Origin of the sequence: Actinomycetospora rhizophila (assembly GCF_042657905.1) — a bacterium.
GTDB lineage: Bacteria > Actinomycetota > Actinomycetes > Mycobacteriales > Pseudonocardiaceae > Actinomycetospora > Actinomycetospora rhizophila.
The window spans coordinates 728,228-778,236 of record NZ_JBHSKG010000001.1; the positions used below are offsets into that span (position 1 = coordinate 728,228).

General features: G+C 75.3%; 47 protein-coding genes (2 of these 47 running past the window's edge). 18 read left to right on the forward strand and 29 right to left on the reverse strand.

What is annotated here, in order from left to right; translation table 11 throughout:
• On the forward strand, window positions 1-6 hold the 3' portion of the coding sequence (locus tag ACFPK1_RS03530; protein WP_378019491.1) for a sigma-54-dependent Fis family transcriptional regulator. It extends 1,860 nt beyond the left edge of the window; the window shows 6 of its 1,866 coding nt (coding positions 1,861-1,866); the start codon falls outside the window, past its left edge; its stop codon occupies window positions 4-6.
• Here ACFPK1_RS03530 and ACFPK1_RS03535 read toward each other — a convergent pair.
• From ACFPK1_RS03535 to ACFPK1_RS03565, 7 genes are all read right to left on the reverse strand, one after another.
• Window positions 1-904, reverse strand: the 5' portion of a protein-coding gene (locus ACFPK1_RS03535; RefSeq protein WP_378019492.1) for an IclR family transcriptional regulator. Its footprint begins 14 nt before the window's first position; only the first 904 of its 918 coding nucleotides appear in the window; its start codon is at window positions 902-904; the stop codon falls past the left edge of the window. The two genes, ACFPK1_RS03530 and ACFPK1_RS03535, sit on opposite strands and share 20 nt — an antisense overlap.
• A gap of 112 nt (window positions 905-1,016) precedes the next feature.
• Window positions 1,017-2,501 (reverse strand): YcaO-like family protein, encoded by a 1,485-nt coding sequence (locus tag ACFPK1_RS03540; protein ID WP_378019493.1) that lies wholly within the window; start codon window positions 2,499-2,501, stop codon window positions 1,017-1,019.
• Window positions 2,498-3,328: an MBL fold metallo-hydrolase gene (locus tag ACFPK1_RS03545; protein ID WP_378019494.1), complete on the reverse strand. Its 831-nt coding sequence runs from the start codon at window positions 3,326-3,328 to the stop codon at window positions 2,498-2,500. Before ACFPK1_RS03545 ends, ACFPK1_RS03540 begins: the two co-directional genes overlap by 4 nt.
• On the reverse strand, window positions 3,319-4,308 hold the full coding sequence (locus ACFPK1_RS03550) for a Gfo/Idh/MocA family protein (protein WP_378019495.1): 990 nt from the start codon (window positions 4,306-4,308) through the stop codon (window positions 3,319-3,321). Before ACFPK1_RS03550 ends, ACFPK1_RS03545 begins: the two co-directional genes overlap by 10 nt.
• Window positions 4,305-5,408: a class I SAM-dependent methyltransferase gene (locus ACFPK1_RS03555; protein WP_378019496.1), complete on the reverse strand. Its 1,104-nt coding sequence runs from the start codon at window positions 5,406-5,408 to the stop codon at window positions 4,305-4,307. The genes ACFPK1_RS03550 and ACFPK1_RS03555 overlap by 4 nt, the downstream gene beginning before the upstream one ends.
• Window positions 5,405-6,352 carry an HD domain-containing protein gene (locus ACFPK1_RS03560; protein WP_378019497.1) on the reverse strand — a complete coding sequence of 316 codons (948 nt, stop codon included), beginning with the start codon at window positions 6,350-6,352 and terminating at the stop codon, window positions 5,405-5,407. The genes ACFPK1_RS03555 and ACFPK1_RS03560 overlap by 4 nt, the downstream gene beginning before the upstream one ends.
• The gene (locus ACFPK1_RS03565; RefSeq protein ID WP_378019498.1) at window positions 6,349-7,533 is read right to left on the reverse strand and encodes an inositol-3-phosphate synthase; all 1,185 of its coding nucleotides are present in this window, start codon (window positions 7,531-7,533) and stop codon (window positions 6,349-6,351) included. Before ACFPK1_RS03565 ends, ACFPK1_RS03560 begins: the two co-directional genes overlap by 4 nt.
• A 235-nt stretch (window positions 7,534-7,768) precedes the next feature.
• Here ACFPK1_RS03565 and ACFPK1_RS03570 point away from each other — a divergent pair, with 235 nt between their 5' ends.
• Together ACFPK1_RS03570 and ACFPK1_RS03575 are read left to right on the forward strand one after the other, a co-directional pair.
• A complete protein-coding gene (locus ACFPK1_RS03570; protein WP_378019499.1) occupies window positions 7,769-7,948 on the forward strand; it encodes a PspC domain-containing protein in 180 nt (59 codons plus the stop codon).
• Between the two features lie 85 nt (window positions 7,949-8,033).
• Window positions 8,034-8,930: a slipin family protein gene (locus ACFPK1_RS03575; RefSeq protein ID WP_378019500.1), complete on the forward strand. Its 897-nt coding sequence runs from the start codon at window positions 8,034-8,036 to the stop codon at window positions 8,928-8,930.
• Here ACFPK1_RS03575 and ACFPK1_RS03580 read toward each other — a convergent pair.
• Genes ACFPK1_RS03580 through glsA (ACFPK1_RS03590) form a run of 3 tightly spaced genes read right to left on the reverse strand, consistent with a single transcriptional unit; the run spans window position 8,899 to window position 11,098 of the window.
• Complete coding sequence (locus tag ACFPK1_RS03580) at window positions 8,899-9,081, reverse strand: DUF1707 SHOCT-like domain-containing protein (protein WP_378019501.1); 183 nt, start codon at window positions 9,079-9,081, stop codon at window positions 8,899-8,901. The two genes, ACFPK1_RS03575 and ACFPK1_RS03580, sit on opposite strands and share 32 nt — an antisense overlap.
• A 7-nt stretch (window positions 9,082-9,088) precedes the next feature.
• Complete coding sequence (gene glsA / locus ACFPK1_RS03585) at window positions 9,089-10,081, reverse strand: glutaminase A (protein ID WP_378019502.1); 993 nt, start codon at window positions 10,079-10,081, stop codon at window positions 9,089-9,091.
• Between the two features lie 18 nt (window positions 10,082-10,099).
• The gene (gene glsA / locus ACFPK1_RS03590) at window positions 10,100-11,098 is read right to left on the reverse strand and encodes a glutaminase A (protein WP_378019503.1); all 999 of its coding nucleotides are present in this window, start codon (window positions 11,096-11,098) and stop codon (window positions 10,100-10,102) included.
• A gap of 107 nt (window positions 11,099-11,205) precedes the next feature.
• On the opposite strand from glsA (ACFPK1_RS03590), the gene ACFPK1_RS03595 reads away from it, so the two are divergent.
• On the forward strand, window positions 11,206-11,502 hold the full coding sequence (locus ACFPK1_RS03595) for a DUF3040 domain-containing protein (RefSeq protein WP_378019504.1): 297 nt from the start codon (window positions 11,206-11,208) through the stop codon (window positions 11,500-11,502).
• 32 nt (window positions 11,503-11,534) lie between these two features.
• Here ACFPK1_RS03595 and hrpA read toward each other — a convergent pair whose 3' ends face one another.
• Entirely contained in the window at window positions 11,535-15,539 is a 4,005-nt protein-coding gene (gene hrpA, locus ACFPK1_RS03600) for an ATP-dependent RNA helicase HrpA (RefSeq protein WP_378019505.1), read from the reverse strand.
• 278 nt (window positions 15,540-15,817) lie between these two features.
• On the opposite strand from hrpA, the gene ACFPK1_RS03605 reads away from it, so the two are divergent.
• From ACFPK1_RS03605 to ACFPK1_RS03650, 10 genes are all read left to right on the forward strand, one after another.
• Window positions 15,818-16,360, forward strand: a complete 543-nt coding sequence (locus ACFPK1_RS03605; RefSeq protein WP_378019506.1) for an RNA polymerase sigma factor — start codon at window positions 15,818-15,820, stop codon at window positions 16,358-16,360.
• 53 nt (window positions 16,361-16,413) lie between these two features.
• Window positions 16,414-17,925: a dynamin family protein gene (locus ACFPK1_RS03610; RefSeq protein ID WP_378019507.1), complete on the forward strand. Its 1,512-nt coding sequence runs from the start codon at window positions 16,414-16,416 to the stop codon at window positions 17,923-17,925.
• 62 nt (window positions 17,926-17,987) lie between these two features.
• Entirely contained in the window at window positions 17,988-18,794 is an 807-nt protein-coding gene (locus ACFPK1_RS03615; protein ID WP_378019508.1) for a serine/threonine-protein kinase, read from the forward strand.
• Window positions 18,795-18,891: 97 nt separating this feature from the next.
• Window positions 18,892-19,230 carry a hypothetical protein gene (locus ACFPK1_RS03620; protein ID WP_378019509.1) on the forward strand — a complete coding sequence of 113 codons (339 nt, stop codon included), beginning with the start codon at window positions 18,892-18,894 and terminating at the stop codon, window positions 19,228-19,230.
• A gap of 5 nt (window positions 19,231-19,235) precedes the next feature.
• Entirely contained in the window at window positions 19,236-19,577 is a 342-nt protein-coding gene (grpE, locus tag ACFPK1_RS03625; protein ID WP_378019510.1) for a nucleotide exchange factor GrpE, read from the forward strand.
• Entirely contained in the window at window positions 19,574-21,391 is a 1,818-nt protein-coding gene (locus tag ACFPK1_RS03630) for a dynamin family protein (protein WP_378019511.1), read from the forward strand. The genes grpE and ACFPK1_RS03630 overlap by 4 nt, the downstream gene beginning before the upstream one ends.
• Complete coding sequence (locus tag ACFPK1_RS03635; protein WP_378019512.1) at window positions 21,388-21,765, forward strand: hypothetical protein; 378 nt, start codon at window positions 21,388-21,390, stop codon at window positions 21,763-21,765. The genes ACFPK1_RS03630 and ACFPK1_RS03635 overlap by 4 nt, the downstream gene beginning before the upstream one ends.
• Entirely contained in the window at window positions 21,762-23,357 is a 1,596-nt protein-coding gene (locus ACFPK1_RS03640) for an Hsp70 family protein (RefSeq protein WP_378019513.1), read from the forward strand. The genes ACFPK1_RS03635 and ACFPK1_RS03640 overlap by 4 nt, the downstream gene beginning before the upstream one ends.
• Before the next feature lie 66 nt (window positions 23,358-23,423).
• Window positions 23,424-23,825 (forward strand): hypothetical protein, encoded by a 402-nt coding sequence (locus ACFPK1_RS03645; protein WP_378019514.1) that lies wholly within the window; start codon window positions 23,424-23,426, stop codon window positions 23,823-23,825.
• 52 nt (window positions 23,826-23,877) lie between these two features.
• Window positions 23,878-25,590: a GAF domain-containing sensor histidine kinase gene (locus ACFPK1_RS03650; protein WP_378019515.1), complete on the forward strand. Its 1,713-nt coding sequence runs from the start codon at window positions 23,878-23,880 to the stop codon at window positions 25,588-25,590.
• Between the two features lie 32 nt (window positions 25,591-25,622).
• Here the strand turns inward: ACFPK1_RS03650 and ACFPK1_RS03655 are convergent, their stop codons facing one another.
• The 4 genes from ACFPK1_RS03655 to ACFPK1_RS03670 are packed head-to-tail and all read right to left on the reverse strand — an operon-like array spanning window position 25,623 to window position 32,374.
• Window positions 25,623-26,564, reverse strand: a complete 942-nt coding sequence (locus tag ACFPK1_RS03655; protein ID WP_378019516.1) for an Acg family FMN-binding oxidoreductase — start codon at window positions 26,562-26,564, stop codon at window positions 25,623-25,625.
• On the reverse strand, window positions 26,561-29,935 hold the full coding sequence (gene cydD / locus ACFPK1_RS03660) for a thiol reductant ABC exporter subunit CydD (RefSeq protein ID WP_378019517.1): 3,375 nt from the start codon (window positions 29,933-29,935) through the stop codon (window positions 26,561-26,563). Before cydD ends, ACFPK1_RS03655 begins: the two co-directional genes overlap by 4 nt.
• Window positions 29,932-30,963, reverse strand: a complete 1,032-nt coding sequence (gene cydB / locus ACFPK1_RS03665) for a cytochrome d ubiquinol oxidase subunit II (protein WP_378019518.1) — start codon at window positions 30,961-30,963, stop codon at window positions 29,932-29,934. The genes cydD and cydB overlap by 4 nt, the downstream gene beginning before the upstream one ends.
• A gap of 10 nt (window positions 30,964-30,973) precedes the next feature.
• Window positions 30,974-32,374: a cytochrome ubiquinol oxidase subunit I gene (locus tag ACFPK1_RS03670; RefSeq protein ID WP_378019519.1), complete on the reverse strand. Its 1,401-nt coding sequence runs from the start codon at window positions 32,372-32,374 to the stop codon at window positions 30,974-30,976.
• Window positions 32,375-32,511: 137 nt separating this feature from the next.
• Between ACFPK1_RS03670 and ACFPK1_RS03675 the strand changes: the two genes are divergently transcribed.
• Window positions 32,512-33,150, forward strand: a complete 639-nt coding sequence (locus ACFPK1_RS03675; RefSeq protein WP_378019520.1) for a response regulator — start codon at window positions 32,512-32,514, stop codon at window positions 33,148-33,150.
• Here the strand turns inward: ACFPK1_RS03675 and ACFPK1_RS03680 are convergent, their stop codons facing one another.
• Both ACFPK1_RS03680 and ACFPK1_RS03685 read right to left on the reverse strand, forming a co-directional pair.
• The gene (locus ACFPK1_RS03680; RefSeq protein WP_378019521.1) at window positions 33,151-33,618 is read right to left on the reverse strand and encodes a CoA-binding protein; all 468 of its coding nucleotides are present in this window, start codon (window positions 33,616-33,618) and stop codon (window positions 33,151-33,153) included.
• On the reverse strand, window positions 33,615-34,943 hold the full coding sequence (locus ACFPK1_RS03685; RefSeq protein WP_378019522.1) for an O-acetylhomoserine aminocarboxypropyltransferase/cysteine synthase family protein: 1,329 nt from the start codon (window positions 34,941-34,943) through the stop codon (window positions 33,615-33,617). The genes ACFPK1_RS03680 and ACFPK1_RS03685 overlap by 4 nt, the downstream gene beginning before the upstream one ends.
• Window positions 34,944-35,041: 98 nt before the next feature.
• Between ACFPK1_RS03685 and ACFPK1_RS03690 the strand changes: the two genes are divergently transcribed.
• Entirely contained in the window at window positions 35,042-35,263 is a 222-nt protein-coding gene (locus ACFPK1_RS03690; protein ID WP_378019523.1) for a hypothetical protein, read from the forward strand.
• Between the two features lie 20 nt (window positions 35,264-35,283).
• On the opposite strand, the gene ACFPK1_RS03695 is transcribed toward ACFPK1_RS03690, so the two are convergent.
• Genes ACFPK1_RS03695 through ACFPK1_RS03740 form a run of 10 tightly spaced genes read right to left on the reverse strand, consistent with a single transcriptional unit; the run spans window position 35,284 to window position 47,257 of the window.
• Entirely contained in the window at window positions 35,284-35,685 is a 402-nt protein-coding gene (locus ACFPK1_RS03695; protein WP_378019524.1) for a hypothetical protein, read from the reverse strand.
• A gap of 17 nt (window positions 35,686-35,702) precedes the next feature.
• On the reverse strand, window positions 35,703-36,185 hold the full coding sequence (locus tag ACFPK1_RS03700) for a GNAT family N-acetyltransferase (RefSeq protein ID WP_378019525.1): 483 nt from the start codon (window positions 36,183-36,185) through the stop codon (window positions 35,703-35,705).
• A gap of 55 nt (window positions 36,186-36,240) precedes the next feature.
• Entirely contained in the window at window positions 36,241-37,383 is a 1,143-nt protein-coding gene (locus tag ACFPK1_RS03705) for an acyl-CoA dehydrogenase family protein (protein WP_378019526.1), read from the reverse strand.
• Complete coding sequence (locus ACFPK1_RS03710; protein WP_378019527.1) at window positions 37,383-38,435, reverse strand: TIGR03617 family F420-dependent LLM class oxidoreductase; 1,053 nt, start codon at window positions 38,433-38,435, stop codon at window positions 37,383-37,385. The genes ACFPK1_RS03705 and ACFPK1_RS03710 overlap by 1 nt, the downstream gene beginning before the upstream one ends.
• Window positions 38,432-40,165, reverse strand: a complete 1,734-nt coding sequence (locus ACFPK1_RS03715) for an acyclic terpene utilization AtuA family protein (RefSeq protein ID WP_378019528.1) — start codon at window positions 40,163-40,165, stop codon at window positions 38,432-38,434. The genes ACFPK1_RS03710 and ACFPK1_RS03715 overlap by 4 nt, the downstream gene beginning before the upstream one ends.
• Entirely contained in the window at window positions 40,162-42,087 is a 1,926-nt protein-coding gene (locus ACFPK1_RS03720; protein WP_378019529.1) for an ATP-binding protein, read from the reverse strand. Before ACFPK1_RS03720 ends, ACFPK1_RS03715 begins: the two co-directional genes overlap by 4 nt.
• A 4-nt stretch (window positions 42,088-42,091) precedes the next feature.
• Window positions 42,092-43,714: an acyl-CoA carboxylase subunit beta gene (locus tag ACFPK1_RS03725; protein ID WP_378019530.1), complete on the reverse strand. Its 1,623-nt coding sequence runs from the start codon at window positions 43,712-43,714 to the stop codon at window positions 42,092-42,094.
• Entirely contained in the window at window positions 43,711-44,532 is an 822-nt protein-coding gene (locus ACFPK1_RS03730) for a TIGR03084 family metal-binding protein (RefSeq protein ID WP_378019531.1), read from the reverse strand. The genes ACFPK1_RS03725 and ACFPK1_RS03730 overlap by 4 nt, the downstream gene beginning before the upstream one ends.
• Window positions 44,529-45,758 (reverse strand): acyl-CoA dehydrogenase family protein, encoded by a 1,230-nt coding sequence (locus ACFPK1_RS03735; protein WP_378019532.1) that lies wholly within the window; start codon window positions 45,756-45,758, stop codon window positions 44,529-44,531. The genes ACFPK1_RS03730 and ACFPK1_RS03735 overlap by 4 nt, the downstream gene beginning before the upstream one ends.
• On the reverse strand, window positions 45,755-47,257 hold the full coding sequence (locus tag ACFPK1_RS03740) for an AMP-binding protein (protein WP_378019533.1): 1,503 nt from the start codon (window positions 47,255-47,257) through the stop codon (window positions 45,755-45,757). Before ACFPK1_RS03740 ends, ACFPK1_RS03735 begins: the two co-directional genes overlap by 4 nt.
• Window positions 47,258-47,337: 80 nt before the next feature.
• On the opposite strand from ACFPK1_RS03740, the gene ACFPK1_RS03745 reads away from it, so the two are divergent.
• Window positions 47,338-48,021 (forward strand): TetR family transcriptional regulator, encoded by a 684-nt coding sequence (locus tag ACFPK1_RS03745; protein ID WP_378019534.1) that lies wholly within the window; start codon window positions 47,338-47,340, stop codon window positions 48,019-48,021.
• Between the two features lie 43 nt (window positions 48,022-48,064).
• Here the strand turns inward: ACFPK1_RS03745 and ACFPK1_RS03750 are convergent, their stop codons facing one another.
• The gene (locus tag ACFPK1_RS03750; RefSeq protein WP_378019535.1) at window positions 48,065-48,478 is read right to left on the reverse strand and encodes a DUF6069 family protein; all 414 of its coding nucleotides are present in this window, start codon (window positions 48,476-48,478) and stop codon (window positions 48,065-48,067) included.
• Between the two features lie 88 nt (window positions 48,479-48,566).
• A complete protein-coding gene (locus ACFPK1_RS03755; RefSeq protein ID WP_378019561.1) occupies window positions 48,567-48,998 on the reverse strand; it encodes a nucleoside deaminase in 432 nt (143 codons plus the stop codon).
• A 52-nt stretch (window positions 48,999-49,050) separates the two neighbouring features.
• On the opposite strand from ACFPK1_RS03755, the gene ACFPK1_RS03760 reads away from it, so the two are divergent.
• Window positions 49,051-49,890, forward strand: coding sequence for a DNA-formamidopyrimidine glycosylase family protein (locus tag ACFPK1_RS03760; RefSeq protein WP_378019536.1), 840 nt, complete (start codon window positions 49,051-49,053; stop codon window positions 49,888-49,890).
• Window positions 49,891-50,009: the final 119 nt, after the last annotated feature.

The following is a 50,009-nucleotide window of genomic DNA, read 5'->3' on the forward strand; positions in this document are numbered from 1 at the left end:
CGCTGAACCGGCCGAACCCGGTGACCATCGGCTCGTCGCGCTCCACCGTCTCGTCCGGGCGCGCGGGCGGCATGCCGACCTGGCGCGCGCCGACCTCGCCGGCCCACTGCGCACTCGCCCGCGCCGCGACGGCGCGGACGGCCTCGACCAGCTCGTCCTCGTCGAGCGCGAGCCGGCGCGCCGAGCACGAGAGGCCCAGGGCGACGGTGGCGGCACCGGAGGGCGAGACGACCGGGGCCGCGATGGTCGCGAAGCCGCCCGCGAACTCCTCGCGGTCGAGCGCGACGCCCGCGCGGCGGACCTCGTCGAGCTCGGCCCGCAGCGCGGACAGGTCGGTGAGCGTCGCCGGGGTCAGGCGGACCAGCGGGTCGCCCTCCTCGTCGACGGCCTCGCGGTACTCCGCCGACGTCGCGAGCAGGACCTTGGTCATGGCCAGGGCGTGCGCGTGCTCCGGCGCCACGTGGGTGCCCAGCCCCGGGTGCTTCGCGAGGCCCTGGTGGCCGCGCGAGTCGGTGACCGTCGCGACCACGATGCCGGTGCGGCGCACCAGGTAGGAGCGCTGGCGGGTGCGCCGGTAGAGCTCCGTGGTGGCCTCGGCCAGCACGGCGCCCGGGTCGGGGTCGCCGGGCACGGGGCTCGCAGCGGCGCTCGTGCCCCACTGGCCCCACGGGGGCGCGTCGGACAGGCGGCAGCGGCCCGAGGCGGCCCGCTCCGCGTACCCCGCCTCGCACAGGGTGTTGATCATGTACCGGGCGGTGGCGGCGCTCTTGCCGAGCTCCTCGGCGAGGTCCGTCGCGGACAGGCCGTCCGGGTGGTCCCCGAGCAGGCGCAGCGCACGCAGGACCGTCGCCGCGGTCTTCAGCGACCGCGACCCACCGCCCGCGGGCACCACGTCGTCGTCCACGTCCCCGACGGTAGGACCATCGCGGGGTGACGCCTGTCTCAGTGTGAGACGGCGCGACGACCGGGCGCCTGGAGGCGATCTTCGGCCCCCCGATCGGGTGCTGATGGATGCATCAGCGCAGGTCGAGGGGCTCGCCGGCCCCGGCGCGGGCCAGCGCGTGGCGGGTCGGCTCGCGGTAGAGGGGGTAGAGGTCGCCCACCGTCCGGTCGACCGCGGCGCGGTCCAGCCACGCCGGCGCCCCCAGTCGGTCGCGGCCTTCCGCCGTCAGCGCCACGGGCTGCGCGCCGGCGTGGGGCGGGTCGCCCAGCCCGGCGAGATCGCTCCCGCGCGCCAGCAGCCGCTCGACACCGCGGGCGCCGATCCGCCCGTACGACATGGTCTCGACCTCGAGCCCCGGCACGATGACCTTGGCGGTCACCGCCGACCCCGCGTCCGCGACCACCGTGAGCACGTCGAACCCGTCGAGCCGCGCGAGGAGGTCGTCGAGCAGCGCGCCCGGCTCGTCGAGGCCGGGGGTGTGCGGGAGGTCGGTGAACGCCACGGTCTCCCGCCGGGCGAGCACCGTGGGCGCCAGCAGCTCGCGCAGCGCCGCGGGGCCGCGCGCGGTCCAGTCGGCCATCGCCTCGAACGCGCGCCGCTCCTGCGGGGGCAGCGGGTGGGCCAGCTCGCGCTCCCAGTACCGGGCGTCGAACAGCGGGCGCACGGTGTCCAGGTCGGCGTGCGCGACCAGCTTGCGCACGCGCGCGGAGCAGAACTCGAGCAGCGCCTTCTGCAGCGCGACCTCGCGGTCGGGGTGCGCCGCCTCCCCGCAGGCGGTGATCGAGATGGGGTGCGGCGCGTCGGCCGGGTCGGTGTCGTACCCGACGACGTGCAGGTCGGTGACGCCGAAGGCCGTCGACGCGAGCTTCGGGACCACGGTGATCCCGACGTCGGCGAGGTGGTCGAGCAGCCGGCGGGTGTCCGGGTCGGTCACGCCCCCGGTGTCGATGACGACGCCGCGGTCGAGCGCCCGGAACGCCGTGGCGTTCCCGTCGCGCTGCAGCAGCTCGCCCAGGGCGTGCCCGACGGCCCGCTCGACGGTGTCGCCGGCGCCGCAGCCGTTGGTGATGACGGTGACGAGGCGTTCGTCCGCGGGCTGCCAGTCGAGGTCGACGGGGTAGGCGGCGGCGAACTCCGCGGGGACGAGCACCTCCTCGCCGGTGCGCCAGCGCGTGGTCGGCAGCCACCAGCGCGGCCGGTCGGGGTCGTACGCGGTGCCCGCGGGCAGGACGAGGGAGACCGGGTCGACGACGCGGTCGTCGCCGCGCACCGCCCGCAGCGCGGTGTACGAGTCGCGCACCGGCTCCAGCTCGCGCAGCCGGCGCGAGAGCAGCATCTCCTCGGCGAGCTCCGCGTGGGCCGCGACCCGGGCCCGCTCGGTCGACAGCCCGTAGCCGAACGCGCCGCTGCGCGGCCACTCGCCGCCGGGGTCGGCGTGGTCGGCGGAGACGACGGCGACGCCGGTGCGGTCGGCGGCGCGGAGCTCCGTGTCGCCCACCTCGCCGGGCGGCAGCGCCGCGTCGAGACCCGCGGTGACGTCGTCGAGGGAGGCCGTCATCCGAGCTCGTCCAGCGCGATCGGGCCGGCCACCGGCTGCGCCGAGAGCAGCCGGTCGTAGAGCGCGAGGACCGTCTTCGTCGAGATGTGTGGCGCGTACTCGAACGGTGTGGCCACCGCCTCGAAGTCCAGCTGTTCGATGACCGCGTAGGCGTCGCGGATCTCCTGGTGGGACAGCGGGATCTGCGCGTGGTAGGCCTTGTGCGCGGACAGCCCGACCGTGGTGCCGTCGGCGTCGAAGCTCGGCTTGAGCATGTCGCCGCAGAACAGGATCCCGCGGCGCTCGTCGTGCAGGACGTTGTGGCCGTCGAAGTGCCCGCCGGTGCGGTGGGCGACCAGGCCGGGCGCGAACACGTGGCGGTCGTCGAGCGGCCAGGTGACGCGGAAGGCCTTGGTCCACTCCAGGTCCCGCACGCCGATCCCGAGCACCGGCGGGTCGAGCTCGTCCTGGAGCTGGAACAGCGCGCCGTAGCCGTGCACGTGGCTCGCGCCGAGGGCGACGAGCCCGCCGCGGCGGCGCAGCTCGGCGATCGCCGCGTCGGGGTAGAAGCCGGCGCCCTCGAAGCCGACGAGCCCGTCGTCGGTCTCGATCACCCACCCGCAGGTGCCGAGCCCGACCTGCGGCTCGCACCAGAAGGCGGTGACGCCCGGCGTGACCTCCTCCCAGCGCGCCTCCCGGCCGGCGGCGAGGTCGGCGAACGCGCGGAACTCCCAGCCGTCCTCGGGCAGGGCGTTGCGGACGTCGACGCACACCGGGCACTGCGGCGGGACGTCGAACCAGCGTTGCCAGTGCCCGCAGTTGGTGCAGGTCCAGGGGCTCAGGGGCATGCCGCCTCCATCAGCAGGGTGTGCAGCGCGAGGTCGCGCTGCAGCGGGTACGGCCAGGCCGCCTCGCCGCGGACGGCGGCACCGAACGCGGCCAGCTGCCGGGTGAACGGGCCGGTCTGCGCGTCGAAGGCGACGGGCTCCGCCGCGCCGGTGGACGCGTCGATGCGGGTCAGCGTGCCGCCCGGGTCCTGCCCGAGCGTGTTCTCCGCGACCAGCTGCGCGCGGGTGCCGACGACCTCGAGCCGCCGGCGTGGCAGCGGGTCGGCGGTGGAGAAGCTGACGTGGTGTGACAGCAACGTGCCGCTCGCGGTGCGGCCGGCGAGCACGGCGGTGTCGTCGGGTGTTCCGGCGTCCGTGTCGTAGTCGTGCACCCGCGTCGCCGTGAGCGCGACGAGGTCGACGACGTCCTCGCCGAGCAGGCGTCCGGTGAGGTCGAGGCCGTGCGGGGCGAGGTCGATCATCGCGCCGCCCCCGGCGCGGGCGGGGTCCACGCGCCAGTTGTCGCGCCCGCCGACCGGGGTGCTCCAGTCCGCGGGCAGCCAGCACCCGTAGACGATCCGGACCGTGGTGACGACGCCGAGGTCGCCGCCGGCGATCCGCTCGGCGATCACCTCGTGGGCGGGGTGGAAGCGCTGGTCGAACGCGGTGCCGGCGAGCAGGCCGCCGGTGGCGGCGACCATCTTCTCGGCCGCCGGCACGTCGTGGGCCAGGGGCTTCTCGCAGAGCACCGGGATGCCCGCGGCCGCGACGGCCTCGACCACCGGCGCGTGCGCGTGGTTCGGGGTGGCGACGTAGACGGCGTCGAGGCCCGGCGCGGCGAGCAGGTCGTCGAGGTCGGCGTAGGCCGGCGACAGCCCGGCGAGCGCGGCCGGGTCGCGGTCGTGGACGCCGACGAGGTGCGCGGCGGGGTCGGCGGCGACGGCGGGCAGCACGTAGTCGCGCGCCACCCAGCCGAGGCCGACCACGCCCCAGCCGGTCACCACCGCTCCGGGAGGTCGACGAGCAGCCGGCGCGCGACGGCGTCGTCGGGCAGCGGGTCGGGCCAGGACGGCGGCAGGTAGGTCGCGGCGCGCGGCCCGTACTCGTCGGCCCACACGGCGTTCGGCCAGCGCCGGGTGCCCCCGGCGTAGAGCGGGTTGGGTCGCAGCGCGGCGGTGGGGGCCGGGTCGAGCAGCGCGGACTCGCCGCCGAAGCCGGTGAGGTCGCGGACGACGGCGACGGCCTCGGTGTCGACGAGGTCCTCGGCGGGCGCCGGGCGCGGGAGGCGGCGCTCGAGCGCGGCGGCGGTCAGCTCCTCCTCGCCGTAGCAGGACGCCTCGGGCAGCAGGGCCGCCCACGACGCGGGCGGGCGGGGGTGCCCGGGCTGGCCCGGGGTGTGGCAGTGGCCCGCGACCACGGCGCCGCCGGGACCGGCGTGCTGCGCGGCGGTCGCGAGCACCGCCGCCGGGTCGTCGAGGAAGTACAGGACGTCGTGCGCGGCGACGTAGCTGCTCTCGGCGGCCGCCAGCGGCCAGGGGTGGGCGAGGTCGGCGCAGACGAGGTCGACGTGCGCCGGCACGACGAAGCGCCGCGCGAGCCAGAGCTTGGCGAACACCACGTCGACGCCGGTGAGGTCGCGCTCGCCGTGCTGGGCGAGGCGGCGCAGCAGGTGCCCCGCACCGCAGGCGAGGTCGAGCACCGGGCGCCCGGCCGGCGGGTGGGCCGCGGTGAGCGCGAGGACCGCGAGCCCGGAGGGGTCGTGGTCGCGGTGCAGGAAGTAGTCGCCGACCCGTCCCAGCCCGAGACCCGTCACGGCGTCGCGCAGCGTGGTGGCGCGCAACGTCGCGCGCAGCTGGTCCGCGGGCGGCGGGGGCTGGTCCCACCAGTCGTCGTTGTCGGCGAGCAGCACGGCCGCGGCGTCGTCCGGGCGGCCGTCGTCGAGGGCGGCGAGCGCGGTGTCGCGGACCTCCTCGCGCCCGGCGCGCAGGTACGGGATCCCCTCGAGCACGGGCCAGCGCGTGGTCCCGTCGGTGAGGCTGTGCTCCGTGTCGGCGTGCAGGTCCGCCCCGGTCTCGGGGCTGCGCCGCGTCGCCGCGCTCACGGCAGCAGCCCGGCGGCGGCGAGCACCGCGTTCTGGTGCTCCTGCACCGGCGAGGCGTGCACGAGCTCGAGGTCGTCGAGCGCCTCGCGCACCGTGAACGCCGCGGCCCGCGCGTGGTGGTGCACCTGCAGCACGCGGTCGAGGACGTCGGCGGCGTGGAAGGTCGCGCCCAGCGGGCTCCCGGCGTCGGCGCGGGCGGCGAGCAGGCCGCGCACGCGGGTGCCGAGGTCGTCGGGCAGCGTGGCCAGGGCGCGCTCGGTGAGCCGGTCGACGACGCCGTCGAGGTGCTCCCCCAGCAGGGTCTCGCCGGCGAACCCGGCGTCGGGCAGGACGGCGTTGTGCAGGTGGTGGGCGAGCCCGAGCAGGAAGGCCTCGCCGCGGTCGGCGCCGTGGTCCAGCGCGAGCAGGGCGCCGTACACGGCGACGGCCCAGCAGTGCTCGCCGTGGTCCTCGGGCGGCTCCGCGATCAGCCGTGCCCGGCCCGGGGCCGTCGCCCCGGCGCGGGGCTGGCGGCACAGCGCGTCGACGAACGCCGGGAGCTCGACCCCTGAGACGTCTCCTGTTGTGCCCTGCGGCGCCGGCGCGGCGCGCAGCCACGCGAGCGTCGCCGGGTGCACCACGCCCTCGGCGACCTCGTCGATCGCGCGGCGCAGCACCCCCTGCACGGCGTCCCCGTCGAGGCCCGCGTCGGCGAGGACGGCGGCGTCGATGCCCGCCAGGCGCGCCCCGGCCACGGCCGCCGCGGTCTCCGCGTCCGCCACGGCCACCGGCTCGGCCCCGGCGACCAGGGCCGACCACGCCCGCACGAACGACCGCGAGGCCATCGACCCGGCGGCGTCCGCGGTGCGCACGCGCTTGAGGTCGCCGATCTCCCGCAGCAGCCCGGGGACCGCGGCGTAGCGGGCGGCGGGCGTGGCGGGGGCTGTCGCCGGGGCGGCCGTCACGCGGCGCCCGCGGCGATCCACTCGCGCAGGACCTGCTCCTGGCGGTGGAGGGCGTGCTCGGGCTGCGAGCCGTCGCGGGTGGTGGGCGCCTTGAAGAAGTAGCCGAGCTGCTCCTGGGCCCCGCCCTCGCCCCGGCGCTGTGCCTCGACGACGAGGCGCACGAGCTCGAGCACCAGCGGCGCCGCGAGCACCGAGTCGCGGGCCATGAAGTCGACCTTGATCTGCATCCGCTGGCCGAGGAAGCCGACCAGGTCGATGTTGTCCCAGGCCTCCTTCTCGTCACCGCGGGGGCGGTAGTAGTCGATGCGCACGACGTGGTCGGCGACCTCGTAGCCGAGGATGTCGTCGAGCACCGAGCCCTTGGTCGCGATCTTGCTCGACAGCGAGGCCGGGTCGTCGAGGACCTCGCCGTCGCGGTTGCCGAGGATGTTGGTCGAGTACCAGCCGTCGACGGTCAGCGCGCGGGAGCGGAAGGCCGGCGCCAGCACCGTCTTCATCATCGTCTGGCCGGTCTTGCCGTCCTTGCCGGCGACGGGCACACCGCGCTGCTCGGCGAGCTCGAGCAGGCCGGGCACGTCGGCGGACGCGCTCGGGGTGAAGTTGACGTACGGGCAGCCCTCGGTGATCGCGGCGTACGCGTAGAGCATGCCCGGGGTGATCGCGGCGTCGTCGACGTCCAGCGCCTTCTCGAACCCGTCGGCGCTCGCCAGGGCGGGCAGCGTGAGGTCGGGCCAGCGCTCGGTGGAGGCGAGGTTGACCACCGTCAGGGACTCGAGGTCGTGGTCGCGGCGGAAGCGGCGCAGGTCCTCGGCGATGTGGGCGACGCGGTCACGCAGGGACGTGACCGCGACCAGGTTGGTGCCGCGGGCGTTGCGGCAGTACTCCGGGTCGGCGACGGCCGGCCAGGGCTCGATCCCGGCGAGGGCCGGTCCGGCCGCCTCGATCTGGCGGTGGTCGAGGACGCCGTGGCCCTCGGCGGCCTTGGCGAGGTCGTCGCCGTCGACGTCCCAGCCGGCGAACACGAGCGACGTGTAGGGCACGAGACCCTCGGTGTCGGCGAGCGGGAGGCCCGCGGTGCCGATGCCGCCCAGCCTCATCATCTCGACGCCGGCGACCGCGGTCGTGGCGACCGCCCCGCCCAGCCCGACGATGGCCACTCCCGTGCGTGCTCTCTCGTCCACGCGGTCCTCCTCGACCTGACGTCCGGTCCCGTGTGGACCCCGCCGGACGTACCACCCGCTTCTCCTGGTCGAAACCGCGGATCCGCGACGAGCGGTCGGTGGACCTCGGTGAGCGGCGTCACGCGGCCCTGGCCTCGGCCCCGGAAAAGTCCGGGGTCGGGCACCCAGGCCGGGGCTCGCACGTTGACGGAGAGTCGGGAGGGACAGACCCGCAACCGACGGAGGAGGAGGCGTCATGGCCACGCTGACCAGGCCGCAGTACAACAAGGTCATCGCGGGGGTGTGCGCCGGGCTCGCGGAGCGTTTCGGCATGTCCGCGGGGGTCGTGCGACTGCTGTTCGTGCTCTCCTGCCTGCTGCCCGGCCCGCAGTTCGTCATCTACATCGCGCTGTGGGTGATCATGCCCAAGCGGTGACCCTCAGGTGCCGCTCAGCGCCCCGCCAGGCGATCTTCAGCCGTGGCGGGGACGCTGGCGTGCCCCCACAGTGAGGAGGCGCGCCATGGACGCGCTCGTGGTCGTGCTCGTCGTCGTCGTGCTGCTGGCCCTGGTCACCGGGGGTGCCGCGGTGCAGGCCGTCCAGCAGTACCAGCGCGGCGTCGTGCTGCGCTTCGGCCGGTTGCTGTCGACCGTGCGCCAACCGGGGCTGCGGGTCATCGTGCCGTTCGTGGACCGGATGCGGAAGGTCCCGGTGCAGACGACCGTGCTCGACGTGCCGTCGCAGAACGCGATCACGCGGGACAACGTGACGATCGGGGTCGACGCCGTCGTCTACTTCCGGGTCTCGGACCCGGTCCGCGCGGTGATCAACGTCGACGACTACCTGCGCGCGACGTCGCAGGTCGCCCAGACCTCGATGCGCTCGGTGATCGGCCGTGCCGACCTCGACACGCTGCTCTCGGACCGCGACGCGATCAACAGCGAGCTCAAGGCCGTGATCGACGCGCCCACCGAGGACTGGGGCGTGAGCATCGACCGCGTCGAGATCAAGGACATCGCGCTGCCCGAGGGCATGCGCCGGTCGATGTCGCGGCAGGCCGAGGCCGAGCGTGACCGCCGGGCCCGCGTCATCGCGGCGCAGGGTGAGCTCGAGGCGTCCGAGAAGCTCACGCAGGCCTCCGAGCGCATGAGCGCCGCGCCCGGCGCGCTCCAGCTGCGCCTGCTGCAGACCGTCACCGACGTGGCGTCGGACAAGAACTCGACGCTGGTCATGCCGCTGCCGGTGGAGCTGCTGCGGTTCTTCGAGAACGCCTCGCCCGCCCAGGTCGCGGCCGCTCCCGAGGCCGTGCGCCGCGCCATCGACGCGGCGGGCGGGACGGTGGCGCCGCCGGTGCCGGTGACCGAGGAGCCGGAGCAGGAGGTGCCGGTCACCACAGGTGACCGGGCAGATCCTTCGTGAGCTCGGCGAGCTCGCCGCGGGTGGTGGCGGCGTAGGCCGCCGCCACCCGTTCGTCGAACTCGGCGACGGTCAGCCGGCCGTTGCCGACGGCGCGCTGGAGCCGCTCGACCACGAGGTCGCGTTCGGCGTCGGAGGCCCGGACGTCTCGCACGACCCCATTATCCAGCGTCCGTCGGTTGCGCCACCCGGCCGAAGCGGGAGTCGGCGGGGTCGGCGAACACGTGCAGGCCGAAGGTCTCGGACAGCTCGCGGCACAGCGCGACCCCGCGCACCGAGTTGCCGTGCACGTCCAGGCCCGGCGAGTAGACGCCGAAGCCGAAGTAGCGCGGCAGGACGCAGACGATGTCGCCCGAGACCCCGCTCTTGGCCGGGATGCCGACCTCGTTGGCCCACTGGCCCGCGGCGTCGTACATCCCGCAGGTCATCATCACGCTGACGATGTCGCGGACGTACTCGCGCGGGACGGCCCGCTCGCCGGTCATCGGGTTGATCCCGCCCTTGGCCAGCGTGGCGCCCATGACGGACAGGTCGGCCGCGGTGACCGTGATCGAGCAGGCCGACAGGTAGGTCTCGACGACCTCGTCGACGTCACCGGTGATCATGCCCAGCGAGCGCATCACGTAGCAGATCCCGAGGTTGCGGTCGTTGCTGCGCAGCTGCGCGCGCAGGATGCGCTGGTCGACGGCGAGCGCCGGGTTGCCGGAGTACGCCCGGTAGCGCTCGAGGATGCGGTCGACCTTCTCGTCGACGTCGCGGCCCCGGACGAGGCTCGCCGCGACCAGCGCGCCCGAGTTGATCATCGGGTTGTGGGGCCGGTGGTGGACCTCGTCGAAGGTGATCGAGTTGAACGGGTCGCCCGAGGGCTCGACCCCGACGCGGGCGAGGGTGGCGTCCGCGCCGTTGTCCTCCAGGGCGAGCCCGTAGGTGAACACCTTCGACACCGAGTGCAGCGGGAACGGCACCGAGCAGTCGCCGGCCTGCCACTGGGTGCCGTCGACGTTGGTGCCGGCCAGCCCGAAGAGGTGGCGCTGCTCCTCCGGGGCGTCCTCCGGGTAGTAGCTGACGACCTGCTCCTCGCCGAACGCCTGGTACTTCTCGTGGAGCTCGTTGAGCTGCGCGCGGACGAGTTCCTGTTCCCCGAGGGCGACCACGATCGACATCCTGCCGTGTCACGCCCGGGTCAGGCGAGGACCTCCGGTCCGGCGCAGCCGCCCGAAGCGGGTCTGGTCGGGCGAGGCGAACATGTGCAGCCCGTAGCGCAGGGACAGCTCGCGGAACACCGCCTGGCCGCGCACCGAGTTGCCGTGCTCGTCGAGGCCCGGCGAGAACGTCGCCAGCCCGAGGCGTCCGGGCATCACCGCGACGATCCCGCCCGACACCCCGCTCTTCGCCGGGATGCCGACGTCGGTGGCCCACTCGCCGACGGCGTCGTACATGCCGCAGGTCATCATCACGCTGACGACGTCGCGGACGTGGCCGCTGCTCAGGGCCCGCGCGCCGGTCAGCGGGTTGAGCCCGCCGTTGGCGAGCGTGGCGCCGATCGCCGAGAGCTCGCAGGTGGTGACCCGCACCGAGCACATCGACAGGTAGACGCGCAGGTTCTCCTCGATGTCCCCGGTGAGCATGCCCAGCGAGCGCATGAGATAGCTGATCGCGAGGTTGCGGTCGGCCGAGGCCAGCTGGTCGGCGAGCAGCTCCTGGTCGACCTCGAGGTCGGCCACGCCGCTGAACGCCCGCATCCGCGCGAGGATCCGCTCGACCTTCTCGTCGGCAGTGTCGCCGTGCACGAGGTAGGCCGCGACGAGCGCGCCCGCGTTGACCATCGGGTTGTGCGGGCGCTGGTGCTCGTCGTCGAAGGTGATCGAGTTGAACGGGTCGCCGGAGGGTTCGACGCCGACGTGGCGCAGGGTCGTCTCGCGGCCGTTGTCCTCGAGCGCGAGGGCGTAGGTGACGACCTTCGAGATCGACTGCAGGGGGAACCGGAACTCGCAGTCGCCGACGGTCCACTGGGTGCCGTCGACCGACGTCCCGGCCAGTCCGAAGACATCCTCCTCGCCCTCGGCGGCCGGCAGGGCGATCGAGACGATGTCTTCCTCGTGCTCGTCCGCGTGGTGCTCGAGCAGCTGCTCGAGCTGTTCCTGGACCAGCGCCTCCTCGGCATCGCTCACCACGGGCGCGCATCCTCTCTCCCGCTCGGTGGGTGCGCCGCGCGGGGATCCGGGGCATGCTCTTCGGGGTCCGGTGACGAGGCCGGCGCGCACCCCTGAGGTCTGCCATGGAACGCCCTCTCACCCGCCGTGAACAGGAGATGCTCGCCCGGATCGCGGCGTGCGAGACCGACGCGGACCCGGCCTTCGTGGACCGGATGGGCGGCGGTCCGGCCCGCCGCCCGCGCCGGCGCGCGACCTGGGCGCCGTGGTTCCTCGTGGCGCTCCTCGCGGTCGTCGGCGTGGCCCTGCTGGTCGTCCCCGGCGTCCTCGTGCTCGCCGCGGTCGCCACGGCCGTCCTCGTCGTCGCCCCCGTGGCCCTCATCGCCTGGGCCCTCCACCAGGGCCCGCCCCGCCGCATGTGAGCGGAATTCCCGGCTATGGCCGGGAATTCCGCTCACGTGAGCTTGGCGAGGGCCTTCGTGATGCGCTGCTCGGACACGGGGCCCGGGGTGCCGACGTCCTGGGCGAACAGGCTCACGCGCTGCTCTTGCAGCATCCAGGCCACGGCGTCGTAGGCGTCGCGGTCGAAGCTGCGCGGCTCGGCGGCGGCGCGGGTGCGCTGGGCACGGTAGGCCGCCTCGACCCGGTGCGCCTCCGCGGTCGCCTCGGCGTCGCGCACGGGGGCGGTCGGGAGCTTCTCCAGGCGACGGCGCGCGGCCCGCAGGTAGCGCGCCACGTCGGGCAGGCGCGCCACCGGGGTGCGGGCGACGAAGCGGTCGCCGACGAGCACCTGCAGCTGGCCCCGGACGTCGTCGAGGGCGTCGGTGAGAAGGCCCCCTGGGCGTTGCGCGAGCTCCTGGACCGCCAGCTCCACCTGGCCGGCCTCGCCGAGCACGGTCTCGGCGCGGGAGAGCACCTCGGCCGCCGCGGCGGGCAGGCGCGCGGCGACGTGGGCGCGCAGCCGCTCGAACGCCGCCGGGTCCCACGCCGGGCCGCCGCCGGTCGCGACGAGGGCGTCGATCGCGGTGTCCACGCAGTCCTCGGCGAGCGCGTCGACGTCCCGGTAGCCGCCGGTCGTCATCGCCCCGCGCAGGCGCAGCACGGCGCGGTTGTCCAGCGAGCGCACCAGCGAGCGCGCCGGCGAGGTGATCGCCAGCCGCAGCAGCCGCCGGGTGCCCGCCCGCATCGCGTCGCGGGCCTCGAAGGCGGAGTCGAACACCCGGATGTCGACGGCGCGCCCGGTGTCCACCAGCCCCAGGTGCGCGGTCACCGTGCCGCCGGCACGCCGCTGCTCGCGGGTCCTGGGCAGCTCGCCCACCTCGGCGAACGAGGTGAGGCCCCGACGCTCGGCGCCGTCGGCGACGGCCGCCACCGCCGCCCGCGTCGCCGCGGCGTGCCGGCGGCGCAGCGCCCCGAGGTCGGGGCCCTCCGCCACGGTCCCGCCCTCGTCGTCGGTCACCCGGAAGGTCAGCCGCAGGTGCGACGGGAGCCCCGCGACGTTCCAGGCGTCGATGGGTACGTCGAGCCCGGAGAGCCGCCGGACCGCCTCCGACAGGGCGGGCAGCAGCGGCTGGTCGGGCGCGGGCTTCCCGTCGTGCGCCAACCGGGCGAGCAGGGCGCGCGCGGAGTCCGGCGCGGGCACCAGCGAGCGCCGCAGGTTCTTGGGCAGCGAGCGCACCAGCGCGGTGAGCATCTCCTCGCGCAGCCCGGGCACCTGCCACGCGAGGTCCTCGGCGCGCACCTGCCCGAGCACCGCCAGCGGCACGCTCACCGTCACGCCGTCGCTCTCGGCGCCCGGCTCGAACGCGTACGACAGCGGCAGCGTCAGCCCGCCCGAGGTCCAGGTGTCGGGGTACTGCTCGGCGGTCGGTGCCTCGCCCGCCAGCAGCGCCTCGGGGTCGAGGTCGAGCAGGTGCGGGTCGCGCCGGGACGCCTTCTGCCACCACCGGTCGAAGTGGCGCACCGAGACGACGTCGGCGGGCACCCGCGCGTCGTAGAACGCGAGGATCGTGTCCTCGTCGACGACGAGCTCGCGGCGCGCACGGCGCTCCATCTCGGCCACCTGCTCGAGCCGCTCGCGGTTGCGGGCGACGAACGCGTGGCGGGTGTTCCACTCGCCCAGCACCAGCGCGTGCCGCACGAACAGGTCGCGGGCCACCTCGCGGTCGATGCGCGCGTAGTCGACGGTGCGGTCCATCGCGAGCGGCACCCCGAACAGCGACACCCGCTCGGTGGCGACGGCGGTGCCGCGCCGCTTCGACCAGCGCGGCTCGGAGTGGGTGCGCGTGACGAGCTCGCCCGCGGCCTCCTCGACCCACGCCGGGTCGACGCCCGCGACCGTGCGCGCCCAGAGCCGCGAGGTCTCGACCAGTTCGGCGGCCATCACCATCGTCGGCGGGCGCCGGGCCAGCGTCGAGCCGGGCCAGATCGCGAACCGGGCACCGCGCGAGCCCTCGTACTCGACCAGGGCGCGCTTGCGGGGCTTCCCGGTCTTCGGGTCCTTCGGCGGCTCCTGGGCGAGCCCGATCTGGGAGAGCAGCCCGGTGAGCATCGCCTGGTGGATGCGCCGGCCCAGCTCCTTGGTCATCTCCGCGCCCGGCTCGTTGCGCGTGAGCCCGAGCTCGTCGCCGAGCTGGCGCAGCTGCGCGGCCAGGTCCTGCCACTCGCGGATGCGCAGGTGGTTGAGGAACTCCGCCTGGCAGCGCTTGCGGAACTGGTTCGACGACAGCTCCCGGCGGCCCGCGCGGATGTGCTCCCACAGGTGCACCCACGACAGGAAGTCCGAGCGCGGGTCGGTGAACCGCGCGTGCGCGGCGTCGGCCTCCTCGGTCTTCTCCGCCGGGCGCTCCCGGGGGTCCTGCGCGGACAGGCCCGCGGCGATCACCGTGACCTCGTGCAGGCAGCCCAGCTCGTCGGCCGCCAGCACCATGCGCGCGATGCGCGGGTCGACGGGCAGGCGCGCGAGCCGCCGGCCGATGTCCGACAGGCGCGTCGCGTCGCCGTCGACCAGCGCGCCGAGCTCGGTCAGCAGCCGGACGCCGTCGCGGACCGCGAGCCGCTCGGGCGGGTCGACGAACGGGAAGTCCTCGACGGGCCCGAGCTTGGCGCCCGCCATCTGCAGGATCACCGACGCGAGGTTGGTGCGCTGGATCTCGGGGTCGGTGAACTCGGGGCGCGCGTCGAAGTCGTCCTGCGCGTACAGCCGGATGCAGATGCCGTCGGCGACGCGCCCGCAGCGCCCGGCCCGTTGGGTGGCCGAGGCCTGCGAGATCGGCTCGATCGGCAGCCGCTGGACCTTGGTGCGCCGCGAGTACCGCGAGATGCGCGCGAGGCCGGGGTCGACGACGTAGCGGATGCCCGGCACGGTCAGCGAGGTCTCGGCGACGTTGGTCGCGAGCACCACGCGCCGCCGTCCGCCCCGCGCGGGCTCGAACACGCGGTGCTGCTCCGCGGCCGACAGGCGGGCGTAGAGGGGCAGGACGTCGAGGTCCTCGACGTGCGCCTGGTCGGCGTGCTCGCGCAGCGCGTCGGCCGCGTCGCGGATCTCCCGCTCGCCGGAGAGGAAGACGAGGACGTCGCCGTCCGGGCCCTCGCGGCGCAGCTCGTCGACCGCGTCGACGATGCCCTCGACCTGGTCGCGCTGGTCGCCCTCCTCGTCGACCAGGGGGCGGTAGCGGATCTCGACGGGGTAGGTCCGGCCGGACACCTCGATGACCGGGGCGTCGCCGAAGTGCCTGCTGAAGCGCTCGGGGTCGATCGTCGCCGAGGTGATGACGACCTTGAGGTCGGGGCGGCGCGGCAGGAGCTGGGCGAGGTAGCCGAGCAGGAAGTCGATGTTGAGGCTGCGTTCGTGCGCCTCGTCGATGATCAGTGTGTCGTAGCGGCGCAGGAGCCGGTCCTGCTGGATCTCGGCGAGCAGGATCCCGTCGGTCATCAGCTTGACCAACGTGTCGTCGCTCGCCCGGCTGGTGAACCGGACCTGGTAGCCGACGGTGTCGGTGCCCGTCGTGCCGAGCTCCTCGGCGACGCGCTCGGCCACCGTCCGCGCGGCGATGCGCCGCGGCTGGGTGTGCCCGATCGTGCCGAGCACGCCGCGGCCCAGCTCGAGCGCGATCTTCGGGAGCTGCGTGGTCTTGCCCGACCCGGTCTCGCCCGCGACGACGACGACCTGGTGGGACTCGAGCGCCGCGCGGATGTCGCCGACGCGGTCGGTGATCGGCAGGGCCTCGGGGTAGGTGACGGCCGGGACCGACGCGCGGCGGCGGGCCAGGCGCTCCTCGGCGGCGGCGACGTCGCCGGCGATCGTGTCGAGCGTGCCCGCCCGCTTGCCGGCGTCGCCGATGCGCTCGGCGCCGGCGATGCGGCGCCGCAGCCGGTGGGCGTCCGCGAGCCCGAGCGCGGCGACGCGCGCGGCGAGATCCCCGTCCGCGACGGTCGCGGGGTCGGTGGCAGCGGGCACCGGGCGGACTCCTCCTGGGTCGGGGTGGGGGACCGTGTCCCGAGGACACGGGACCACGACGGGACCACGCTCACTGGTGGTCCCGCACCTCCATTGTCAGCGCAGGCGCGGACCAGGCTGTTCCCGACGGTTCTGGTCACGGAGCGAAACCGATACTAGACTGTTCGAGTGACTCGGTTGGCTGTCTTCGTCGACAGAACGTAACCTCTTGCCCGAGATCACGGCGTTCCGGTCACCCGGGGTGACGCCGACGACGACGAGACGCAGGGGTGGTGAGCGTGGCGGACGGACGGCCCGACACCGAGCTCGCGGTGCTCGCCGCCGGCGGCGACCAGGCCGCCTTCGCGGAGCTCATGACGCGCCACCGTGCCCGCCTCTACGCGGTGTGCCGCCGCGTGACCTGCCACGACCAGGACGCCCAGGAGGCCCTCCAGGAGACGATGATCATCGCCTGGAAGCGGCTCGGGGAGTTCGACGGCCGGTCGGCGGTCGGCACCTGGCTCTACCGCGTGGCCACCAACGCCGCGATCGACGAGGTCCGCCGCCGCAAGCGCACCCCCGAGCCCGCCGAGACCGTGCCCGAGCCGACCCCGGTGCGCGGCGCCGACGGCGGTGTCATCGCCCGCATGGACGTCGACCGCGCGCTGGCCCAGCTGCCCCCGCAGTACCGTGCGGTCGTGGTCCTGCGCGAGATCTGCGATCTGTCGTACACCGAGATCGCCGAGCTGCGCGACATCCCCGTCCAGACCGTCAAGTCCCAGCTCTCCCGGGGCCGCCAGGCGCTGGTCGAGCTGCTGACGGACCCTGCCCGTACGGCATGACCGGTGATCCGCCGCCCCGAGCGTCGGCCCGTGGTGCTCCTCCGGCGCCCCACGTGCAGGCCGCCGGCACGGGCAGCCCGGTCGGGCCCGTCACCACCCGGCTCGTCGCCCTCTGCGCGGACACGCGCGACCGCCTGCGCACCCCCGAGCTGCGCGACCGCCTCGACGCGCTGGTGACGCGGCTGTCCGAGCCCCGCATCCGCGTGGCCGTCGGCGGCCGGATGAACGCCGGCAAGTCGACGCTGGCCAACGCGCTGCTGCAGGAACGGCTCGCGGCCACCGGGGCCACCGAGACCACGCGGCTGGTGACCTGGTTCCGCCACGGCCACCAGGCCCGCGTCCGCGTGCACCACCGCGACGGCACCGACCGCCTCCTGCCGCTGGGGCCGGGCGGGGTCGGCGCGACCGTGAGCACCCCCGGGGAGGAGATCTCCCACCTCACCGTCGAGACGCCCAACGACGCGCTCACCCGGTACACCCTGATCGACACCCCGGGCATGGACTCGCTGTCGAAGCTCGACCCGGACTCGCTCGCGGCGCTGGGCGACGCCGACGCCGTCGTCTACCTCATGCCCCACCCCGGCGAGCGCGACGTCGAGGCCATCGACGCGGTCCGCGGGTGGGCCGGCGGGCTGCGCCTCGGCGCGGCGAACATGCTCGGCGTCCTGTCCCGCATCGACACCCTCTCCGGCGAGGACGACCCCTGGCCCACGGCGCGCCGCGTCGCCGACCGCTACGCCCAGGAGCTGCGCGCGGTGCTCTCCGACGTCGTCCCTGTCGCCGGGCTGCTCGCCGAGACCGCGCGCGGTCCCGACTTCTCCGAGACCGACGCCCGCGCGCTGCGCACGCTCGCCGAGGCCGACCGCGCCGGAGTGCTCCGCAAGCTGCGCACCGTGCAGCGCTTCCGCGGCTGGGCCGAGGCCCCGCTCGCCGAGGACGAGCGCGAGCGGCTGCTCGACCTGCTCGGGCTGCACGGGGTCCGAGTCGGGCTGGAGCTGCTCGACGAGGGCCGGCGCTCGACACCCGCGCTGCTCGAGGGGTTCGCGCTGCGCTCGGGCGTCGAGGCGGTGCTGGAGCGGATCGAGACGGTGTTCGTCGCCGGCGCCGACCGGCTGCGCGCGAGCGCGGGCATCGCCGCGCTCGAGCACCTGTGGGAGGCCCCCGACGAGGTCGACCGGCGCGCCCTGCGCACGCTGCAGTCCGAGCTCGACCGGCTGCGCCTCGAGCCCGCGCTGCGCCAGGTGGACCTGGCCGCCGCGCTCGTCGACCTCGAGAACGGCCGGATGCGCCTGGGCGACGAGGACGTCGCGCGCCTGCGCGACCTCGCGACCGGGGCCGACGACGCCCGCCGCCTCGGGCTCCCCGCCGACGCCGGCGCCGACGCGATCGCCGCCGCGGCCACCGCCCAGATCCCGGCGTGGCGCCGGCTCGAGGCCCGCCCGTCGCGGGTACTGCAGCGCCACGTGCGCACCGCCCGCGAGCTGTGCGAGCACATGCTGTTCGCCGCCGGAGGAAGAACGGCCGCGCCGACGCCGCCGACCTGGCAGGCTCGGACACCGAGCTGATGACGATCGTCCGGCAGGAGACGACGCGGAGCAGAGCTCGACCATCGGGAGGGGAGGTCGCGGTGGGGGTGCCGCCCCGCGCCGGTCCGCCCAGGGCCGTCCTCGGGCCCTACGTGGTGCAGGACCTCGTCCACCGCGGGCGCTCGGGCGAGGTCGTGCGCGCCCACGACACCGCCCACGACCGCGTCGTCGCCCTCAAGCTGCTCGCCCCCGACACCGCCGACCGCGAGTACCGCGCCCGCTTCGACCGCTCGTGCGGCGTCGCGCGGACGCTGCGCGAGCCCCACGTCCTGCCGGTGCTCGACTTCGGCGAGACCGGCGGGCGCCTCTTCGTCGCGACGCCCCTGCTCGCGGGCCCGGACCTCGGCGCCGTGCTGCACCGCGAGGAGGTCCTCGACCCCGCCCGCGCGGTCGGTGTCGTCGAGCAGGCGGCGCGGGCCCTGGCCGCCGCCCACGCGCGTGGGCTCGCGCACCGCAACGTCAAGCCGGCCAACCTGCTCTTCGCCGATGTGGGCGCCACCGAGCTGCGCGTCGGCGACTTCGGGCTGGTCTCCCGCAACGGGCTCTCGCTCGACCACACCGCGCCCGAGCGCTTCCGCGGCGGCGCGACCGACCACCGCGAGGACGTCTACGCGCTGGGCTGCGTGCTCTTCACGTGCCTCACCGGCGCCCGGCCCTACCCGGGGCGCAGCCTGCCCGAGCGGATGCGCGGTCACCTCGAGGGCCCGATCCCGCGGCCCTCGGAGGCGCGGCCGGGCGTGCCCGCGGCGTTCGACGCGGTCATCGCCGGCGCGCTGGCCAAGACCCCCGCGGAGCGCACCGGGACCGTCGGGACCCTGGCGGCGGCCGCCCGCGCCGCCCTCGGCTGAAGAATTCCGGGGGTTCCCGGAACATCTCCGCCCCCTCGCGTCGTCACAGACGCGAACGGCCCGCCGACGGCGGTGGGCCCGCCCGGGGAGGCGTGGGATGAGCGGCACCGACACCACCGGTGACATGTACTTCAGCGCGGACGGCGGCGTGTACGACGCCTCCGGAACCATGATCGGCACCTACGAGACCGACGACGCCGGCCGCGTCGACCTGGTCACCACCGACACCGACGGCGACGGCGTGCTCGACACCTCGGTGGCCGACACCGACCACGACGGGTCCTTCGAGACCGGCATCGTCGACACCGACGCCGACGGCTACTACGACACGATGGTGCTCGACACCGACGGCGACGGGGACTACGACACCGCCGCGGTCGACACCGACCGCGACGGCCAGGCCGACACCACCGCCCACGACCCCGCCGGCTTCTGATCTCGATGGCCGCCCCGGGCGCCGAGCGGGCGGCGCTGGTCGAGCTGTGCATCGACCTCGCCGACCGGCTGCGCGCCGACGGACCCGGACTCCGGGCCCGCCTGCACCGCGGCCTCGCCGACGTCGGGGTGGTCCCGATCGAGCCCGACGGCCTGACCTTCGACGGCGCCCACCACGACGCCGTCGACCGCGAACCGACCGCCGACCCCGCCCGCGACCGTACGGTCGCGAGCACCGAACGCACCGGCTACCTCGACCACGGACGCGTCCTGCGCCGGCCCGAGGTCGTCGTCTACGCCCTCGAGACCACCCCCGACACCACCCCCGACCCCGGAGACGACCGATGAGCACGCACCCGCTGACCGACGAGGTCCTGGCGCTGGTGGCGCAGGTGCGCGCGGTCGCGGTCGAGGACGACGAGACCGCCGCCGCCGAGGCGCTCGACGGCGACGTCGCCCGCCTCGCCCGGGGCAGCGCCGCCGTCGTCGTCGTGGGGGAGAAGAAGCGCGGCAAGAGCTCGCTGATCAACGCGCTGATCGGGCGCCCGGGCCTGCTGCCCGTCGACGCCGACGTCGCCACCTGCGTGCACGTGATCGTGTCCCACGGCCCGGACGGCGTCACCGTCGTCGAGGGCGGCGGGAGCGAGGGGCGCGAGGTGCCGCTCGACGCGCTCGCCGAGTACGCCGCGCTCGACCCCGGGGCGCGCGCCCCCGAGCACGAGGACGTCAGCCAGGTCCGGGTCCGCGTGCCCGCGCCCCTGCTGGCCGGTGGGCTCGAGCTCATCGACACCCCCGGGGTGGGCGGGCTGGTCGCCGGCCACGCCGCGCTGACCCTCGCGACCCTCGACCGCGCCGACGCCCTGGTGTTCGTGCTCGACGGGTCGAGCGAGATCACCGCCTCGGAGCTCGCGTTCCTCGAGAAGGCCACCGAGCGCATCACGACCGTGGCCTTCGCGCTCACCAAGATCGACCTGTTCCCGGCGTGGGAGGAGGTGCGGGCGCGCAACGTCGAGCTGATCGCGCAGCACGCCCCGCGCTACGCCGGCGCCCCGTGGTTCGGGGTGTCGAGCCGCGCTGCCGCCGACGCGATCGCCGCCGAGGCCGACGGCGAGCCCGAGGAGGCCGCGCAGGAGCGCGCGGCGAGCGGGATGGACCCGCTGTCCGACCACCTCGCGGGCCTGGCGCAGAACGCCGACGGGCTGCGGCTCGCGAGCCTCGCGCACCAGAGCGCGGCGCTGGCCAAGCGCCTGTCCGCGCTGCAGGTGCGGCACGCGCTGTCGCTGTCGCTGAGCCCGGAGTTCGCGGCCTCGGTGAAGCGCGAGAAGGAGGCGCTGACCGCGCTGCAGGGCCAGAACGCCACCTGGCGCCAGACGCTCGGCGAGCGCTCCGCGCGCCTCGAGCAGCGCATGCGCACCGAGCTCGCCCGCCGTCTCGAGGACCTGCGCAAGGAGGTCGGCGACCAGATCGCCACCGGGTCCAGCAAGGTCTTCGACGCCGTGGCTACCGACCTGCCGCCCCGCGCGCAGGCGCTGTGGATCGAGCTCGACACCCTGCTGCGCCGCGAGCTCACCGCGCTCGGCGAGGCGCTGCTCGCCGACCTCGAGGGCGTCGAGGTGGACCTCGCCGGCGTCGTCCCGGACGCCCCCGAGCGGCTCGCGCAGCTCCCGGAGGCCGCGCGCGGCCAGGGCAGCACGAGCTTCGCCGAGCAGGGGATCATGGCTGCGGGCCTCGGGATGGGGCTCGGTCACCTCGTGGCGCTGGTGGTCGCGCCGCCCATCGGCATCCTCGCGGGCATCGGCGCCGTCGGGTTCTTCTCCTGGCGGCGCTGGAGCAAGGAGCGGGGCGCGCGGAGCCGCGAGGACGCCCGCCGCTACCTCGGCGAGGTGGCCACCCGCCTGAACAACGAGATCCCGCCGGTGGTCGCGCAGGCCGTCGCCGGCGCCCGCGAGGTGCTCGGCCGGCAGATCACCACGGCGCTCGCGGCGGAGAAGGACCGGCTCACCGCGAGCCTGGCCGAGCACGAGAAGAACCTGGCGAGCGAGAAGAGCGCGCTGGCCCGCCGCAAGGCCGAGGTCGACGCGCGGCTGAAGAAGCGCAACGAGCTGAGGGAGACCGCCGAGGCGCTGGCCGCCCGGCTGTCGGAACGGAAGGAGTCGCCGTGACCGCGCCGCAGGAGGCCGGGGGTCAGGGCCTGGACCACTGGCTGGACATGTCCCGCTACCCCGACACCGACCCCGACACCGTGCTCTCGCCCGACGACCAGGGCCTGCTGACCTCGGCGCTCGCCGTCGACGACGGCGCGCTGCCCGACAGCGTGTGGGAGCACATGCTCGCCGTCGTCACCGGGGGCGATGTCGCCGACGACGCCGCCGACGACCCCGTCGGCGAGGACCCGGCCCCGGACGACCCCGCCGACGACGCCTGGGCCGCGGACCCGGGGCACGACGTCCACGACCCCGCCGACCCGGCCGTCGACGACGGGGCCGGGCACGAGGTGCACGACTGGGACGCCGGCTGGGACGGCGGCACGGTGTGACCGGCTGGGACCTCGCGATCGACTTCGGGACCTCGTTCACGACGGCGGCCACGCTCGTGCGCGGCCGCACCGAGGTCCTGGAGATCGACGGGTCGAAGTACGTGCCCTCGCTGGTCTGCCTCGACGACGACGGCACGATCCTCACCGGCCGCGACGCGGTCAACGAGGCGGCGATGGCGCCCGACCGCACCGAGCGGGTGCCCAAGCGCGCCCTGGTGGCCTCCGAGCAGGTGCTGCTGGGCACGCGGACGGTGACGACGGTCGACCTCGTCGCCGCGGTGCTCGCCCGCGTCGCCGGGGAGGCCACGCGCCGCTGCTCGGGGCAGCGCCCGTCGCGGGTCGTCCTGACCCACCCCGCCCGCTGGCAGGCGGGCGGCACCGAGCTGCGCCGGCTCACCGAGGCCGCCGAGCGCGCCGGGCTGGGCGAGCCCGACCTCGTCGCGGAACCGGTGGCCGCCGCGCACCACTACGTGCGCACCGGGGAGGCCGTGCCCGACGGCGGCATGATCGGCGTCTACGACTTCGGCGGCGGCACCTTCGACACCGCCGTCCTGCGCCGTCGCCGCGACGGGTTCGAGCTCGCCGGCTCGCCCGGCGGGGACGTGGCCCTCGGCGGCGAGGACCTCGACGCCGCCTTCATGGAGATCCTCGCCGAGCACGCCGAGGCGCTCGACCCCGACACCTGGAACGCGCTGTGGGAGGCCGAGGGCCGGGTCGCCGAGCGCCACCGCACCCTGCTGCGCCGCGACATCACGCAGGCCAAGGAGGCGCTCTCCCGGCTGCCCGCGGTGAACCTGTGGGTCGCCGGCTACGACGACGAGATCCGCGTGACGCGCCGGGAGTACGAGAAGGCCGTCGAGCCGCTGCTCGCGCGCAGCGTCGCCGAGCTGCAGGACACCGTCGCGCGCGCCGGGACCACCCCCGACGGCCTCGTCGACGTCTACCTCACCGGCAGCACCAGCCGGACCCCGCGGATCAGCGCGCTGCTCGCCGAGCTGCTCGGGCACGTGCCCGGGATGCGCGACGACCCGAAGGCGGTCGTCGTGCTCGGGGCGCTGTCCACCGTCCCGGGGTCGGTGAGCGCCACCCAGCACGTCCGCCTCCCCCCGCGGGTCCGCGACCAGGGCCGGCGGCCCCCGGCGGGCCCGACGCCCCCGCTGACCCCGGTCGGGTTCGCGGTGCCGACACCTCCGGGCGGCGCGACCGCGACCGTCCGGCGCTCGCCGAGCGGCGACGTGACGATCCGGGCGGGGCGCCACCACGCGCCCGCCGAGGACGCCGTCGACCGCGAGGCCGCCACCCAGCTCGCCCGCGAGATCGCGTCGATCGCCGAGGCGGCCGGGGTCTCCGACCTCGTCGGCGCGGTGTCCCCGACCGTGCGCGCCGGCGACACCGCCGAGGCCCTGCGGCGCCCGCTGGTCGCCGCGGCCGAGGGGGTCGGCACGGCGATCGGGACCCGGCACACCCCGTTCCCGGGGCTCCCGCCCGAGCTCGCGCTGCAGGTCCTGCGCGAGGGGCGCGCGGAGCTGGGGCAGCTCGGCCAGGCCCTCACCCGGCTCGACGGAGTGACGGAGCGCCTCGCGGCGTGGTGAGGCGGGATCGCCGCCGACGTGGTCGGATCGGTGGGGACATGACCGCACCACCACCACGGAGGACCCGTGTCCCACACCGCGCCCGGGCGCACCACCGCGGCGCCCGCCGTCCTGACCGGCCTGCGGGTCGCCGCCTCGCTGACCGTCCTGGCGCTGCTGTTCCAGTTCGTCACCGCCGGCGGGTTCGTCGGCCAGCCGGGCGGCGAGGCGGCCGAGGGCCTGCACGCGACCGGGGCGATCGTGCTGCACGTCGTGGCCGGGCTGACCGTGATCGCCGCGGCGGTGCTGTGGCGCGCGGGCGCGGCGCTGTGGCCGACGGTGCTCGCCGCCGTGGTGTTCGCGCTGACCTTCGTGCAGGCGTACGTCGGCAGCCACGGACCGCTGTCGGTGCACATCCCCGGGGCGATGGTGCTCACGATCGGCGCCGTCGTCGTCGCGGCCTGGTCGTTCGCGCCCTCGGCGCGCTAGGGACCCCCGTCCTCCTGACGCCCGCCGTGGGCGGCTGCGTCACGATGGCGGCATGAGCAGCGGGTGGGACCCGGCGGCGGAGGCCGCGGCGCGCACCGACCCGTCGCGGCTCGCGCTGCGCGAGCTGCTCGACGAGGTCGCCACGCGGATGGAGGCGCTCGGGCGCACGCGTGACCGCACCGAGGGCCTGCTCGACGCGGTGCTCGCCGTCGCCTCGGGCCTGGACCTCGACGCGACGCTGCGCCGGGTCGTGGAGGCCGCGGTCGACCTCGTCGACGCCCGCTACGGCGCGCTCGGGGTGCTCGCCGCCGACCGCCGCTCGCTGGCCCGCTTCGTCCACGTCGGCATCGACGAGGCGGCGCGCGAGCGGATCGGCCGGCTGCCCCACGGCGAGGGTCTGCTCGGCCGGCTGATCGTCGACCCGCGCCCGCTGCGGCTCGACGACCTCGCCGCGCACCCCGCGTCCGTCGGCTTCCCGCCGCACCACCCGCCGATGGGCTCGTTCCTCGGCGTCCCGGTGCGGGTGCGCGGCGAGGTGTTCGGCAACCTCTACCTCACCGAGAAGCGGGACGGCCCGTTCACCGAGGACGACGAGGCCGTCGTGGCTGCGCTGGCCACCGCGGCGGGCGTCGCGATCGACAACGCCCGGCTCTACGGGCGCACCGCGACCCTCATGCACGAGGCGCAGCGCCGGGAGCGCTGGCTCGAGGCCACCGGGGAGATCACCACCGAGCTCCTGCGCGGCACGCACGCGGCCGAGGCGCTCGCGCTCGTCGCCCAGCGCGCCGGCGAGCTCACCGACGCCGGGTGCGCGCTGATCGTGGAGCCCGTCGACGAGGCGACGATGACGGTGACGGCCTCGGTGGGCGGCGAGGACGCGTTCCCGCCCGGCCGGCGACTCGCCACGGCCGACACCCCGCTCGAGGCGGTCGCGGCCTCCCGCGCGCCCCGGCGGGAACCGTTGCTGACGTTCCCGGACGCCGCCCTGGGCCCCTCGCTGGTGGTGCCGCTGCGCGCCGGCGACGACGTCTCCGGCCTGCTCGTGGCGGGCCGGGAGCCCGGGGCGCCGGAGTTCGACGCCGAGCAGCTCCCCGTCGTCGCGGCGTTCGCCGACCAGGCCGCGCTGGCCCTCGCCCTGGCCGCGAGCCGGCGCGCCGAGCGCGAGCTCGACGTCCTCGCCGACCGCGACCGCATCGCCGCCGACCTGCACGACCACGTCATCCAGCGCCTCTTCGCGGTGGGCCTGGGCCTGCAGAGCGCCCAGCGGCGCGCGGCCCGCACCGACGTCGCCGAGCGGATCGCCGACGCCGTCGACCAGCTCGACCAGGTCGTGCGCGAGATCCGCACCAGCATCTTCGACCTGCACGCCGACCCCGCCGGCCGCCCAGGGCTCGGCGGGCGCATCCGGGCGGCGGTCACCGAGCTGACCGCGCACGGCGCGCTGACGCCGGTGGTGCGCGTGACGGGGCCGGTGGACGTCGTGCCCGACGACCTCGCCGACCAGGTCGAGGCCGTGGTCCGCGAGGGCGTCAGCAACGCCGTGCGCCACGCGGGTGCGGGCGGGGTCGTGGTGACGGTGTCGGTGGGCGACGAGCTGGTGGTGGACGTCAGCGACGACGGGCGCGGGATGCCGGAGGCGGTGGCGCTCTCGGGGCTGCTGAACCTGGAGCGGCGCGCCCGCGCGCACGGCGGCGACCTCACCGTCTCGGGCCGCGGCGAGGGCCCGGGCACGCGTCTCGTCTGGCGGGTCCCCCTGCCCATGTGAGCACTTTCCGGGCCCATGGGCCCGGAAAGTGCTCACACGGGGCGGCGCGGGCTCGGGACGTCGTCGCCGGCCTTCGGGCCCAGGCGCAGCACCGCCTGCGGCCACAGCGCGCCGCCGAGCAGCACGCGCAGCGCCGCGCGGGTCGAGGGCACCTCCACCGGCGGCGCCACGAACGACGCGCCGAGGCCGTGCACGGTCGCGGTGAGCAGGACCCGCTGCAGCGCCTGCCCGGCCTGCAGATGGGCCAGCGGCAGGTCGTGGGCGGTGGCGAGCACGCCGATCGCCGCGTGCCGGTCGGGACGGTCGGGGTCGCCCGCCCCGCCGGTGAGGTCCCGGACGCGCCAGGGGTCGTCGCGCGGCGGTCGTGGCCCGGCGGCCGGGACGCCGTCGAGCGCGCCCTCGCCCCGCCCGGTCCACGCCTCCTGCTCGGCGCGCCACGCCGGGTCCGCGTCCTGCGCATGTGCGGCCTCGGCGACGAGGCCGGCCACCGCGTCCCGCTCCACGGGCGTCTCGATCCAGTACAGCCAGCTGCGCTCGGCCTCGGCGGCGCGCCGCAGCTCGGCACGCAGCCCCGGCCGGACCTCACCCTCGCCGAACGCCCGCCGGTGGGAGTGGCGGTGCCCGATCGCGGCCGCCAGCGCCCGCTCGGCGGGGCTGCACGGCAGCGGGCTGCCCGCGCGCAGGCGGGCGAACGACCACGGGTCCTCGGGGTCGGGCAGCAGGCGCACGTGGGTGCGGAGCTCCCGGGCCCGCAGCGCCAGGCGCATCCCGGCGAGCGCGGCCCCGCAGGCGAGTCGCAGCGCGCGGTGGTCGGGGTCGGTCACCGGCAGCGTGCGGTCCGGGTCGCCGCGCACCTCGAACCCGTCCGGGCCGTCGGCGCGCAGGATCCAGGGCTGGGTGTTGTGCCCCGAGGGCGCCCGCGCCCCGGCCGCGAGCACGTCGCGCACGGCCTGCGGGCTCAGCGCGGTGGTCACGCGACCACCCGCTCGCGGGCGTCGAGCCGCAGCACCGGCACGCCGGGGAACTCGCCGGGCCGGTGGCTGACGACGAGCACCGTGCGGTCCGCGCCGGCGGCGAGGAGGTCGGCGCACAGCGCGTCGGCGGTGGCGGGGTCGAGGTGCGCGGCCGGCTCGTCGAGCACGAGCACCGGGCGGTCGGCCAGCAGCACGCGGGCCACTCCGAGACGCTGGCGCTCCCCGCCGGACACGGCGCCGCCGTGCGCGCCGAGCGGGGTGTCGAGCCCCGCGGGCAGCTCGGCGAGCCAGCCCCCGAGGCGCGCCCGGCGCAGCGCCTCGACGAGGTCGTCGTCGCTCGCGTCGGGCCGGGCGAGCAGCAGGTTCTCGCGCAGCGTGGAGTCGAACAGGTGGCTCGCCGGCCCGCACCACGCCTGCCGCGAGCGCACGTCGTCGCCCTCGTAGCGGGCGATGTCGACGCCGTCGACGCTCGCCCGCCCGGACCGCGCCGACAGGGTACGCGCGAGCGCCGCGAGCAGCGTGCTCTTGCCGGCCCCGGACGGCCCGGCGACGACGAGCCGCTCGCCCGGCGCGAGGTCGAGGTCGACGCCGTGCACCGCGTCGGTCACCGCGCCCGGCCACCGGACGGCGAGGTCCGCGGCGCCGAGCCGGTCCCCGGCGCCCAACCGGGCGGGCGCGGCCGGCTCCACGACCGGCGCCGACGCCGTCTCCAGCTCCACGAGCCGGCGCAGCGCGGGGCCGGCCGTCGCCAGCCGGGTCGCCGCCTCGGGCAGGCCCGCGACGACGTCGGAGCACGCCAGCGGGACCAGCGCGAGGACCGCGAGTGCGGGGCCCGCGAGCCCCCCGGAGGCGAGGGCGGCCAGGCCCAGCGCGGTCGTGGCCACCGCGGTGGCGCCCAGCGCGAGCACCCCGAGCCCGGCGCCGAGGCCGCCCGAGAACGCGGCGCGGCGGGCCACGGCGGTGAGGCGGTCGTCGACGGCGGCCAGCGCGCGGCGCCGGTCCGCGCCCGCGGAGAAGGCGACGATCTCCCCGGCGGCCTCGAGCGTCTCGGTGGTGGCCGCGAGGACCTCGCCGCGCAGCCCCGCGGTGCGCGCGGCGGCCCGGCGGACGGCCCACAGCGCGAGGGCGGGCGCGGCCACCCCGGCGACGAGCAGCCCGGCCGCGAGCGCGAGCCCCGCGGCGGGCAGCACCAGGGCGAGCGCGGTGGCCGCGGCGACACCCACCAGCGTCGCGCGGGCGGCGGGCAGCGCGACCCGCACGACGACGTCCTCGGCCGCCTCGACGTCGCCGACGAGCCGGGCGAGCAGGTCCCCGCGCCGGCGCCGGGCCGTGGCCGCGGGCCCGAGGCGCACGAGCGCACCCCACAGCCGCACCCGCAGGTCGGCGCCGAGACGCAGGGCCGCGTCGTGGGCGACGAGCTGCTCGCCGTAGCGCAGCACGCCGCGGGCCAGGCCGAACGTGCGCACCGCCACGATCGCGACCATCAGCGTGAGCACCGGCGGGTGCAGTGCGGCGGTGGAGATCAGCCACGCCGATGTGCCGGTCAGCGCGATCCCCGACGCCACCGCGCCCGCGCCGAGCGCGACCGCGAGCGCCCAGCGTCCGGCGCGCGGGCGCAGCAGGCGGGCGAGCCAGTGCGCGGTGCCCACCGACGACGGCGGGGTGGCCAGGTCGGCCATGGTCGGCGTCGGGACGGGGGCGCGGCGGACGGCGCCCGGCGAGGCGACCGGGGCGGCCGGCGCCGCCGCGCACGCCCGGTGCGGCACCGTCACCACCCGGTCGCAGAGCTCCAGCACCGCCGCGCGGTGGCTGACGACCACCGCGCTGCGCCCGGCCAGCGCCCCGGGCAGGGCCGCGAGGACCGCGCGCTCGGTGTCCGCGTCGACGCCCTCGGTCGGCTCGTCGAGCAGCAGCAGCGGGCGGTCCGCGAGCAGCGCGCGGGCCAGCGCGACCCGGCGGCGCTGGCCCGTCGAGAGGCCCGCGCCGCCGTCGGAGACCGCGGTGTCGAGCGGCACGTCGAGCGCGGCCGCGCTCGCGGCCGCGGCGAGGTCGGCCCGGGACGCCGACGGCGCCCCGAGCCGCAGGTTGGATGCCACCGTGCCCGCGAGCAGCACCGGTCGCTGCGGCACCCAGGCCACGCGGTCGCGCCAGGACGCCGGGTCGACGTCGGCGAGGTCGACGCCGCCGACCTCCACCCGCCCGCTGTCGGGCCGGCGGGCGCCGCGCAGCAGGTCGAGCAGGGTGGTCTTGCCGGCCCCGCTCGCGCCGGCGATCCCGAGCACCTCGCCGGGCGCGAGGGTGAGGGAGAACCCGGTGAGGACGGGGTCGCCGCCGCGCCCGGCGACCCCGGCCTCCCGGACGCGCAGCGGCAGGCTGCGCGGGTCGGGGGCGGGACGGCGCTCGCCCGCGTCGAGCGGCGCGAGCTCGAGGACCGCGAACGCCTCCTGCGCGGCGGTGAGCCCGTCGAGGCTGTCGTGGAACCGGGCGCCCACCGCGCGCAGCGGCAGGTAGACCTCCGGCGCCAGGATGATCACCAGCAGTGCGGTGTGCAGGTCGAGCTCGCCGTGGACCAGGCGCAGGCCGACCGCCACCGCGACCAGCGCGACCGACAGCGTCGCCAGCAGCTCGAGCGCGAGCGCGGACAGGAACGCGACCCGCAGCGTCGCCATGGTCGCCGCGCGGTGGCGCTCGGCGATCTCCCGCATCCGGCCGGTCTGGCGCCGGGCGCGGCCGAACGCGACGAGCACGTCGAGGCCCGCGACGAGGTCGAGGAAGTGGTGCCCGAGCACGGCGAGCGTGCGCCACCGGCGCTGCACGGCCTGCTGGGTGTACGAGCCGATGAGGATCATGAAGATCGGGATCAGGGGGACGGTGGCGGCCACGATGACTGCGGAGACCCAGTCAGCCCCGAGGATCCGCACGCCGACCGCGAGCGGCACCACCGCGGCCACGAGCAGGGTCGGCAGGTAGCGGCGGACGTAGCCGTCGAGGCCCTCGACGCCGTGCGTCGCGAGCGTCGCCAGCCGGCTCGGGGTGGGCAGGCGCGGGTCGTCCGGTCCGAGCTCGAGGGCCTTCGCGACGAGCCGCCCCCGCAGCCCGGCGACGACCGACGCCGCGGCCCGCGCGCCCGCGGCCTCCCCGGCGCCCGCGAGCAGCGCCCGCCCGGCGACCACCGCGAGCAGCGCCGCGAGCACCCCGCCCAGCGCGGCCAGGGCCTCGCCGCCGAGGAACCCGCGGCTCACCGCCGTCGCGAGCAGGTCGGCCTGGACGACGACCAGGGCCGCGGTGGCGATCCCGACCACGGCGCAGAGCACCACGTGCCGGCGCATCGGCGCGACGTGGCGCAGCAGGCGCGGGTCCAGGGGCTTCACACCTGCTCCTCGACCGGCGCGCTCGGCACCGGCGCCGGGATGTGCGAGCGGGAGATCCGCTGGCGGAACACCCAGTACGTCCAGCCCTGGTAGCAGAGCACGATCGGGGTCATCACCGCGGCGACCCAGGTCATGATCGTCAGCGTGTACGGCGTGGAGGCGGCGTTGGTCGTCGTCAGGCCGAAGGCGGGGTCGATCGTGGAGGGCAGCACGAACGGGTACAGCGCGGTGAACAGGAACGCGGTGGCCGCGACGATCGTCGCGGCGGTCAGCGCGAAGCCCCAGCCCTCGCGGCCGGCGCGGGTGGCCAGGAGGCCGCTGACCAGCGCGCCCGCGGCGACCAGCGCGAGCACCAGCGTCACGACCCCGGCGCCGTGGTCGAGCCAGGTCCACAGGAGGAAGGCGGCAGCCACCGGTACCGCCCCGGCCCCGATCCGCACGGCGAGCGTGCGGGCGCGGGTGCGGATGTCGCCGTCGGTCTTCAGCGACAGGAAGACCGCGCCGTGCAGGACGAACAGCAGCAGGGTCGTCAGGCCGCCGAGCAGCGCGTAGGGGTTGAGCAGGTCGAGGAAGCTCCCGACGAACTCGTGCTCGGCGTCGAGCGGGACCCCGCCGACGATGTTGCCGAACGCCACGCCCCACAAGAGCGCCGGCAGCACGGAGCACACGACGATCACCCGGTCCCAGTTCCGGCGCCAGCGCACCGTGTCGACCTTGCCGCGGTACTCGAACGCGACGCCGCGCCCGATGAGCGCGACCAGGATCAGCAGCAGCGCGAGGTAGAACCCGGAGAACAGCGTCGCGTACCACTCGGGGAACGCCGCGAACGTCGCGCCGCCGGCGACGATGAGCCACACCTCGTTGCCGTCCCAGAGCGGGCCGATCGTATTGATCATGACGCGGCGGTCGGTGTCGTCCCGGCCGAGGACGCGCAGCAGCGCGCCCACGCCGAAGTCGAACCCCTCGAGGACGAAGTAACCGGTCCACAGGATCGCGATGAGCACGAACCAGACGTCGGTGAGCTGCATCTCCAGCCTCTCAGTAGGCCACGGCGAAGGGGCGGTCGGCGTCCTCGCGGGGGGACACCGCTTCCGGGGGTGGGGCGGGCGCCGGGCCGGACCGGATCGTGCGCACGAGCAGCCAGGCCTCGATCACCGCCAGGCCGCCGTAGAGCAGCGTGAAGACGATCAGCGAGGTGAGCACGGACCCGAGGCCCACCGACGGCGAGACCCCGTCGGCGGTGCGCAGCTGCCCGTACACGACCCAGGGCTGGCGGCCCATCTCGGTGAAGATCCAACCCATGGAGTTCGCGAGCAGCGGCAGCGCCATCGACAGCAGGGCGACGCGGGCGAACCAGCGCCTCGGCACCCGGTCCTTGCGCCCGAACCACAGCGCGCCGACCGCCACCAGTCCCGCCAGCGCCCCGAACCCGATCATGAAACGGAACGTCCAGTAGGTCACCGGGACCATCGGCCGGTAGTCGCCGGGCCCGTAGCGCGCCTGCTCGTCGCGCTGCACGTCGTTGATGCCCTCGACGGTGCCGTCGACCGAGCCGGTCGCCATGTACGAGAGCACGCCGGGCACACGCACGCTCCACAGTTCCTGGGAGCCGTCGAGGCTGCCGATGGTGAACAGCGAGAACGACGCGGGCGCGCTGGTCGCGTAGAGCGCCTCGGCGGCGGCCATCTTCATCGGCTGCTGCTCGGTCATGATCTTGGCCTGGACGTCGCCGCTGACCACCACGGCGACGCTCGCGACGATCACCGTCCACGCGCCGAGGCGCATCGCCGGCCGGAAGAGGGCGTCCTCCCTCCGCCGCGCCAGGAACCAGACGCTGATGCCCATCACGGCCGCGCCGGCGACGACGAGCGCCGCCGTCAGCGTGTGCGCGAAGGTCACCAGGGCCGTGTCCTGCGTCAGCACGGCGGCGAAGTCGGTGAGCTCGGCCCGCCCCGTCCCGGGGTTGAACCGGAACCCCACGGGGTGCTGCATCCAGGAGTTCGCGGCGAGGATGAAGTACGCCGAGAGCACGGTGCCGATCGCGGCCAGCCAGATGCAGGCCAGGTGCACGCGGCGCGACAGCCGGTCCCACCCGAAGATCCAGAGGCCGAGGAACGTCGACTCGAGGAAGAACGCGACGAGGCCCTCGATCGCCAGCGGGGCGCCGAACACGTCGCCGACGAAGCGGCTGTAGTCGCTCCAGTTCATCCCGAACTGGAACTCCTGGACGATGCCGGTGACGACGCCCATCGCGAAGTTGATCAGGAACAGCTTGCCGAAGAACTTGGTCGCCCGCAGCCAGTGCTCGGCGCCCGTGCGGTGCCATGCCGTCTGCATGACGGCCACGAGCAGCGACAGCCCGATCGCCAGCGGGACGAAGAAGAAGTGGTAGACCGTCGTGATCCCGAACTGCCATCGCGCCGCATCCAGTGCCGACACCGTTCGCCTCGCTCGCCTCGTGGTGGGGTGACGGCGTCCAGCCTCGGTGCGGCGAGGGGGTCCCGGTCAGGTCCCCGAGGTCCCCCGTGGAGGGGACCTCGGTCCCTGATCGCCTCACGGCGCCTACGCTCGCGGGCGTGATCCGTGTCTTCCTCGTCGACGACCACGAGGTGGTCCGCCGGGGCGTGGCCGGTCTCTTGTCCGACGAGCCCGACCTCGAGGTCGTCGGAGAGGCGGGCACGGTCGCCGAGGCGCTCGTCCGCGTCGACGCGGTCCGCCCCGACGTCGCGGTGCTCGACGTGCGCCTGCCCGACGGCAACGGGGTCGAGCTGTGCCGGGAGCTGCGCTCGCGCCGGCCGGAACTGGCGTGCCTCATGCTCACGTCGTTCACCGACGAGCAGGCGATCCTCGACGCGGTGCTCGCCGGCGCCGCGGGCTACGTCATCAAGGACGTGCGGGGCAGCGACATCGCCGCCGCGGTGCGCGACGTCGGGTCCGGGCGCTCGCTGCTCGACCACCGCGCCGCGGCCGTGCTGATGGCCACGCTGCGCACCCCGCCCGAGGCGCCGGACCCGACCGCCGACCTGACCCCGCAGGAGCACGCGGTGCTCGAGCTCATCGGCGAGGGGCTGACCAACCGGCAGATCGGCGAGCGGTTGTTCCTCGCCGAGAAGACCGTCAAGAACCACATCACGCGGCTGCTCGCCAAGCTGGGCCTGGAGCGCCGGGTGCAGGCCGCCGTGCTCGCGACCGAGGTGCGGCGCCGCCGCGGGTGATCAGCGCCTGCGCGAGCTGATCACCCCGGTGTCGAACCCGGCCAGGTGCAGGCCGCCGTGGAAGCGGGCGTGCTCGACCTTGAGACAGCGGTCCATGACCACGGCGAGCCCGGCCGCCTCCGCGCGCTCGGCCAGCGCCTCGTCGTAGAGCCCGAACTGCAGCCAGAACGTCGACGCCCCGGCGGCGATCGTCGCGTCGAGCACGTCGGGGAGGTCCTCGGGGCGGCGGAAGACGTCGACGAGGTCGGGCGCCACCGGCAGCGCGTCGAGCGATGGGTAGACGGGGTGCCCGAGGATCTCGCTCGCGTTCGGGTTGACGAAGTACAGGTCGTAGTCGGTGGAGAGCAGGTAGGTCGCGACGAAGTTCGACGCCCGCGCCGGGTTGGGCGAGGCGCCGACCATCGCGACGCTGTGGGTCTTGCGCAGGATCGCCTGGCGCTCCTGCGCCGACGGCGGGGTCCAGGTCACGTGGTCGCCTCTCCCTTGGTCGCTGCCGTGAGGGCCTGGTCGAGGTCCCAGAGGATGTCCTCGGGGTCCTCGATGCCGACGCTGATGCGGATGAGGTCGGGACGCACGCCGCCCTCGCGCAGCTGGTCGGCGGTGAGCTGCTGGTGGGTGGTCGAGGCGGGGTGCAGCACGAGCGTGCGGGCGTCGCCGATGTTGGCGAGGTGGCTGCACATCTGGACCGACTCGATGAATCTCCGCCCGGCGGCGCGCGCCGCGTCCTCCCTGCCGGAGCTCCCGCGCACCCCGAAGCTGAACACCGCGCCCGGGCCCTTCGGCAGGTAGCGCCGCGCCCGCTCGTGGTGGGGATGGCCGGGCAGGCCCGCGTAGCTGACCCAGGCGACCCGGTCGTCGGCCTCGAGCCACTCGGCGACGCGCTGGGCGTTGGCGACGTGGTCGTCCATGCGCTGCGGCAGCGTCTCGATGCCCTGGAGCAGCAGGAACGCCGAGTGCGCCGACAGCGTCGCCCCGATGTCGCGGAGCTGCTCGGAGCGGATCTTGGTGAGGAAGCCGTACTCCTGGAAGTTGCCCCACCACGTCAGCCCGCCGTACGACGGGATCGGCTCGGTCATCTGCGGGAAGTTGCCGTTGCCCCAGTCGAACCGGCCCGACTCGAGGATCACCCCGCCGATGGTCGTGCCGTGGCCGCCGAGGAACTTCGTCGCCGAGTGGATGACGATGTCCGCGCCGTGCTCCATCGGCCGGCACAGGTAGGGCGTCGCCATCGTCGAGTCGATGATCAGCGGGAGCCCGCGCTCGTGGGCGACCTCGGCGAGCGCGGCCACGTCGGTCACCTCGCCCGACGGGTTCGCGACGATCTCGGCGAACACGAACCGCGTGCGGTCGGTGATCGCGGCGCGGAAGGCGTCCGGGTCGTCGCCGGAGACGAACGTCGTGTCGACGCCGAAGCGGCGCAGGGTCACGTCGAGCTGGGTGACCGTGCCGCCGTAGAGGGCGGCCGAGGCGACGATGTGGTCGCCGGCGCCCGCCAGCGTGGCGAACGTCAGGAACTCGGCGGCCTGCCCGGACGCCGTCGCGACGGCCCCGAGGGCGCCCTCCAGGCTCGCGAGCCGCTCCTCGAGCACCGCGACGGTGGGGTTCGCGATCCGGCTGTAGATGTTGCCGTACTTCTGGAGCGCGAACAGGTTCGCGGCGTCGGCGGTGTCCTCGAAGACGAAGCTCGTCGACTGGTAGATCGGTACGGCGCGGGCCCCGGTCGCGCTGTCGGGCACGGCGCCGGCGTGCACCGCGCGCGTGCGGAAGCCCCAGGGACGGTCCTCTCCTGCCACCACCACGTTCTACCGCACCGAGGCGTCCCGCGAAGGGTTGCCGGATGCGCATGGCTGGGAAGGCCTCCCCGATCCGCATCCGACGAAGGAGGCATCACATGGCCGTCTGCGAGACCTGTGGCAACGACTACGAGATGGCGTTCGAGATCCGCGCGCAAGGGGCGTCGCACACGTTCGACAGCTTCGAGTGCGCGATCCACAAGATGGCGCCGCGGTGCGAGCACTGCGGGGTGACGATCATCGGCCACGGCCACCAGGTCGACGGGCGGTTCTACTGCTGTGCGCACTGCGCGGGCGCGTCGACGGTCGACCATGCGTGAGGGGCCTGCCTGAGGGGAGCTCAGCGGAAGTACGCGTTCGCCGGCGCCTGGAAGGAGAACAGGATCGCGGCGACGATGAGCGCGGCCTGGACGAGGCTCACGATCGTCGAGATCGCGCCGAGGCTCACGCCCAGACCGGCGGTGAGCAGCACGCCGATGACGGTGAACACCGCGGAGACCCCGCCGAGCACGCTGAGCGCCACGCGTGCCCAGTTCTCGCCCCCGCGCATCCGCAGGGCGAGGTACACCAGCGCGGCCAGGAACAGCAGCCCGATGACCACCCCGACGATGCCGCCCGCGGCGAGGTAGCCGTTCGGCACGGTCGCCGACGTCGCGAGGGAGAACACGCTGCCGAGCACGCCCACGACGACGGCGGCGATCCAGAGCTGGAAGGAGCGCTGGACGGAGGTCGGCACGGTCACGGCGTCACCGTAGGGGATCACGGGAGGTCCCGGATCCAGCGCCAGACGGTCCCCTCGTCCGGGTCGGCGACCTCGCCGTCGCGCACGAAGCCGTGGCGGCGCAGCACGTGGACCGAGGCGTTCTCCTCGGGCCGCGTGTGCGCCCGGACGCGCCGGACCCCGCCGCGCGCCGCCCGCTCCAGCCACAGCCCGACCGCCGCCGTCGCCACCCCGCGCCCCTGGCACGACGGGGCGACCGAGTAGCCGATCTCGACCTCGCCGTCGGTCGGCGGGCCGGTGAACCCGCCGAGCCCCACGACCTCGGTGCCCTCGACGATGAGGTGCGCGAACCACCGCGGGTCCACGCCGCCCTCGAGCGCGGTGACGGTGGGCTCGAGGGCCTCGGGGAACGCGAGGTAGCCCTCGACGAGCGTGAGCCCGAACCGTTCCGCGAACGCCTCCGGCTCGGTCAGCAGCGTCACCGCCTGCTCCGGCGGCAGCGGCCGCACCTCGATCCCCATGTGAGCGATTTTCGGGGCTATAGCCCCGAAAATCGCTCACATCGGCCGAACGGACCTACATGCCGTGCATCTTGGCGATCACCTGGAGCATCACCTCGTCGGCGCCGCCGCCGATCGAGGTGATCCGCATGTCGCGCAGGAACCGCGCGGTCCACGTCTCCTCGATGTAGCCCAGGCCGCCGTGGTACTGCAGGCACGTGCGGGCGACGTCCTCGCAGAGCCGCCCGATCGCGAGCTTGGCGATCGTCGCGAACCGTGAGGTGTCCTCGCCGCGCATGTACGCCTCGGCGCACGCGTAGTTGTAGTGCCGGCACATGTCGACGCGGGCGTAGAGCTCGGCGAGCTGGTAGCTCAGGTACTGGTTCTGGATCAGCGGGCCGCCGAAGGCCTCGCGCTGCCGGAGGTAGGCGGCGGTGCGGTCCAATGCCCGCTCGCAGGCGGCGACGCGGCCGTAGCAGGCCACCATCCGCTCGTTCTGGAACTGCGCCATCTGCTGCTGGAAGCCGCGGCCCTCGCGGCCGATCGTGTTGGCGACCGGCACCCGCGCCCCGTCGAACGACAGCTCCGCGGTGTCCGAGCAGCGGTTGCCCAGCTTGTCGAGCGTCCGGGACACCGACACCCCGGGCGTGTCCGTGGGCACGATGATCTGCGACATCCCCCGCGCGCCACCCTCGTCGGACGTGCGCGCGAGCAGGCACAGCCAGTCGGCCTGGACCCCGTTGGTGATGTAGAGCTTCGAGCCGTGGATCACCCAGTGGTCCCCGTCGCGGACGGCCCGGGTGCGCAGCCCGGCCACGTCCGAACCGGCGTCGGGCTCGCTGACCGCGATCGCGGTCACCATCTCGCCGCGGATCGCCGGGGCCAGGTAGCGCTGCTTGAGCTCCTCGGACCCGAAGCGGTGCAGCGACGGGGTCGCCATGTCGGTCTGCACGGCGATCGCCATGCCCACCCCGGCGGCGTCCGCGCGCCCGATCTCCTCGGCCAGCACCACCGCGAACAGGTGGTCGGCGCCGCCGCCCCCGTAGGCCGGGTCGTACTCGAGGCCCAGGAAGCCCAGCTCGCCGAGCTTGGCGAACAGCTCGTGGGTGGGCATCCGCTCGTCGCGTTCCCACTGGTCGACGTAGGGGTCGATCTCCCGCTCCACGAACGTCCGCACGGTCTTGCGGAACGCCTGGTGCTCCTCGGTGAACGCGACCACTACTTCACTCCTCCTCGACGGGTCGAGCTCCGCTGCGCTGCGTCTCCCTGCAGATGGCGGAGCGCCGGACCCCAGCGGTCGGTCTGCGACCCGGACGGCGCGTAGAGCGGGATGCGCTGGGCGACGCCGCCGAACCGGGCCTCCAGCGCGGGGCCGACCTGGTCGGGCTCGGCGACGATCGCGATCGTGTGCAGGACCTCGTCGTCGACCGCCTCGCCCATCGCGTCCCACTCGCCCCGCTTCGAGAGCGTGTTGAGCTCGCGGGCCAGATCGCCCCAGCCGTGCAGCTCGAGCACCGGGTGGTACGCGGGCGTCGACCCGTAGAACGCCACCTGGCGGCGCACGTCCTTGATCGACGCGGCGAACTCCTCCTCGGTGTTCCCGGTCGCGATCAGCGCGGTCGCCGAGAACTCGAAGCCGGTGCCGTCCTTGCCGCCGCGCTCGAAGCCCTCGCGCAGCGACGGCAGCGTCACCTCGTGCAGGTAGCGCTCGGTGGAGAAGGCGTGCGCCATGAACCCGTCGGCGACCTCGCCCGCCACCGCCGTCATCCGCGGGCCGACGCCGGCGAGGTGGATGGGGGGGTTCCCGTACGGGTTCGGGCCGGGCGAGAAGAACGGCGTCATGAGCGTGTGCGTGTAGAACTCACCGCGGAAGTCGAGGCGCTCCCCGGTGGCCCAGGCGTCCCAGATCGCGCGGACGGCGCGGATGTACTCGTGCATGCGGTCGGCGGGCCGCGACCACGGCATCGAGAAGCGCTTGGTGACGTGCGGCTTGATCTGCGTGCCCAGCCCGAGGATGTAGCGCCCGCCGGTGACCTCGTGCAGGTCGTTGGCGGTCATCGCGGTCGTCATCGGGGTGCGGGCGAACGCGACGGTGATCGCCGTGCCGAGGGTGATCCGCTCGGTGCGGGTGGCCGCGAGCGTGATCATCACGGCCGGGTCGTGCTGGGTCTCGGACGCCCACACGGCGTCGTAGCCCGCCGTCTCCGCGGTGACGGCGTCGTCGGCGAACGCGCTGAGCCCACCGGTGACCACGGTGGCGTCGACCTTCATCGCAGCAGCTCCTCGGGGATGTCCACGTGACGGGCCCGGACGAACTCGCCGAGCCCCTTCGCCTGCGGGTCGAGCGCGAGGTTGTCGGCGACCCCGCGCCCCAGGAACCCGACGACGGTGACGCCCACCGCGCGCAGCGCCGGGAACGCCCAGAGCCGCCTGGTGCACCCGGCGGCGTCCTCGCCGAGCAGCCACGCGACGTGCTCGTCGTCCCACCAGCTGCTCAACCACGCGTACGCGTCGTCGTCGCGGGCCCAGAGCCCGAGCGTCGCGTTGCCGCCCTTGTCGCCGGAGCGCGCGCCGACCAGACGGCCCAGGGGTGCGTGCACCGTGCTGTCGGAGCGAACGCGCTGTTCGCTGCTTCTAGGCGCGCGAAGTCCCCGTTCGCTCGGCTCGACGGCGGGCGGCGGCACCGTCCACGTCCGGTCGGCGAGGCCGACGAGCTGGGGCAGGTCGGCGGCCGGCAGCAGGATCGGCCAGAACACGCTCGCGGCGCTGCCCGGGCCCGGCGGGGTGGTGGCGAAGAAGCCGGGGTAGCCGGCGAGCGCGGTCTCGACGGCGGCGCGGGAGAGCCGCGCGCAGGCCTCCCGGCTCCCGGCGACAGCCACGGTGAGCAGGGAGACGGCGTCGGTCAACCGTCGGGGATCGGGGACGTCGGCGCGCAGCAGCCGGGTCTCGACGCGGTCGAAGGCGTCGCGCCCGCCCGGCACGCCGGCCCACAGCGCGGCGAGCGCGTGCTCCGCCTTGGCCTCGACGTCGAGGCCGGTGAGCACGAAGGTCATCTCGTTGTGCCAGCCCGCGGGCACGATCGCGCCGACCTTGACCGTGTCCGGCGGCGCCTCGCCCCGCGTGCCGGTGATGCGGACGCGGTCGGGGGCGTCCTGGGACAGCGTGACGGTGTCGAGCCGCGCGCTGACGTCGGGCGTGAGGTAGCGCGGCCCGTCGACCTCGTAGAGCAGCTGCGCGGTCACCGTCTCCACGGTGACCGCCCCGCCCGTCCCCGCCGCCTTGGTGATCACCGCGGAGCCGTCGACCGCGATCTCGGCGACCGGGAGCCCCACGTGCTCGGTGCCGGGGAGCTCGCCGGCGAACGAGAAGTTGCCGCCGGTGGCCTGCGCGCCGCACTCGATGACGTGCCCGGCGACGACCGCGCCGGCCAGCGCGTCGAGGTCGCCCGCCCCCCACCCGTGGCGCCACGCCGCGGGCCCGACGACCACCGCGGCGTCGGTGACCCGCCCGGTGACGACGACGTTCGCCCCGGCCTCGAGCGCGGACACGATCCCGCGGCACCCGAGGTAGGCGTTCGCGACCAGCGGCTTCTCCGGGATCGGCTCGCCGGTCTCGAGGTGCGCGGTCTGCTCGGCGGGCAGCCCGACGACGACGTCGGTGACGTCGTCGCCGCCGACCCACGCGACCCGCGCGCGGTCGTCGATCGCCGCGATCTCGGCCGCGCAGCCCGCCGGGTCGAGCCCGCCGGCGTTGGCGACGACGAGGATGCCGGCGTCGAGGCAGTCGGCGAGCACGTCCTGCATCTGGCGCACGAACGTCGACGCCCAGCCGCCCTTGCCGCGCTCGCGCTGCTTGGCGAGCAGGCCCATGGTCAGCTCGGCGAGCCAGTCGCCGGTGAGGACGTCGACGTGGACGCGGCCCTCGAGATGCGCGTCGACGATCTCGCGGGCCGCGGCGAGCCGGTCGCCGTAGAAGCCGGAGATGTTGGCGACGGCGATCACTCGTGTGCTCCCAGCGTGACGAGCGTGGCGTGCGCCTCGACGTACTGGCCGACGGCGACGTGCACGGTCTCGACGACACCGTCGGCGGCGGCGAGGGCGGGGTGCTCCATCTTCATGGCCTCGAGCACGACGAGCTTCTGCCCGGCGACGACGTGCTCGCCCTCGCGCACCAGCACCTCGACGACGGTGCCCGGGACCTCGCTGACCGGCCCGGCCCCGCCCGCGGCGGCGTCGGGGGCGGGCAGGCGCGGGACCTCGCGCCACGCGCTGTGGCCCTCGCCGTCGTCGACGTACGCGACGCCGGCGTGGTGGGCGACGCGGCAGCGGTACTCGACGCCGTCGAGGGTGACCCGCGCGCCGTCCGGGGTGACGTCGCGCAGGCCGACGCCCCCGAGGGCGGGGACGACCTCGCCGTCGGGTCCCTCCCAGGTGACCGCGGGCCTCGGGGCGCCACGGAGCAGGCGCCAGCCGGGTGGGGCGAGGTGCGCGAGGGGGTCGTGCTCCCGGCGCGCCGCCGAGGTGCACGCCACGGCCGCCGCGAGGTGCACGACGCGCGGGGTCGCGGGCGGCGGGGTGCGCAGGTCGGCGTGGCGCTCGAGGAAGTCGGTGCGGGTCTCGCCGGCGAGGAAGTCGGGGTCGCGCAGGACGGCGACGAGCAGGTCGCGGTTGGTGGCCGGGCCGTGGATGTCGGCCTGCGCCAGCCCGGCGGCGAGCTTGCGCGCGGCCGCCGTGCGCGTCGGGGCGTGGGCGATCACCTTGGCGATCATGGGGTCGTAGAAGGCGCTGACCTCGCCGTGGTCGCCGAGGGCGTCCTCCCAGCGCAGGGCGTCGTCGCCGGAAGAAGTATGGCGGTAGCGGTGCAGGGTGCCGGGGCTCGGACGGTCGTCGTGCGCCGGGTCCTCGGCGTAGAGGCGCACCTCGATCGCGTGTCCCCGGGGCCGCACGTCGGCCTGCGCGAACGGCAGGGGCTCCCCGTCGGCGATGCTCACCTGCAGCGCGACGAGGTCGACGCCGTGGACCTCCTCGGTGACGGGGTGCTCCACCTGCAGCCGGGTGTTCATCTCGAGGAAGAAGAACCGGTCCTCGTCGAGCAGGAACTCCACCGTCCCGGCGCCGACGTAGCCCAGCTTCTCCGCGAGCGCGACGGCCGTGGCGCCCATCCGCTCGCGCAACTCCGGCGACACGGCCGGCGACGGCGCCTCCTCGACGACCTTCTGGTGCCGGCGCTGGATCGAGCACTCGCGCTCGCCGAGGTGCACCACGTGCCCGTGCGCGTCGCCGAGGACCTGGATCTCGATGTGGCGCGGGGCGTCCAGGAGGCGCTCGAGGAAGACGGTGTCGTCGCCGAAGCTGCGGGCGGCCTCGGCGCGGGCGGAGCGGACGGCGTCGGCGAGGGCGTCGGGCGCGCGGACCTCCCGCATCCCGCTGCCCCCGCCGCCCGCGCTGGCCTTGACCAGCAGCGGGAAGCCGACGTGCTCGCCGGCGCGCGTCCACTCCTCCGGGTCGTCACCGGAGAGCAGCGCGTCGGGCAGCGTCGGCACCCCGGCCTCGCGCGCAAGGGCCTTGGCGGTGTGCTTGACGCCCATCGCCTCGATCGACGCCGGGTCAGGCCCGACCCACGTCAGCCCGGCGCCGGCGCAGGCGCGCGCGAAGGACGCGTTCTCCGACAGGAAGCCGTAGCCGGGGTGCACGGCGTCGGCACCGGTGGCCCGCGCGGCGGCGAGGACCTGCTCGGCGTCGAGGTACGTCTCGGCGCTCGTCGACCCGCGCAGGGCGACGGCCCGGTCGGCCTCGGCGACGTGCGGGGCGTCGGCGTCGGGCTCGGAGTAGATCGCGACCGTGCGGACGCCCAGCGTGCGCGCCGCGCGGATCACCCGCCGGGCGATCTCCCCGCGGTTGGCCACGAGCAGCGTGCTGATCATGTCCTCACATCCGGAACGGCGCGAAGCGGGTCGCGCCGGCGATCGGGGCCGAGTGGACCGCGGACAGCGCCAGGCCCAGCACGGTGCGGGTGTCGCGGGGGTCGATGACGCCGTCGTCCCACATCCGCCCCGAGGCGTAGACGGCGTTCGACTGCGCCTCGACGGCGTCCTCGATGGCCTTCTTCGTGGCGGCGTCGGCCTCCTCGGAGTACTCACGCCCCGCCCGCTCCGCCGACCGCCGCTGCACCATCGACATCACGCCCGCGAGCTGCGTGCCGCCCATCACCGCGATGCGGTGGTTGGGCCAGGTGAACACGAAGCGCGGGTCGTAGGCGCGCCCGGACATGCCGTAGTTCCCGGCGCCGTAGGACGCGCCGACCATGAGCGTCAGGTGCGGGACCTCGCTGTTCGACACCGCGTTGATCAGCTTCGCGCCGTCCTTGATGATCCCGCCGCGCTCGTAGGCCGAGCCGACCATGAACCCGGTGATGTTCTGGACGAACAGCAGCGGGATCGACCGGGCGTTCGCGAGCTGGACGAACTGCGCGCCCTTCTGCGACTCCTCGGAGAACAGGATCCCGTTGTTCGCGAGCACGCCGACCGGGAAGCCGCCGATCGAGCCCCAGCCGCAGACGAGCGTCGTGCCGTAGAGCGGCTTGTGCTCGTCGAACCGCGAGCCGTCGAGCACGCGGGCCAGCACGTCGCGCACCTCGACGCTGCGCTTCGCGTCCGACGCGGCGCACGCGAGCAGCTCCTCGGCGTCGAACCGCGGGGGATCGGCGGGCAGCGACGGCCCGGGCCCGGCCTTGCGCCAGCCCAGGTCGGCGACGATCCGGCGCCCGAGGCGCAGGGCGTCGCGCTCGTCGGCGGCGAGGTGGTCGGCGAGGCCCGACTCGCGCGCGTGCATCTCCGCGCCGCCGAGCGTCTCGTCGTCGACGTCCTCGTTGATCGCCATCTTCACCAGCGGCGGCCCGCCCAGGTACACCGTCGCCTGGCCGCGGACGAACACCGTGTACTCGCTCATCCCCGGCATGTAGGCGCCGCCGGCGGTCGAGGAGCCGAAGACGACGGCGATCGTCGGGATGCCCGCCGCCGAGAGCCGCGTCATCTCGCGGAACGTGCGCCCGCCGGGCACGAACAGGTCGGCCTGGCGCGGCAGGTCGGCGCCGCCGGACTCGACGAGCGCGACCACCGGCAGCCGGTTGCGCTCGGCGATCTCGAGGGCGCGCAGCTGCTTGGTGACGCCGATCGGGGTGATCGAGCCGCCCTTCACCGTCGGCTCGTTCGCGACGACCATGCACTCGACGCCGCTGACGGCCCCGATGCCGACCACCAGCCCCGCGCCGGGCGTCGTCAGGTCGGGCTCGTGCGCCCCGGCCAGCGCGCCGATCTCGAGGAACGCGGCGTCGGGGTCGAGGAGCAGGTCGACGCGCTCGCGGGCGGTCAGCTTGCCGCGCTCGTGGTGGCGGTCGACGTACTTGGCCCCGCCGGCGGCGAGCACCGTCGCGGCGATCTCGTCGACGCCGGCCAGCGCGTCGAGCATCGCCGCGCGGTCGGCGGCGGACTCCGGGGAGGACGGGTCGAGCCGCGAGCCCAGGACGGCGGCGGGGGAGACGTCGAGGGTCATGCCCGCACCGGGTCCTTCCCCGGCGCCCCCGCGAACGCCTGGCCGAGCTCCATCCACTCGCGCGCGGCGTCCCCGGTGACCTGCAGCGCGGTGTCGTCGACGTGGCGCCGGCGCACCAGCACGAGGCAGAACTCCTCGGCATCGCCGGTGATGGCTTCGCCACGTGAGTGATCTGGGTCGTCCTGACGACCCAGATCACTCACGTGGGGCTCGCCCCATCGCCACGTCTCGCCCGACGGGCCGGTGAGCTCGACGCGGACGGGGACCTCGGGGACGTCCCGGCCCCGCACGCGGTAGCCCTGCGCCCGGGCGCGGACGGCGATGTCGGCGACGTGGCGCAGCCGGTCGGTCGGCGCGAGGCGCGCCCCGACGGCGTCGGCGACGTCGCCGCCGTGCGCCCAGGTCTCCATGATCCGGCTGGTGATCGCCGAGCGCAGCGACATCGACGGCCCGTACCAGGGCAGGCGGGCCGACGGGTCGCAGGCGCGCGCCGCGCGGTCGAACGCCCGCGCCGCGTCCTGCCAGTACGCGAGCGCCGCGGGCCCGACCTCGGGGACCTCGCCCAGCGTCCGGTCGACGTAGCCCGCGATGTCGGTGACCGCGTCGCGCTCCGCCTCGAACTCCGCCGGCGTCGAGATCGCCCGCGCGAACGCCCCGTCGAACCAGCCGAGGTGGGCGATCTGGTCGCGCACCGTCCACGGCTCGGCGCGCGTCGGCAGCGTCCACGACGCCCGCGGGAGCTCCCGCACGATCGCCATCACCGCCGCGCGCTCGGCGTCCAGGTCGTCCAGCAACGACTCGACGGAGGGGGCGCTCATGCCTCCAGCCCCAGGCGCCCCGCCACGACCTCGTTCATGATCTCGGTCGCCCCGCCGCCGATCCCGAGGATCCGCGCGTCGCGGTAGTGGCGCTCGACCTCCACGCCGTGCATGTAGCCCATCCCTCCGTGCAGCTGGACGGCGCGGTCGACGACGGCGTCGCACGCCGCGACCGCGGTGTTCTTGGCCATGGCGACCTCGGTGACGACGTCGGCCCCCGCCTGCCAGCGCGCCATCACGTCCCGCACGTACGTCCGCGCCACCGTCGCCTCGCGCGCCATCTCGGCGATCTGGTGGCGGACGACCTGGCGCTGGGCGAGCGGCGCACCGAACGTCCGCCGTGACCGCGCCCAGTCGACGGTGAGGTCCACGCAGCGCTGCGCGGTCGCGTACGCCTGCACGGCCATCGACAGCCGCTCGGCCGCGAAGTTGACCATGATCTGGCGGAAGCCGGTGCCCTCGGCGCCGACGAGGTTCGCCGCCGGGACGCGCACCCCGTCGAAGCGCAGCTCCGCGGTGTCGCTGCAGTGCCAGCCCATCTTGCGCAGCCGCGAGCGCGACACCCCGGGCCGGTCGGTCTCGATCACCAGCAGCGAGATGCCCCGGTGGCCCTCGCCGTCGGTGCGCACGGCGGTGGTGACGATGTCCGCGCGCGTCCCCGAGGTGATGAACGTCTTCGCGCCGTCGACGACGTAGTCGTCGCCGTCCCGCCGCGCGCGGGTGGTCAGCGCCGCGACGTCGGAGCCGGCGTCGGGCTCGGTGATCCCCAGCGCGGTGATGATCCGCCCGGCGAGGGCCGGCGCCACGAAGCGCGCGATCTGGTCGGGGTCGCCGGCGGCGGCGATGTGCGGGACGCCGATCCCGTGGGTGAACAGGCCCGCGCAGACCCCGCTCGACCCGCCGGAGAGGATCAGCTGCTCGGCGACGAGGCAGGCGTCGAGGTGCTCGCCGACGCCGCCGGCGGCGGCCGGGAACCCCAGCTCGAGCAGGCCCAGCGCCCCGGCGCGCTCGTGCAGCGCGCGCGGGAGCTCGCCCTCGTCCTCCCAGCGGTCGAGGTGGGGCACGATCTCGCGGGCGGTGAAGTCGGCGACCAGCTCGCGCAGCGCCCGGCGCTCGGGCGTCGACCACGCGTCGTGGGCGCTGACCGTTTCCGAGCGAAGGTGCCCTTCGCTCGATCTACCCGACCGAAGGTGCCCTTCGCTCGGGACGGGAGGCGTGCGCGTCACCGGCGGACCGCCTCGGCCTGCCCGGCGAACTGCTCGCGCAGGACCCGCTTGAGCAGCTTGCCGGTGGCGTTGCGCGGCAGTTCCTCGACGACCTCGACGCGCCGCGGCGCCTTGAAGTGCGCGATGCGCTCGCGGGCGAAGGCGATCACGTCGTCGGGGTCCAGCGGGCCCGCGGCCACCACGACCGCCAGCACCGTCTCGCCCCACTGCGCGTCCCCGACGCCGACGACCGCGACGTCGGCGACCGCCGGGTGGCGGTGCAGGACCTGCTCGACCTCGACCGGGTAGACGTTCTCGCCGCCCGTGATGATCATGTCCTTCTTGCGGTCGACGAGCGTCACGAAGCCCTCGGCGTCGCGCACGCCCAGGTCGCCGGAGTGGAACCACCCATTGCGGAGCACCTCGGCCGTGGCCTCCGGGCGGTTCCAGTAGCCGGCGAACACCGTCGGGCCGCGCAGCACCAGCTCACCGACCTCGCCGACGCCGACGTCCTCCCCGTTCGGCGCCACCAGCCGCGCGTCGACGTGCAGGAACGGGCGCCCCACCGACCCCGCGTGGGTGAGCACGTCGGCGGCGTCGAGGAAGAGCGCGGCGGGGGAGAGCTCGGTCATCCCGAAGCCCTCGGTGAACGTCCAGCCCAGGCCGGTGAAGTGCTCGATGACGGTGACCGGGCACGGCGCCCCGCCCGAGATCGCCCAGCGCAGGTCCGGCAGGTCCGGCAGCGAGGGCAGCCGGGTCAGCGCCGCCCACATCGCGGGCACGAGGAACTGCGTGGTGACGCCCTCGGCGGCGAGGAGGGCGGCGAACGCCGCCGGGTCGAACGCCGGGACGACCACCACCGTGCCGCCGGCGTAGAGCAGGGGGAGCGCGGAGAGCCCGAGCGCACCGATGTGGAACAGGGGCGCCGCCGCGATCGTCACGTCCGCGCCGCCGATGCCGGGGCCCGCGGTGACCATGTTGATCGCGTTCCACAGCATGTTGTCGTGCGTGAGCACCGCGCCCTTGGGGACGCCCGTGGTGCCCGAGGTATACATGATCACGCAGGGGTCGTCGCCCGCGGCGGGGTGCGCCGCGACGGTGTCCGTGCCCGGCTCGGCGCCGAGCTCCACGACCGCCGGCGCGGGTCCGGTGAGCGCCGCCAGCGACGCGTCCGCGAGGGTCGCGAACGCCGTCGAGCGCACGAGCACCGTCGCCCCGGAGTCGCCCAGCACGTGCGCGACCTCGGCCGGCGCGAGCCGGTGGTTCACCGGCACGGCCACCGCGCCGATCCGCGCCGCGCCGAAGAGCCACTCCAGGTAGGCGGCGGAGTTCTCGCCGAGCAGGGCCACCCGCGCCCCGACCCCGACGCCGAGCGCGGCCAGGGCGGCGGCCCGCGCCCCGACCCGACGGTCGAGCGTGGCGTAGTCGTGGCGGGCGCCGGTGGCGACGTCGACGAGGGCCGTGTGCCCCGGCCGGCGCCGCGCCCGCCGGGCGATCCAGTCGGCGATCCCACCGTCCATCGCCGGCCTCCGTTCCGCCCCACTCCGTCGTGACCTGCGCTACTCTGCCCGTACGTGCGGTCAGTTTTCAAGGGGGTGTCGTGGCCGGACCGGTGGTGGCCCCGGGTCGTCCCCGCGGCGGGCGGCGCGACGAGATCCTGGCGACCTTCACCCGTCACGTCGCCGAGCGCGGCTACGACCGCGCGAACTTCGGTGACGTCGCCGCCGAGCTGGGGATGAGCAAGGGCACGATCGTCCACCACTTCGGCACCAAGGACCGGATGCTCGCCGAGGTCCAGGAGCGCTACATGGGCCGGCGTCTCGACGAGGCGCACGCGTTCCTCGCCCGGCTCCCGGCCCCCGAGCAGCGCATCGCCGCGTTCGTCCACGCCGGCGTGCGCTACTCCACCCTCGAGCCGGCCACCACCGTCGCGTTCCAGCGCGAGGTCGTGCGCCTCACCGACGAGCCGGGCATGGAGACGGCGCGCGCGCAGCGCGACGCGTACCGCGACCTCGTGATCGCGGCGCTGCGCGAGGGCGAGGAGGCGGGGGTGTTCGTCCCCGGCGACGCCCGGCTGCGAAGCCTGCAGATGTTCGGCTCGCTGCACTGGATGTGGACCTGGTTCGACCCGGCGGGCCGGCTGCGCCCCGAGGACGTCGCCGCCGAGTTCTGCCGCACGCTGCTGCGCGGTCTCGGGGTGCCCGACGAGCTCGGCGCGGTCGCCGCCGACCCGCACGGCCCGGTCGCCGCGTGCGTGACCGAGGTGTGCGCTCCGCGCAGGTGAGCACCATGGAGTGCCAGAGCACTCCATGGTGCTCACCTGCTCGTCAGCGCACCCGGGTGAACGCCGGGATGAGGACGGCGGCGACGGCGAGGTGGGCGATCATCAGGCCGATCCGCGTGGACGCGGTCGCCTCGACCAGGCCGATCGGCGTCATCGAGACGGCCAGCACGCCGACGGCGAGCCAGGTCCAGGCGGTGCGACCCCAGGTGGCGACCCGCTCGAGGACCGCGAGGAGCGCCCAGCCGAGCAGCGCGACGACGATCGTGCTGACGACGGCGGCGGAGATGTCGACGCGGGCGGTGCCCTGCACGTCGGTGATCCAGTAGTCGGCGCCGAGCAGCGCGCCGACCGTCCAGCCCGCGAGCGCCGCGGCGCCGGCCCCGACGACGGCGAGTCCCCGAGCCCGCACGGTGGACGGGATGCGGGTGGTGGCGGCGGGAGCGGTGATGACGGACATGGTGACCTCCGGGTCGGTGCCTGTGGGGCGGTTCTGCCCAGAGGTCGAACGGCGGTGACCGCTTTCGACACGCTCCCGGGAGAATCTTCTACTCGGGCCCGCCGATGTCCTCCAGCCACGCCTCGGGGTGCTCGGCGGCGAAGGCCGCCATGAGTGCCGCGCAGGCCGGGTCGTCGAGCACCGACACCTCGACGCCCTGGTCGGCGAGCCACGCGTGCTGCCCGCCGAAGTTCTCCGCCTCCCCGACGATCAGCCGCGGGATGCGGAACTGGCGGATCAGGCCCGCGCAGAACCAGCACGGCGAGAGGGTCGTGACCATCGTCGTGTCGCGGTAGTGCGGGCGGCGTCCGGCGGCGCGGAACGCGGCCGTCTCGCCGTGGGTGGCGGGATCACCGTCCTGGATCCGCCTGTTGTGGCCGCGTCCGAGGACCTCGCCGTCGGCGCCGAACAGCGCCGCGCCGACGGGCACACCGCCCGCTGCCGCACCGGCGCGGGCCTCCTCGAGGGCGACGGCGAGCATGGCGGCGGGACTCAGCACGCTGCCCACGCTGCCACGCCGCAGAATAGGTCGCGTGCCCGAGCTCCCCGAGGTCGAGAACGCCCGCCAGGTCGTCGAGAAGGCGCTGGACCGGGTGATCGCGAGCATCGACGACACCGACGAGTTCGTCTGCCGCCCGCACGGGCCCGGCGAGATCGACCACGCGCTCAAGGGCGGGCGGCTCACCGTCGCCCACCGGCGTGGCAAGACCATGTGGTGCGACACCGTCACCGCCGACGGCGCCGACGGCCCGCACCTGGGCATCCACCTCGGCATGGGCGGGCGCATCTTCGTCACGGGCCCGTCCGGGGACGCCGAGAGCCTCTACGCCGGCGGCGACCCGCACGTCGGCGGCATGCCGAAGAAGGCCGGCGAGCGGCCGGACAAGCCGGAGTGGGACCGCTTCCGGATGACGTTCGAGGACGGCGGCGAGCTGCGGCTGTTCGACAAGCGCCGCCTCGGGCGCGTGCACCTCGAGCCCGACGTCGACGCGCTCGGCCCGGACGCCGCCGAGATCACCCGCGACGAGTTCCGGGCGCGCGTCGGCAGGGGCGTCGTGGCGATCAAGGCGAAGCTGCTCGACCAGTCGGTGCTCGCCGGCGTCGGCAACCTGCTCGCCGACGAGACCCTGTGGGAGGCGAAGCTCTCGCCGTCGCGCCCGGCGGGCGAGCTCTCGGTCGACGAGCTCGACGCCCTGCGCCGCACCCTGCGCCGCGCCACCCGCGACGCGATCACGAAGGGCGGGGTGCACACGGGCGAGGTGATCCCGCACCGCGCCAAGGACGAGACGTGCCCGCGCTGCGGCGCGCCGATGGAGCGGGGCACCGTCGGCGGCCGGACGACGTGGTGGTGCTCGGCGGAGCAGGCCGACTAATGGGGGGTGCCGGGTTCGCATGGAAGGCTCGGCGCTGGTAGCGGCCGGCGGGTCAGCACTCTGGCCGACAGGGCTGTGAGCTCTAGCCTCAGATCGTGCGCCCGCCGGTCGTGAGCAGG

Excerpts from the sequence above, each read along its gene's own strand:
- ACFPK1_RS03630 (WP_378019511.1), top strand. The coding sequence starts at position 19,574 with ATGAGCACGCACCCGCTGACCGACGAGGTCCTGGCGCTGGTGGCGCAG.
- ACFPK1_RS03755 (WP_378019561.1), bottom strand. The coding sequence starts at position 48,998 with ATGCTCGCCGTCGCCCTCGAGGAGGCCCGCGCCGGTGCGGCAGCGGGC.
- ACFPK1_RS03570 (WP_378019499.1), top strand. The coding sequence starts at position 7,769 with ATGGCCACGCTGACCAGGCCGCAGTACAACAAGGTCATCGCGGGGGTG.
- ACFPK1_RS03730 (WP_378019531.1), bottom strand. The coding sequence starts at position 44,532 with ATGAGCGCCCCCTCCGTCGAGTCGTTGCTGGACGACCTGGACGCCGAG.
- ACFPK1_RS03690 (WP_378019523.1), top strand. The coding sequence starts at position 35,042 with ATGGCCGTCTGCGAGACCTGTGGCAACGACTACGAGATGGCGTTCGAG.
- ACFPK1_RS03575 (WP_378019500.1), top strand. The coding sequence starts at position 8,034 with ATGGACGCGCTCGTGGTCGTGCTCGTCGTCGTCGTGCTGCTGGCCCTG.
- ACFPK1_RS03595 (WP_378019504.1), top strand. The coding sequence starts at position 11,206 with ATGGAACGCCCTCTCACCCGCCGTGAACAGGAGATGCTCGCCCGGATC.
- ACFPK1_RS03720 (WP_378019529.1), bottom strand. The coding sequence starts at position 42,087 with ATGATCAGCACGCTGCTCGTGGCCAACCGCGGGGAGATCGCCCGGCGG.
- ACFPK1_RS03750 (WP_378019535.1), bottom strand. The coding sequence starts at position 48,478 with ATGTCCGTCATCACCGCTCCCGCCGCCACCACCCGCATCCCGTCCACC.
- ACFPK1_RS03700 (WP_378019525.1), bottom strand. The coding sequence starts at position 36,185 with ATGGGGATCGAGGTGCGGCCGCTGCCGCCGGAGCAGGCGGTGACGCTG.
- grpE (WP_378019510.1), top strand. The coding sequence starts at position 19,236 with ATGGCCGCCCCGGGCGCCGAGCGGGCGGCGCTGGTCGAGCTGTGCATC.
- ACFPK1_RS03740 (WP_378019533.1), bottom strand. The coding sequence starts at position 47,257 with ATGGACGGTGGGATCGCCGACTGGATCGCCCGGCGGGCGCGGCGCCGG.
- ACFPK1_RS03540 (WP_378019493.1), bottom strand. The coding sequence starts at position 2,501 with ATGACGGCCTCCCTCGACGACGTCACCGCGGGTCTCGACGCGGCGCTG.
- ACFPK1_RS03620 (WP_378019509.1), top strand. The coding sequence starts at position 18,892 with ATGAGCGGCACCGACACCACCGGTGACATGTACTTCAGCGCGGACGGC.
- cydB (WP_378019518.1), bottom strand. The coding sequence starts at position 30,963 with ATGCAGCTCACCGACGTCTGGTTCGTGCTCATCGCGATCCTGTGGACC.
- ACFPK1_RS03545 (WP_378019494.1), bottom strand. The coding sequence starts at position 3,328 with ATGCCCCTGAGCCCCTGGACCTGCACCAACTGCGGGCACTGGCAACGC.
- ACFPK1_RS03725 (WP_378019530.1), bottom strand. The coding sequence starts at position 43,714 with ATGACCCTCGACGTCTCCCCCGCCGCCGTCCTGGGCTCGCGGCTCGAC.
- ACFPK1_RS03650 (WP_378019515.1), top strand. The coding sequence starts at position 23,878 with ATGAGCAGCGGGTGGGACCCGGCGGCGGAGGCCGCGGCGCGCACCGAC.
- ACFPK1_RS03710 (WP_378019527.1), bottom strand. The coding sequence starts at position 38,435 with ATGAAGGTCGACGCCACCGTGGTCACCGGTGGGCTCAGCGCGTTCGCC.